A 57,106-nucleotide genomic window follows, 5' to 3' on the forward strand; every position below is an offset into this window, starting at 1 on the left:
CGCGCCGCCTGCTCCGTCGTCAGCCACATACCGTCGTCCATCCCCGACTCCTCGACACGCACGACCCACGTCCCCCTCTGATCAACCACGGATGACCCACCCGTAAGTTGCGCAGCATCCCTCAAACGTTGACACGAACGCGTAAGTTTTCGGCCAGACCGTGTCTCCAGCCGGTGTCTGCCGCCGTTCACTCCAGACCCAGGTCCTTCCTGAGGCCCGGCCCCCGTCGCCGTTCCAGGTCCCGTCGCAGGGTTTGTGTGACCTCCGGCGTCACGTCGGACACGTCACGCACGCGGTTCACCGAGGACCGGGGCAGATCACCGATGTCCCTGAAGGTCTGTGCGACAATTCCGGCCAGGCGTGCTGCCTCCCGGTCCCGTGCGTTCGGTTCCCGCGACGCGTCGCGCTCCTGTTCCCCTTCCCGACGGCCTTCCTGCTCGCGGTCCGCTCCCCCTCGGCCCCGGGTCCCCTGCGAAGCCTCGTACGCCTGTTGGGCCACGACGGCCCGGGCCGCGTTGGCCCCGCGGATGCGATCGACGTCCGGTTCGAGGCTGAGCTCCTCGGGCTTGAGTTCCCTCGTCTCGACGTCGGGCCGCTCCTCGGCGTCGCCGTAGCTGTCGCCGCCGGGCGGTGCGCCGGATCCGGCGGACTCGGGGCGGAAGTCCTGGCGCCACCGGTGTTGGCCTGACACGCTCCCGTCGTCGGGGTCCGCTGGATCGTCCGGTCGGTCCGGCCCGTCCGGCCCGTCCGGCCCGTCCGGCCCGTCCGGCGACTCCTGGGCGTCCCCGCCGTCCGTCGCCGCATCCGTCGCCGCACGCTTCGGAGTGAGCCATGGATTGTGGAGCTGCTCCCCAGCGACTGCTCGTGCTCCTCCGCGCCTGCCGCCAGAGGCTCCCCGTCCTCCCACTCCCCGTCCGGCGCCGTGTCCTCCACGGGCGGCGCGGCATCCGATCGCGTGTCCGGCAGCCCATCGCCGGCAGCCCCTGCGCGAACAGCACCGGCTCCGCCCTCGAAGGACGCTCTCGCGGCCGCCTCGTTCACGGCGTTCGTGGTCTGCCCCACCAGATCCGCGGCGGCCTCGGCGACGGTGGCGACGGCCCCGGCCGCCGACACCACGACCTCGCCGGCCTCGTCGACCCCGTCGGCCGGACTCGGAGACGTCCGGCCGTCCGACGCGTCGGTCCCCGGCGGTTCCCGGCGGTCCGGAGCCAGGTCGCCGTTCCTGGTCGCACCCGGGTCCTCTGTTGCCCCCTGCCGCTGCCGCGGGTCGTCCTGGCCGGGCACGTCCGGCTGTTCGGGCCGGGCAGGCCCGACGGACGCGTCGTCCGAACCGTCCCTTTCCCCGTCCGCGGTCTCGGCCTGATCAGGCGACTCGGACCGGGCGTCCGCCGCGTCGCCCGGCCGGATGCCGTCAGGCACATCCTCCACTGCCCGGCCGTCGGCCCGGGGCCCCGGTTCCGCCGCTCCCTCCCCGCCCTTGGACTCGGCCTCGGCCTCGGGCGGGGGTCCAGGGGCGTATTCGGCCTGGGACCCGGCCCGCGACCCGGGCTCCGGACCGGGTTCGGGTCCGGGTTCCGCCTCCGCCTTCGCCTCCGAATCCCACTCGGACCCAGGCTCGGGCCCAGGCTCGGACCCGGCCTCGGGCGCAAGTTCCGAGTCTGGTTCCCGATCATGCTCCGGTCCCGGCTCCGGGCGGTCCCCATCCGGTGGGGCGTCCTCCGTCGGAGTCTCTTCCGGTGGCTCCGTCATCTCCGGCTCGTCTGCCATGGGGTCACCGTCCTGCGGGGTCTCAGCGGCAGGCGGCAGCGGCTCGTCAGGTTCTGGGGAGAGGTCCGGGACGTCCCTGTCCTGGGCGTCGTCCGCTCCCCCTTGGACGGCCTCCTGCGGTGTCCCGGCGTTCTCGTCGGACCCGTCCGGTACGGCTCCGTCCCCGGCGACCCGTGCGTCCGCCGCAGGGGGTGGCGGGGCGTCGGGGACTCCGTCGTCGAGTTTGCTCATCAGTGGGACCTCGTCTTCCCGGCGCACACCCGCGCCACTCGTGCCGCCGTCTCCGCGACCACCGCGCGCAGCCGCGGGCCCTCCCGCAGGCCAGGGCGAAGGCCCGCCGTACCTGCTCCTCCGTCATACCGCCGGTCACCGCCGCCACCGCGTCGCGCAGACCGCTGCGCTCCACGTCACCGATTCGGGCGTGGACCTTCTCCGGGCCGTACCCGGGCAGTGCGCGGACCTGGAGGCGATGGTCGGCGCCCGAGGTTCCGGTCAGGACCAGTCCGCGGGACGCCCATTCCGCCTCGTGCTCCGGATAGCTGTGGGGCCCGTCGGGGGCGGCCTTGCGGGCCCGTTGGATCACCTCCAGCACGTCCCGGAAGCGGTAGTTGGCGTACGTGTGGCGGCGCCGGTCCGCGGCAGGTGGCGGCTCCGTCCCCAGCAGTTCGGCGGACAGTACGGCGTGCAGGCGCTCCGCGAAGTCCGCCGGGTCGACCTCGTCGCGCATCAGGGCGTCCCGCGCGAAGACGGCACGCTCCGCCGCGTACACGAGGGTGCACTCCAGATCGCGCGCGGCGAGCGCCGTCAGGGCCGCCCGCACGCCCGCGGCCGGAGCGGGGGCGGCCATGCCCATCGCCTGGGCGCAGGCAGCCGCTTCCACCCAGATGAGGTGGAGGGGCTCCAGGGAGCGGTGGTGGGCGTCGTTCATCGTGCGCAGGGTGCAGGGTTCGCCGCGGCAGGAGGCCCCGCAGAGGCGGCTGCGGCTGCCGAACAGCGGCGGTGCCGCGGACGCCCCCTTCGTGCTCTCGTCGTGCTCACCGTGCGGGATCGCCGTCAGGACGGGCCGGTCCATGCCGTCGAAGGCCACGGCGGCGCGCCCCGGCGGCAGAGCGACGACGTCCTCGCTCTGCTCCTGCTGGAGGTTCATCGTGGTGCGCCCACGGACCGGCGGTCGTCCTCCGCCGGGAGCCTGTGCATGATCTTCAGCGCGCTGTTCTTGATGACGTCCGGGAGGATCTTGCTGGGGATCTGCTCGACGATGACGACGCCCTCGCCGTAGGCGCGGATCTCCGCGAGGAGCGACGCGAACAGTTCGACGGCGGCGGCCGCGGGGCCGTCCTCGACCCGCTGCCCGTCACCGCCCTCGCGTTCTCCCCGGACGGGCGAACGCTGGCCGTCGGAAACCCCGCCGGCCGCATCCGGCTGTGGGACCTCCCCTCCCGCACCCCGCTCGGCGCCCCGCTGCCCACCGGCGGCGACAGCCTGCGAGGGCTCGCCTTCTCCCCGGACGGTCGGACCCTTTACGCGCAAGGAGCGCACACCCGCCTCCGTGCCTACCCCCTCGCCCCCGAGCGTCTCGCCACCGAGCTGTGCGCCCGCTTCGGCTCCCTCACTCGCGCGGAGTGGACCACCTACATTCCGGACCAGCCGTACCGTCCCACCTGCTGACCGGCTGTCGTCTCCCCCGCTCGCGCACGTCGATCGGCGGTGAGCGGGGTGCGGCCGGCTGCGGCAGCCCCGCCTCAGCTCAGGAGAGCCCGAGCGGCGGAGCGCAGGGTGTGCGCCGCGTCGAACGAGCCGGTGAGAACCCGGTGCGCGGTGTCCCGCGCCAGGCCGGGCGAGCGTCGTCCGGGGCCGCGGCGCAGCAGGTCGTGGTAGAGGTCGAGGTGCCGCTGGGCGATGCGGGCCGGGTCGAAGCGGGCCGAGTTCCGCAGGGCCGCCTCACCCATGTGCCGCCGCAGTTGGTCGTCGCCGACCAGTTCGAGCAGCGCCGCCGCGATGCCGTCCACGTCACCGGGGCGGGTCAGGCGTCCGTCGACGCCGTCTTCGATGATCTCCCGTGGTCCGACCGGGCAGTCCGTGGAGACGACGGGCAGACCGCAGCGCATGGCTTCCACGATGGTCATGCCGAACGACTCCCGGTCGGAGGCCGAGACGGCGATGGACCCCTTCGCCCACTCCGGTTCCAGCGGGTTCGCCTTGCCCATGAGGAAGACGCTGCGGTCCAGACCGAGTTCGCGGATCAGGGCGGTCAGCGAGGGTGCCACGTCGCCGGTGGTGTCACCGCTGCCGAATATCCGCAGCTGCCAGTCCGGGTAGGAGGCGACGACCTGGGCGAACGCCCTGACGAGCAGGTCGTACCGCTTCGTGGGAGTGAGCCGGCCCGCCGCCACGACGAGTTTCCCCGTGCCGTCGGCGGGTGTCACGGAGGCGGCGGGAACGCTGTTCGGTATCGCCTCCACCCGCACCCCGGGCAAGCGCAGCCGCCGGTAGGCATGGGCGTCGGCCTCGGTCACGGTGGTAAGGGCGTCCAGCAGGCGATAGCGGTGGCGTATCTCGTGGCGCATACGGGGCCCGTGGCCCGAGAGGGTGAGGTGCTCCTGCCCCACTCTGATGGCAGCCGGATGCGCCTGCCGGGCGATGTGCACGTTCAGACCGGGCCGGGTTCCGACGATCACGTCGGCGGTCAGCCCCCTGAGGTACCGGCCGATGCGTTCGTCGGTGAGGCGGCTGTACTGGTGGTGCCGGCCATCGGCGCGGGGGAAGACGGTGGCGCGCCGGGCATGGCGCGGGTCGTCGCCGTCGTAGTCGGGGGAGGCGGCGCGCATGTCCGTCAGAGGGGTGAGGCGCACCCCTCGGGGCGCGCCCATGAAGGGCACGTCGCGGTGCCGGAAGACCGAGACGATCTCCACATCGTGCTGCTCCGCCAGCACCGTGGCGAGGTTGAAGGTCGTCCTGATCGTGCCGCCGATGCCGTAGGCGTTGTGGAGCAGGAAGCAGATGTGCATGCGGGAGACGTTTCGTAGGGATCGAGTGATCTTGGTCGGGTGGAGCGTGGCCACGCGCCTGCGGGGTCTTCCAGCAGTCTGGTCGGCAGCGCGTTCGCGCGCTTCGGACGAAGGGCTCGATCGGGGGAACCGAAGAGGCCATACGAATGTCAGCCGATCGGATGATGTGTGAAGCGGGAGGCGCCGATAGACGTGGTGGGAGTCGATCTCCGAGCAGGGAACGCATGCGAAGCGAACAAGCGGTCAGAGAGCACCCTCGTCCGGGCCCGAAGGGTTCCGACCCCGACGCGTGGTGGCTGGCGGCTGCCATGCAGACCGCCTTCGTGCTGCTGCTCGCCGGCTCGATCGCGCGCCTGTTGACGCACGACGGACCGGACGCGCGGACCGGTTGGAGCCTCGCGTTGTTCCTCGTCCTCGGGGTGCTCCATCTGAGCGGACCGTGCTGGGCCCCGTCCCCGCGACACGGCGAGCGGCCCACCACCCGGCACCTGCTCCGGCTCGGCGCGGTACTCGCCGTCTGGCTGGTGCTCCTCGCCCTGGAACCGAGCGCGACCTGGTGCACCATGCCGCTGCTCTTCATCGGCCTGCACCGGTTGCCGGCGCCGGCCGCGGTACCACTCGCCTCGCTGCTCACGCTCCTGGTGGTCGTTTCCGAACTGCGCGTGGCGACGAGCCCGTTCAACCCCAACCTGGTGATCGCCCCGGTGGCCCTGGGGGTCGTCGCCGCGGCCGTTCTGCTGCACAGCCGGCGCCTGGCCGGCAGACAGCGCCTGCTGATCGACGACCTGGTACGTGCCCGCGGCGAACTGGCCGCCACCGAGCGGCACGCGGGAGCCCTGGCGGAACGGGAGCGGCTGTCGGCCGAGATCCACGACATCCTCGCCCAGAGCCTGTCCAGTCAGCGGATGCTGCTCCAGGCCGCGGAACGCCGGTGGCACGCGGCCCCGGACACCGCCCACGAACACGTCCGCGAAGCCGCCGCGAGCGCCGCCCGCGCACTGGCCGAGGTGCGCCGGTTCGTCCGCGACCTGACGCCGCTCGACCTCGACGGGAACACTCTGGTGCACGCGCTGCGGGCACTGGCCGAGCGGCCCGGCGGGCCGGAGCCGGGCACGGGGTCCGGGTCCGGCCCGGCCGTCGAGTTCCGGCTGGACGGCACACCCGAAACCCTGCCCGAGAAGACCGAGACCGCGCTGCTGCGCGTGAGCCAGGCAGCCTTGGCCAACGTGCGGGAGCACTCCGCGGCGACCCGGGCCGTCATCACCCTGACCTGCTCCGACGACCGTATCTGCGTGGACATCGCCGACAACGGCAGCGGCTTCGAGCCGGGCCCCGCCCCTCGCCGCCGCGAGGCCCGCACCCGCGGCCACGGTCTCCCCCTCATGGAGATGAGGGCACGGCAGGCCGGCGGAACCCTCCGCGTCGAGTCCGAACCCGGCGAGGGAACGGTCGTGACGATGTCCGTGCCCCTCGCACCGCGGGAGACCGCGGCCGCCGGGCAACCGCCGGGGACGGAGGAGCGGACACCGTGAGCCCCGCCAACAGCCCCGGGGCCGGGTACTCGGCGCTCTCCGACCCCGCCGGGAACCCCGAACCGAGGAACCCCGAACCACCGGACCCCGAACCGGCCGGACCGGACTCCGCCCACCGAACGCCCGCCGTCCGTGTGCTCCTCTGCGACGACCACGCCATGGTCCGGGCCGGACTGCGGGCGCTGCTGTCCAGCACCGACGGAATCGAGGTCGTCGGCGAGGCGGCGAGCGGAGCGGAGGCGCTGGCGACGGCCGCCCGCCTGCGGCCGGACGTGGTCCTCATGGACCTGCAACTCGGCGACGGCATGGACGGCGTGACGGCCATCCGGCGCATGCTCTCCCCCGCCGAACCCGGCGCGCCGGGCGGTCCCGCACCGCGGGTCCTGGTCCTCACGATGTTCGACACGGACGCCGACATCGCCCGCGCCCTGGCAGCGGGGGCCACCGGCTACCTGCTCAAGGCGGAGCGGCCGGAGTCGCTGTTCGCGGCGATCCGGGACGCCGCGGCCGGGCGGCCCGCGCTGTCGGGGACGGTCACCGACCGGGTGATGTCCCGGATCCGGGATCCAGGCCCCGCCCTCACCGAACGCGAACGGGACATCCTCGGCCGGCTTGCCGGCGGCCTCACCAACCGCGAGATCGCGCGCGCCCTCTTTCTCAGCGAGGCCACCGTGAAGACCCACCTCGGCCACATCTACACCAAGTTGGGAGTGCGGACCCGGGCAGCCGCGGTGGCCACGGCCACCCGCCACCGTCTGCTGGCGGGTTGAGGACCGGAACAAATCAACACCCCTGTGTCGCACAACCGTTCGTCACCTCCGGGGGTCTCCTGTGGCGCAGCCCTGATCCGAACCACGGATGTCCATGGGCTGAAGCAGGACGAAAGGACGAATGGATGCGCAGAGTTCGGAGACTGGCCGTGCTGGCCACCGCCACGGCGGTGTCGATGGGCGCGACCGTCTTGAGCGCGGGCGGTCCCGCCGGAGCCGTGCCGAACAGCAAGGCACCGGCGACCGGGAAGAAGGCCGACTTCAACGGGGACGGCTACGGTGACCTGGCCATCTCGGCGAACGGCTACGTCGCGGTGATGTACGGGACGAAGACAGGTCTCAGCGCCGCCCGGCACCGGGTGCCGGCCGGCAACCCGGGCTCCAACGACGGAGGCGCGTACTCCGGCTTCGGCGACTCGATGGCCCCGGGCGACCTGGACGGCGACGGCTACGACGATCTGGTGGTGGGCTTCGACCGCCTGGCCCCGACGGTGTCGGTCATCTGGGGCGGACCCCAGGGGCTGTCCGATCGCACGGCCCTCTCGTTCACGCCGAAGTACTCCCCCAGCCCGATGATCGTGGGCGACTTCGACGGCGACGGCAAGAACGACCTCGTCGCCGCCACGGGCGCGGGCGGCGTCGCGGAGACCACTCTGTTCCGGGGGCCGTTCGGCCGGGACGGCACGAACGCCTCGACCAGCGTCTTCGACACCGGCATCGTGCCCGACAGCCTGGCGGCCGGTGATGTCAACGGCGACCACGTGCCCGACCTGCTCTCCGTGGGACGACGCGACGACACCGCCGACGCCACCCTGCTACTCGGCTCCAGGAGCGGCTTCGGGCCCGCCAAGGACCTGTCCACCAAGGTCAACTCGGGGAGCATCGCGGACGTCGACGGCGACGGCTACGGGGACGTCGTCCTCGGTGCCGGGCTGGAGGGCTACCAGCCCAAGGGGGTCGTGGGCGGTTCGGTCGTCGTCGCGTACGGCAGCGCGCAGGGCGTGAGCACCACCCGCAAGCGGGTGCGCGTCAGCCAGGACACCCCCGGTGTGCCCGGCACCGGCGAGACGTACGACCGGTTCGGTTACGACGTGGCCACCGGTGACGTCAACGGCGACGGCTACGCCGATGTCGCGATCGGCGTGATGCAGGAGAGCATCTCCGGGGTCAGCACGACCGGCGCGGTCACCGTGCTGCGGGGGTCGGCCAAGGGACTGACCGGCACCGGGGCCGTGTCCTGGCACGAGAACACCGCCGGAGTGCCGGGCGTCGACGAGCCGCACGACATGTTCGGCTCGCGGGTCTCCCTCGTCGACATGAACGGTGACGGACGAAGCGAACTCGCCACCGGAACGGAAAGCGAGAACAGGAACGAGGGCAACGTCTGGTACTTCAGGTCGGACAGCAAGGGCCTGAACACGAAACGAGTCGTCTCCATCGGCCCCAAGACCGTCGGGCTGGTGGCCCAGTACCGTTACTTCGCCCGGTGGATGACCAAGTGAACCGACGCCCGGACCGGCTGCGGTCCGGGCGTGGGCGGTGCGCGGTCACACCGCGCTCCCGTTCGTCAGCCGGTCACAGCATCCGCACCTCGGCCTCCGGGAGCTTCGCCCACCAGTGGTGGTAACGGCGGTAGACCTCCGCCTCGCGGTCGCCGAGGAACGCCCTCAGCGACTGGGCCTCCGCGGCGAGTCCGTCCCAGGTGGCGGGCGACAGCGGGTGGAAGGCCGTGGCCTCGACGCCGCCGTCCACCGGGCGCCACACACCGGCGACATAGCCGTCCACCAGCAAGGTGGGCAGCACGTCTCCGTTCCTGCGGATCACCAGGGGGCGATAGGCGGGGGGTATCACCCGGCTACGGTCGGCGTAGGCCAGCAGGACGCTGTCCCACATCGCCATGAGCCGGGGCGGCGCGGGGGTTTCCGCGTGCGGCCGGGGGGCGTCCGGGAGGTCGAACAGCGTGCTGCCGTCCGGCCCCTGGACCTGTTCGACGGTGCCGTCCAGAGCACGCAGCGCCTCGCGGACGGGTGCCCGTCGCACCATGGCGAACTGCGCCACGTCCGCCACCGACGCGGGCCCGAAGCCCGCCAGATAGCGCAGGATCAGGGTCCGCATCGCCTGTGGATCCACCGCCCGCCCCACCGGGACGGTCCCGGCCCCCGCCGCGACGAAGGACGGCCGCGAACCGAACGACCAAGGCCCGTCCGTCGGGGCGTGGTGCAGCGGCGCGTAAGCCCTCAGCCCCCACCACGCCCCGTCCGTTCGCTCGGCACCGAGCCGCTCCTCGACCCACGCCCGCATCTCCGCCGACGTCCGCGGCCGACGGGCGAACGCCAGCAGCTCCGGCACCAGTTCGTCGGCGTCCGCCGGGGTCAGCCCGGCGTCGGCGAAGCGGAAGCCGAGCCGGGAGGCGTACAGGGTGGGCTGCATCGCCGCGCGCAGGACCGGGTAGTCCCCGGCGTGCACGGCGTGCAGGGTGATCCGCATCAGGGTCGCCTTGACCACCGCGCGCCCGGCGAAGGCGGCGTCGAGTTCGGCCGGATCGAAACCGGTGACCCGGTTCCACAGCGCGAGATACGGCGACGCCGGGTGCTGCGCCTGGAGCCCGACCACGCGCCGCACCGCGTCGGCGACGCTCAGCGGCTCACGCTCCAGCAGCAGTTGGCGGCCGAGGGCCGCCCGGTTGAGTTCGCGCGCGGTGATCATAACGGCGCAGGGTACCGTCTTGGCCCGGACCTGACAGCGCCTCATATACGAAGTCCGGTAACCGGAATCAGCGCCCGCGCTCAGCGCGCCAGGAGGTCGATGGCGGCCTTCAGCCGCGCCAGGAAGAACTCGCGTGACGGCGCCTGATGCTTGAGGCCGATCGATGCGCTGATCATCGTCTGGGCGACGGTGGGCGCGGCCTCCCGTCCTTTCTTCGCGGCGATCGCGTCGGTGACCAGTTCCTCGAACCGCCGTGGCGCGGTCTCGGCGATCTCGCCGAGCAGATCGGGGTTGGCTTCGATGACCTCCGCGACGTCGCGTGCCCATGGGCCGATGTAGCGGCCCGCCCACTGGTCGAACGCTTCGAGGAGGCGCTCCGGCAGGGGGCGTTCGCCGTCAGCCAGGACGCGTTCGACCGCTGCGATGTCGCGTTCCAGGGCCTGGGTGACCGCGGCACGGAACAGGGCCTCTTTCGAGGAGAAGAGGAAGTAGAGCCCCGGCCGGGAGATGCGCGCCGCCTGCGCCACCGCCTCCATCGAGGTCTTCCGGTAACCGAATCGCGCGAAGGTGGTCAGGGCGGCGTCCAGAACCGTGGTCCGCCGGCTGGTGTCGGCGCTTGCCGAGGACGGGTGACCGGCATCAGGGCTGCTCATGGGCCGAGCTTACGAGGAGTGTCCGGACTATACAAACCACGTCCAGTGCGTATAGTCCTGCGCATGACCGAGTCCGAGCTCGTCTCCACCCCCTTCACCGCCGCCAGCACCGCGGACGACGTACTGCGCGGCCTCGACCTGACCGGCGTCCGCGCGATCGTGACGGGAGGTTCCTCCGGTATCGGGGCCGAGACCGCCCGCGCGTTGGCCTCCGCCGGGGCCGAGGTCACCCTCGCCGTCCGGAACACGACCGCGGGCGACACCGTCGCCGGGGCGATCGCGAAGTCCACCGGAAGAACCCGGCCCCGGGTGGTCCGGCTCGACCTCGCCGACCGGACGACCGTCGCCCGGTTCGTCGACGCGTGGCATGGCCCGTTGCACCTTCTGATCAACAACGCGGGCGTGGTCACCGGTGGCCTCGAACGAACCCGTGAGGGCTGGGAGTTGCAGTTCGCGACGAACCACCTCGGCCATTTCGCCCTCGCCACCGGACTGCGCGACGCCCTGGCCCTGGGAGCCTCCGAGCGCGACGGGGCCCGGATCGTCTCGGTGAGTTCGACCGCGCACATGCGTTCGGGCATCGACTTCGACGACCTGCACTTCGAGCACCGCGGCTACGACCCGCAGATCGCCTACGCCCAGTCGAAGACGGCGAACTCCCTCTTCGCCGTCGAGGCCACCCGACTGTGGGCGGCGGACGGGATCGTCGCCAACGCCGTGAACCCCGGCGGCGTCGCCACGGGACTCCAGCGGAACTTCACCCCGCGGCAGCGGCAGTCGCTCGACGCGGCCGAGGCGGCCGGCGTCTTCACGTACAAGACGGTGGAGCAGGGGGCCGCGACCAGCATCGTCGCGGCCGTCTTCCCGGCCTTCGCCCACTCCGGCGGCCATTACCTCGATGACGCGCGAGAGGCCTACCGCGTACCGAACGACGCCGACCTCGCGCGACATCCCCACGGCGTCAAGGAATGGGCGCTCGATCCCGCCATCGCCGAGCGCCTCTGGGCGGTCTCGGCCGATCTGCTGCGCACCTGAGCCCCAGTAGAAGTCAGTGGTAGGCGTGCACGACGGCGTGCCCCTTGCCGCGGCCGATCATCCACCGGTTCACCGGAGTGGTCACCACGAAGGCCAGGGCGAGCGAGCCCGCGAGCGAGATCCAGAACAGAACCTGGGACAGACCCGCGTCCATGGCGCCGGGCACCCCCACCATGACGGTGTTGTCGATCAGTTCCATCACGACGATGGACACCGTGTCCGCGGCCAGGGCGACCTTCAGCGCCTGACGGACCGGCAGCCCGGCGCGCAGCACGCCCCGCATGGTCAGCGCGTAACCGAAGACGAAGGCCAGCGCGATCGACACGACGACGGTGGCCGCGTTGTGCAGCCCGGCGGCGGTGCCGATCACCATGCCGAGGACTTCTCCGATGGCGCAACCCGTCAGGCAGTGCAGCGTCGCCTGCGCGGCGGTGCGCCAGGAAGCACCGGCGCCGTGGTGAGCGTGGTGCATGTACTCGTGTTCGTGCTGCTGGTGTGCGGTGTGGTCCATCGTCGGCCTCCCCTTGCCGGATCGGTTCACCTTCACCAACAAGATACCCCCTAGGGGTATTCCGGGTCCGGGGTGCTGCCGTAGACGGCCGCCCGTTCAGCGCGGCGCGTCCGACGGCACGTCACATGGCCGAGCGGCGCGCACGGCGGCCGGTGTGTCCGGCATCGGCGTTTCGGCCACGACGGCGTCCGGGGACCGGCCCGCCCGGGCAAGGGTCGGTGTATCCGGCACGAACGCGTATTCGCCTGACGCCGGGATTTCCACCACGTCCGAAAGACGTGTGTTCGACAGCCGGGACCTGGTCGTTGACCCCTGTGCCCCGTCCGTCGTTCCCGGAGACCGCCATGTACCGCTTGCCCCATCCGCGGACCACCCTTCCGCCCGCTCCTGTCGCACCCGCACCGCCCGCGATCACGCCGGCGCGGGCGCGGCTCGCCCTCGACTCCGTCCGTGCGGCATGTCCGGATACGCGGTGGACCGTATGACCAGGGCCACCGATGGATCAGCCGACAGCGTCCCCGAACCGCGCACCGCCCCACCCGCCGAGTCCGCCGGAGCCGACGGCCGTCAGGGAGCGGAGCAGCACAGCGCGCCGAAGCCCGACGGCGGACCGCGGATGCGCTACGTCGACCTGACGGGCAGCCGGGAAGCGGCCGGCCGCTCGATCCGGCTGCGTGACATGGCCCGCCGGCTGCCGCAGTTGGTGCGCCGCTCGTTGGCCCTGGCCTGGCAGGTCGACCGGCCGGCGACCCTCGGTCTGCTGCTGTGCCAGGTCGCCGCCGGTGTCATGCAGGCCCTCGGCCTGGTCGCCATCAGCGGCACCCTCACCGCGCTGCTCACCAGCAAGGACGTCTACGACCGGCTTCTTCAGGCGTGGCCGTCCGTGGCCCTGCTGGCCGGTGCCACCGGTGTGCGCGCGCTGCTGGGCATCACCGTCAACTGGCTGTCCTCCCGGCTGGGCCCGCTGATGTCGCGCGAGGCGGAGCAGCAGTTGCTGCTCGGCTGCGCCGAGGCCGAGCTGTGCGCCTACGACGACCCCGAGTTCAACCGCGCGCGTGAGGCGGCCGACCGCGGCGCGCAGGTCACCGGGGACCTGATCGACGAGGGGCAGGACCTGATCGCCTCGGCCGCTTCGTTCGTCGCCGGGGCGCTCGTGCTGGCCGGAGTGAACTGGCTGCTCCTGCCCCTCCTGATCGCGGCGAGCCTGCCGCAGGCCGTGGCCCAGATCAGCGCCGCGCGGGTGCGGTACCTGGCGAACCTGCGCAGCAACGGCGACCTGCGCATGCTGTCGGTGCTGCGCTGGCACATCTACAACAGGGACGCCGCCGACCAGATCCGTGCCGGCACCATGGCGCCGTTCCTGTCCGGCCGGTACCGGGAGACGGTCGCCCGGATCAACCGCGAGGACCGGGCCGCGGCCGACAAGGGCGCCCGCATGTCCCTTCTCGGCGCGCTGTGCGGCGGCCTGGGGTCGGCCGTCGTATGGGCGGCGGTCGTGCTGCTGCTGGCTGACGGGCGCATCAGCGTCGGCCACGCGGGGACGGCCGTCTTCGCGCTCCAGATGGTGGGTCAGTCGGTCCGCGGCCTGGTGGCGATCGGCGCGCGAGCCGTGCGCACGGGCCTGTACATGGACGACTGGAGCGACTTCCTGGAGCGGGCCGGCGGTTTCCGTATGCGCCGGGGTGCGCGCCGTCCCGGACCGCCGAAGACGATCGAGGTCGAGTCGGTCACCCACCGCTACGCGGGCAAGGACCGCGACGCCCTGTCCGGTGTCTCGCTGACCTTGCGCCGCGGGGAGGTGACCGCCCTGGTCGGTTTCAACGGGTCGGGGAAGTCCACGCTGTCCAAGCTCATCAGCGGTCTGAACCTGCCCACGGCCGGGGAGGTGCGGTGGGACGGGATGCCGGTCGGTGAGGCCGATCCGCAGGCCCTGTGGCAGCAGGTGGCCCTGGTGCCGCAGGACTACGCGCACTGGCCGCTGACGGTGCGCGAGAACGTGAACCTGGGGCAGCCCACGGCGCGCGGCGACGCCGGGGTGCGGGAGGCGTGCGAGGCCGCCGGCGCCGACGAGGTCGTCGGCCAACTCGCCGCCGGTCTGGACACCCTCCTCGCGCGCGAGTGGCTCAACGGCGAGGAACTCAGCGGCGGCCAGTGGCAGCGCATCGCACTGGCCAGGGCGTTCTTCCGGGAGGCCGGGCTGCTGGTCCTCGACGAACCGACCGCGAACCTCGATCCCCGCGCCGAGCACCGCATCTTCCAGCGCCTGCGGGACCTCGCCCGGGACCGCGTGGTGCTGCTGGTCACGCACCGCATCACCAATGTGGCCGTGGCCGACCGGATCGTGGTCCTCGACGAGGGCAGGATCGTGCAGGAGGGCACCTACCAGGAGCTGTCCCAACAGCCTGGACTGTTCCAGCAGTTGCTGTCCTATCAGGTGACCTCCGAACCAGCCGGCTAGCAGCCCGGGCCACCCTCGTGAGCCGCGCCGACGCCGCGCGTGGTCCCGACCGGGGTCCCCGGGCGGGACACCCCGCCACCGTCCACCCATAAGGCGTCCTTTGACGGTCTCTAATCAAGTCGGCTACTGTCGCCGCCCAAGTGGACATTCTTGGTGGACAAGAACAGACGTAAGGACGGTGGCCCATGGCCTCGGATACCGCTGGCACACTCAGCCGACGCAGACTGCTCGGCATGGCCGGCGCCGGGGTGTTCGCGGCCGCCGGTCTCCTCTCGGCCTGTGCCCCGCAGCCCGCGGCCGACGGCGGCAGCACCGCCGGCCACGGCGGGGCGCAGGGCGCGGACGTGCCCGTCGGCGAACTGACCTTCGCCCTGCCCTCGTCCATATCCAGCCTCGACGTCGGCCACGAGTCGGGGGTGCTGAACTACCTGGTCGCCACCCTGGCCCAGGAGTCGCTGGTATCCATCAGCCCGGACGGGGAGCTGAAGCCCGGCCTCGCCACCTCGTGGAAGCAGACGAACGCCGCCACCTACGTCTTCACCCTGCGCCGCGGGGTGGTGTTCACGGACGGCTCCCCGTTCACCGCCGCCGACGTGGTCGCCTCCATCGAGGAGATCCGCGACCCGAAGAACGGTTCCGCGCTGGCGTACGCCTTCGCCGGGGTCTCCTCGGTGAAGGCCACCGGCACGCACGAGGTCACCATCCGGCTGTCCGCGCCGGACGCGGCTTTCATCTGGAACACCGGCCCGGGCGGCCTCCTCGTCAGCAGCGAGAAGTTCCTCGCCGCCAACCGCGGGAAGATCGGCACGGAGAAGACGCTGCTGCTCGGCACCGGCGCCTACCGCATCACGGAGTTCGCCGCCGACAGCCATGTGCTCCTGGAGAGCAACCCGCACTGGTGGGGCGAGAAGCCCGCGCTGAAGAAGCTCAAGCTGTCCTTCGTGCCGGACGCCGGCACCCGCCTCGTCGCCATGAAGTCCGGCGCCATCGACGGGGCCCTCGGCCTGGCCTCCGACGAGACCTCCGGCTGGGCATCGGCCGCGGACATCACCTACACGGGTGACCGCTCCGTGGTCGCCCTCGCCTTCGACACCGCCAAGGCCCCCTGGAACGACCCGCACGTCCGCCGCGCCGTCGCCCACGCCGCGGACCGCGAGGGCATGGTCAAGGGCATCCTCCACGGCAAGGCCGAGGTGGCCGACGCGCTGGTCTCCCCCGACATGTGGGGCGACCTGATGCCCGCCGACCAGGTGCGCGCCGAGTACGCGAAGATCACGTCGTACGGCTTCGACCTGGACAAGGCACGCACCGAGCTGGCCAAGTCCGCGCACGCCGACGGTTTCACGGCCGAACTGCACTACCCGTCCAGCGGCCCCCAGCTCGGCAAGGCGGCCCTGGCCCTCGCCGACTCCCTGAAGAAGCTCGGCATCACGCTGAAGGTCAAGGAGATCACGCTGGAGGCGTGGGTCGCCGAGCTCGGGTCGGGCAAGCAGCCGCTGCAGTTCCTGTGGTACTTCCCCGTCACCGGCGACCCCGCCGAACTGGCCGACCCGTACCTGAACGCGTCCGCCACCGCCACCGACATCGCCCACTACGACGTCACCGCCGTGAACAAGGCGCTGGACTCGGCGAAGTCCGACACCGACAAGGCCAGCCGCGCCGGGAAGCTGATGACGGCGGTGCGCACGGCCGGCGACGACCTGCCCTATCTCCCGCTGTGGTGGGGGCAGACGGCGACCGCGCTGTCCAAGGACATCGTTCTCCAGCAGCCGGGTCCGTTCGCCTTCGTCGGCCCCTGGGCGGCCCGGATCCGCAAGGCGGCCTGACCATGGAACGCATGGCGGCACGGGCCGTGCGGCAGGTGGGCGAGGAGATGCTCCGGCTCGTCCACCCGGCCGAGGCCCGCATCAGCCCGGACGGCCACCTCATCGCCGTCACCGCGGCGGGGCCGGAGGGCACCGGCATCCTCGTGACCCCCGCCGACGGGCCCTCCCCGCAGGCCCGGAACGAGGCACCGCGCGCGTCGCGGGCCTCGACGCCGGACGACGGCACCGCACGGCACACCCCCCGCTGGCTGCCCGACTCCCGCACCCTGCTGCACATCGCCCTGCCCGCCGACGGGCGCCACCCGCACCTGGCGGTGCTCGACACCGCCGACGGCGAGTCACGCCTCCTGGTCCGCGCGCCCGGTGACGTCGAGGACCTGCTGGTGTCCGACGACGGCACCGAGGCCCTGCTGCTCACGGCGGAGGACGGTGCCGAACGCGACGGCATGAACCTCGGGCTCCCGGTGCGGCTCGGCGCCGCCCCCGACCCCGAGCGGTTCGCTCCCGGCCTCGGACGGCGCCGGCTGCACCGGGTCGACCTGGCCACCGGAAGACTCCGCGAGGCCGGACCGGACGGGCTCACGGTGTGGAACGTCGCCTGGCGCGGCGGCGACACCGCGGTGGCCACCGTCTCCACCGAGACCCTCCCGAGCGGCTACTACACGGCGCACTTCGCCGCCCTCGACCTCGACTCCCGCACCGCGCGCACCCTTTACCGGCCGCAGGGCCAGCTCGCCGCTCCCGCGCTCAGCGCCGACGGCAGCCGCGCGGCGGTGTCCGAGGGCATCTCGATCGTCGCGGGCCGCCCCCTGGTCGTCGACCTCACCACCGGGGAGATCACCCGCCCGGACGGCCTGGAGGACGTCACCTGGCTGGAGTTCGGCATCGACGGCACCACCCTGTGGCACGCGGGGTGGCACGGCACCGGGGTCCGGGCCGGACACACCGGCACCACGACCCCGCAGGCCGGGTGGACCGCCCAGGCCGGCCTGACCGGGCCCGGCTTCCGGCCCGCGCTCTCGCTCAGCGCGGACCACCGGATCGCCGCCACCGTCCTGGACGCCCCCGGCCGCCCGGCCGAAGCCGTCGTCGCCCCGACCCAGGGGCCCGACGCCTGGCGGTGGCAACCGGTGACCACGCTCAACTCCGGCGGGATACCCGCCCTTTCGGGCATCCGGACCACCGCCACCGACTGGCCGGCCCCGGACGGCACCACCGTGCAGGGTCTGCTGCTCGACGCCCCCGGCGGCACCGACCCCGACCGGCCCCGGCCGCTCGCCGTGCTGCTGCACGGCGGCCCCTCCTGGCAGTGGACGGCGAGTCACGCGCCCGGCGACGTCCTGGGACTCGCGCCCGCGCTGGCCGCCGCCGGCTACCTCGTCCTGCTGCCCAACCCCCGTGGGAGCAGCGGACGCGGACTCGACTACGCCCGCGCCGTCGTCGGCGACGTGGGCGGCGCCGACCTCGACGACGTACTGAGCGGGGTGCGGCGGCTGATCGCCGACGGGCTGGCCGACCCCGACCGCACCGCCGTACTCGGCCACAGCTACGGCGGCTACCTCGCCGCGCTGGCCGCCGCCCGCACCGACCTGTTCCGCGCCGCCGTCGTGGTCTCCGCCCCGGCCGACTGGGAAAGCTTCCGCGACAGCAGCAACATCGGCGGCGGCTACGACGAGACGTACCGCATCGCGGCGCCGCCGGCCGACCCGTCCGGCGTGCCGGGGATCGGCGGTCTGCGTCCGCGTTCCGCCGTCGTCGCCCACGGTGGCTCCGGCACACCCACGCTGGTCATCCACGGCGCCGAGGACCGGGTCACCCCGGTCGGCCAGGCGCACCAGCTGTACCGCGCGCTGCGCCGGGCGGGCCGCGCCGCCGTCGAGCTGTACGTCTACCCGGGCGAGGGACACGAGTTCACCGACCCCGGCCATCTGCTGGACGCGGCGGCCCGCGCGGAGGCGTGGCTCGACCTGCACCTCGCCGGTACGACGGCGCCCGCACCGGTCCCGTCCGCCGCCCCGCCCCGCCCGTCCGCCGCCGCCGCCGCCGCCGCCGAGGGAGCCTCCCGGTGAACCGCGAAGCCCTCCCGCTGCGCTACGTCCTCACCCGCGTCGGCGCCACCCTGGTCCTGCTGTTCGTCCTGTCCGTCGCCGTGTTCGCACTGCTCCAGATCGCGCCCGGCGACCCCGCGCGTACGCTGCTCGGCCAGCGCGGCGCCACCCCGCAGGCACTGGCCGCCGTCCGGGCCCGCTACCACCTGGACAGCCCCTTCGCCGCGCAGTACCTGCACTGGCTCGACGGTGTCCGCCGTCTCGACCTCGGCACCTCGATCCGTACCGGCGCGCCGGTCTCCGCCACCATCGGCGGCCGGCTGGCCCTCACCGGTCAGCTCGTGGGGCTGGGGCTCGCCATCGCGCTGCTGCTCGGGATCCCCGGCGGGGTCCTCACCGCGCTCCGGCGCTACCGGGCGACCGACCGCGCGGTGCAGACGGCGGGCCTGGTCGCCCTGTCCACACCGGCCTTCGCGGGCGGCCTCGTGCTCATCTACGTCTTCTCGCTGATGCTGCGCTGGTTCCCCGCCTACGGCGCCGGCCAGGGCGGCGACCGGCTGTCCCACCTGGTCCTGCCGGCGGTGGCCCTCGCGCTGAGCGTCACCGCGGTCCTGCTCAAGCTCACCAGGGCGGCGGTGATCCGCGAACTCTCCAAGGAGCACGTGGTGTTCGCCCGCGCCCGGGGCGTGCCGGAGCGCCGCGTGCTGGTGCACTACGTGCTGCGCGGCGCCCTGGTCCCGGTCCTCACCGGTGTCGGTCTCGTCGTCGCCTACCTCCTGGCCGGGACCGTGATGGTGGAGCAGGTCTTCGCCCTGCCCGGCCTGGGCTCCCTGCTGGTCGAGTCCGTGACCTACCGGGACGTCCCGCTCGTCCAGGCGGAGGCGCTGCTCATCGCGACGCTGGTCGTCCTCGCGGGACTCGTCACGGACCTCGCGCAGCCACTGATCGACCCGCGGCTGCGGCCCGCCCGTGCGGGGAAGGGGAACGCGCGATGACGGAACACCTGGTGACGGCAGCCGCCACGGACGGGACCGGTGCCACCCCACGGCGGGGCAGGCCGCGGAGGCGCCCGCTGACCGCGGCCGGTGTCGCGGTCGCCGTCCTGCTCCTGGTCGCCGCCGCCTTCGGGCAACTGCTGCTGCCCGACTGGGACGCCCAGAACATCGGCATCGGGGCTCGGATGCCGGGCGGCGGGCACCTCCTCGGTACCGACGCACTCGGCCGCGACATCGCCGAGATGACGGTCGCGGGCGCGCGGTCCACCCTGACCGGCGCGGCGCTGGTGGCGCTCGGCTCGATGCTGATCGGCAACATCCTCGGCCTGCTCGCCGGATATCTGGGCGGCTGGACCGACATGCTGGTACGGCGCTGGGCCGATCTGCTGCTCGCCGTGCCCGCGCTGCTCGTCACCCTGGTGGTGGCCGGCATCGGGGGCGGCGGCTACGCGCTCGCCGTGTGCGCGCTGATGGTGCTGACGTCGCCGTCCGACATCCGGCTGGTCCGTACCGCCGTCCTGGAGCAGCGGCACCTGCCCTACGTGGAGGCCGCGGAGACGCTCGGGCTGTCGCGTGGCACCGTGATGCTGCGGCACATCTGGCCCAACACGCTGCCGGTCGTGGTCGCGAACACACTGCTGAACTTCGCGGGGTCCATCGTCTCCCTGAGCTCGCTGTCCTTCCTCGGCCTCGGGGTCCCGCCGGGCGCGCCCGACTGGGGGCGCATGCTCTCCGAGAACCGGGACCTGCTCTACACCAACCCCAGCGCGGCCCTCGCGCCGGCGGTCCTCATCGTCCTCTCCGCGGTCGTCCTCAACCATCTAGGGGACCGGGTGCTCGAGGTGTTCTCCAAGCGAGGCAACGCGTGATGTCCACACCCACTCCCGCCGCCGCGTCGTTGCTCGACGTCGACGGCCTGCGTATCGCCGCCACGGCGGGCGCGGGGCACTCCATCGTCGAGGGGGTCTCGTTGACCCTCGCTCCTGGCGAATGCGTCGGTGTGGTCGGCGAGTCGGGCAGCGGCAAGTCCCTCGCCGTACGAGCCGTCACCGGTCTGCTCCCGGACGGTGTGACCGTGACCGGCGGCACCGTATCGCTCGGCGGTCAGGACGTCCTCGGGCTCGGCCCGCGCGCCCGGGGTGCGTTGCGCGGGCGGCGCGTGGCCCTGCTGATGCAGGACCCGTTCACCATGCTGCACCCGCAGCTCACCTGCGGACGCCAGATCGCGGACGGGCTGCGGGAGGAGGAGTACCCGCGCCGGGGCCGCGCCGCCCGGGCCGCCCGCCGGGCCGAGGTCGTACGACGTCTCGCCGAGGTCGGGCTGCCGGGGGACGTCGCCGACCGCTACCCGCATGAACTGTCCGGCGGCATGCTCCAGCGTGCCGCGACCGCCGCCGCCCTCGCCGGGGACCCGGAACTCCTGATCGCGGACGAGCCGACCACCGCCCTCGACTCGGCCAACCAGGCCGCCGTCCTCGGTCTGCTCGGCCGGCTGCGTCGCGAACGGGCCATGGGGCTCATCCTGATCACCCACGACCTGCGTGTGGCGTTCTCCGCCTGTGACCGGCTCTACGTCCTGTACGCGGGCAGCGTGCTGGAGCACGGCCCGGCGGGCGACGTCCAGGCCGCGCCGCAGCACCCGTACACGGCGGCGCTGCTCGCCTCGGAGCCGTCCGTGCACCGGCGCAAGGACCCCCTGCCGTCGATCCCCGGCTCCGTCCCGGCGCCGGGCAGCCGGGGTACGGGCTGCCCGTTCGCCGACCGCTGCGCCCATGTGGCGGCCGAGTGCCACACCACGCCGATCACGCTGACCGCGCCACCGGCGGGCGCCCCGGGCGCGAGCCGTCGGCGTACCGCGTGCGTGCGGGTCGACGCCCTCACCACGCTGCTGGGCGCGGCCGTGGCGGAGGCCGAGGAATCCGGCGCGCGACCCGGCACCCCGGAGGGCGACGCCTCGCACGCCGCGCCGCGGCCGTCCGACGCGGCCCTGGTGGTCGAAGGTGTCAGCCGCCGGTTCGGCACCGGCGCGGGCAGCCGTCATCAAGCGTTGTCGGACGTCTCGTTGACGGTCCCGGCCGGTGAGATCACCGCCCTCGTAGGGCAGTCGGGGTCCGGCAAGACGACCCTCGCCCGCATCGCCATCGGTCTGGAGACCTTCGACTCCGGAGCGGTGCGCAGCGGACCGGTGGAACTCCGTGCGGGCGGCCGGCCGGGCACGGCGGACCGGCGCCGGCTGGCGGCCCACACCCAGATCGTCTTCCAGGACCCCTACGCGTCACTGAGCCCGCTGCGCACCGTGGGCGCCACACTCCGCGAGGCGCTCGCCGCCGCACAGCGCAACGGCCGTGCCGTGGAAGGCGATCGGGACCAGGCGGTACGGACGCTCCTGGACCAGGTGGGTCTGCCCGCGCACTACGCGGACCGGCGTCCCGCCGCCCTGTCCGGGGGCGAACGTCAGCGGGTCGCGGTGGCGCGTGCGCTCGCCGCCCGGCCCAGGCTCCTGATCTGCGACGAGGCCGTGGCCGCCCTGGACGTCTCGGTGCAGGCCCAGATCCTCGAACTGCTGGCGCGGTTGAGGCGCAGCCAGAACTTCGCGGTCCTCTTCATCACCCACGACCTGGCCGTGGTACGGCAGATCGCCGACCGGGTCGCCGTCCTGTCCCACGGACGCATCGTGGAGGAGGGAACCACGGCGGAGGTCCTGGACAACCCACACCACGACGAGACGCGACGGCTCCTCGCCGCGGTGCCCGAACGCCTCCACGACCCGGAAGTGGCGGGCTAGAGTGGGCTGCTGACCTGCCGTCGGCCGCGCCGAACGGACACAACGGATGAACAGTGAGGGACCGGTGACCGAGACGACGACCCCTGCCGCCGTCCCGCCTCCGACCGCGTCCCCGCTGCCCCCGTCGTCCCCCGCGTCCCCGGCCGACACGGTCCGTGCCTCACTGGCCGGGAACCTCAACCGGCTGCGTCTGTCACGGGGCCTGAGCCTGCGCGAGCTGTCGGGCGCCACCGGCGTCAGCAAGGCCCTGCTCTCCCAGATCGAGCGCTCCGAGGCCAACCCCACGGTGGACGTGCTGGTCCGGATAGCCGCCGCGCTGGACACCACCTGCGACGAGCTGCTGCGCCGGCCGTTGCTGCGTCCCGAGATCGTCAGGGCCGCCCGGCTGCCCGAACCTCCCGACGAGACGTCCGTCAACCTGCTGTTCGCCGACCCGGAACCACGGCGTACGGAGATGTACCGCACCCGTCTCCACCCTCACGCGCAGAGCCAGCTCAGCTCGCACGGTGCCGGTTCGGTGGAGTACGTCGTCGTGCTGTCCGGCGCGGTCACCCTGGTGGTCGAAGGCGAGGAGCACCACCTGGCCACCGGGGACAGCGCCCGCTTCGCCGGCATGAGCAGCCACTACTACACCACGCACGACGCACCCGCCGTCACCCTCACCGTGGTGGGGTATCGCTCCTGACCCCACCCGCTCGGCACGCGGGGTCGAGGAGTTGCGCGGGGCTCCGTCAGTTGTTCTGGAGGCGGCGGGCCTCGGCGACGAGTTCGGCGGGCAGGGCGGGACCGGAACAGGCGTGATCGATGAGCAGGCGCCGGTACGGGCTGTTCGGTAGGTGCGGCATCAGTCCGATGAGTTCGCGCAGGTCGTCGGGCGAGCCGGCGGACCGGGAGCGGTAGGCGGCTCCGGCGGCGCGAAGCGTGATTTCGTTCGGCTCGTGCTCCAGCCCCTGAGCGATGAGTCGGACCGCGGTGGCGAAGTCGCCTTGTTCGGCACGCAGGTCGGCCAGGTCGAGGTACAACGACCAGTTGTTCGGGTCCAGGGCCAGAGCGCGTTCGAACGCCGCCGCGGTCTGACCGAAGTCCCCCAGCTTGCGCCATGTCCCCGCGCGTACGACTTCCGTCAGCATGACCCGCTCGACGGAGTCCGCCCGGTCGCAGAGGTCGAACGACGCGTCGGTGAGGCCGCAGGCCCGCAGGAAGATCGCCATTCTGGCCATCGCCTCGGGCACCGGCTGGCGGGCACAGACGGTTTCGATCGCGTCGAACCAGGGCCGGAGCACCTCCCGCGTGCCGGGGGTGTCCAGGGCATGCCCGTGGTCCATCGTCCGCATGACGGCCTCGGCCAGCGCGTCGGCGGTCACTGTCCCCAGGAACCGTGCGTCGGCGAACCAGGGGGCGTCGGCCCACGCGACGGTGGGTCGCGCACCCGTGACCGCTCCGAGAGCCATCACGGCGGCGTCCATGTCGTTCTCGAGAAAGCTGATGTACGACTTCGCCAGCACCGCCCTCAGCGAGTCGGCACCTTGGAAGAGCTCGGCCAGGTCCGCCCGCTGCTCCTCCCACAACTCGGCGAGCACCGCGTAGGGCTCCGGATCCTCGGGCGCCGAGGCGATAGCGCCGGCCACATAGTGCACGGCGGCCCTGGGACTGCCCCCGCAATGCGCCATCACCCGCGCAAGACCGGCCCCGGCGACCACCGCTCGATTCGACATCATCCGAAGATAGTAGGGGCGCCGGGCTGCGTCGTGGGCCCGTTCCTCGGTCATCGTCCATCACTGACACCGGGGCACACCAGCCTGGTCCACTTTCGAAACGCACCCGCGGACGCCCCATCGTCCCGGCGGGCCTGTGGCATCAGGGCTGGGGGTCGGCGAGGAGGTGGCCCAGCGGGCCCAGGTCGAGGTTGAGGTCGCTGCGGCGCAGCCCGTGCTGCGCGCACAGTTCGTCCATCCGCTGGTCGAGCAGCATGAGCGCGGTGCCGAGCCGGTCCTCCTGTTCGGTGGTCAGGGTGCCCTCGTCGAACCTGCGTACCGCCTGGCGCTCCATCAACTGACGCAGGAGCTCCACGACCGTCAGGACGAGTGCGGCCAGGTCGCCCGCGACCCGTTCCGGATCGAGGTCCAGGGCGTGGGAGCGCGGGGCGGTCACAGCGGCCCGCTGTCCGGCCACGGCGCGGGGACCCGGTCGCTGACCGACGCCAGCAGGGCGTGCAGCGAGATCCGCACGAGCGGCACGTCGGCGACGGCCAGGACCAGGTCACCGCTGATCACCACCCCGGTGGCCAGCACCCGGTCCAGCAGGTCGACGAGGGGCACCCCGATCGGCGCGTACGGTTCCGCTTCGTCCCAGGGCACGGGTGTGCGGTCGGACCGCGGGGTGCCCGGCAGGCTCATCCCCGCACCTCCCGTGCCGCGTCGGCCCGGTCCTGGTCCAGCCGCGCGAAGGAGTACGGGATCCAGGGCCCGGACACGGTGATGTCCACGTGCGGGTGGCGACCGACGGCGGCGGCGTGGGCCAGGACCCGGGCGAAGTCCTCTCCTTCCGCGTCGTCCACCAGGTAGGCCGCGTTCAGCAGTTGCGGCGTCGTCCTGTCGGTCATGCTCGCTCTGCGGCCGGTGTCTGGTGGCGGCGACCGCGTGCCGCCGCAACGCGGAGTCCACCTCCATCGCCTCGGCCAGCGCCTGCTCGTGGGTCTGCCGGCGGGTACGGCGCCGCGCGCTGGCCCTGCTCAGATAGGACCGCCCTCCGCCCGAACCGCCGTCGCCCGAACCGCCTTCGCCGGCGGACGGCGGGCCGTCCGGTGCCCCGGCAGGCGGGGCGGCGTGCACCTTGACGGCCCATTCCGTGCGGTCGCGGAGCCGGTCGAGCAGCTCGGCGAACGCCGGTGCGCGGGCGGCGACGGCCTGCACCGCGTTGGCATCGCTGCGGTACAGGCTCCTCGTCGTCGCGGCGGCTTGCGGGGCTGCGGCGCTCCGCGGCCGGGCGGCGGCGCGCTGGTTCCGGCTCGCGTCGGCTTCGACCGCGCGGGCGCCCGACGGCCTCCTCCGGTTCCTCGGCTTCCTCCTCGGTGCTCTCCGGGCTGAGGATGTCGCGGACCTTCGAACTCAGGGAGCGGGCGGTCCGCTTGGCGCCCGCCTTGGCCACGGTTCGCGCCGCCGAACCGCCGAACAGTTCGGGCACGGTCTTGGACCGCGCGTCGTGCTCCAGGTCGAGACGGTTGCACGCCTCGGCGAAGCGCAGGTAGGTGTCGACGCTGGCGACCACGATCCGGGCATCCACCTTCAGGATCTCGATGCCCACCAGCGAGACGCGCACGAAGACGTCGATCACCATGCCTCGGTCGAGGATGAGTTCGAGGACGTCGTACAGGGTTCCGGCGCGGGGTACGCAGACCACCCCGTCGTCGTAGGTGATCATGCGCGCTCCTTCCGTGACCGGCCCGACGGGCCGGTCACTGGTCCTGGGCACCACGCCGGTAGCGGGCGATGCGGCGGTACTGGAGCAGTTCTCCGTCCGCGTCGAGTTCGATCTGGTAGGTGGCGAGCAGGCTGGTGGTGTCCGGGATGCGGGCCAGTTCCAGGACGTCGACGTCGACGATCCAGCCGTCGTCCTCGCCACGGCACACCGCGGAGACCCCCTCCAGGCGGTGGGGCACGAGTTGGGCCAGTCCCTCGGCTGCGCACTCGGCCGCGTCCCTGGCGCCGCGGACCGCGCGCGGACGCACGGGGGCACGCGCCGGGCGACGGCTTCGTTCGCCGGTTTCCGTCATTCTGATCGCAAGGCGCCGCGGACGCGTGCCCAGCTGGGCCATCCGGGGCCCGGACCTCTGGCCCGACCACGGCGACCGTAACCGCCATGTCGCTCCGTTCCACGGTTTCAGCCGCAGGGCCGGGCCGAGGTCACTGGCGCGGCTACGAGCCGTCCGCGTGGACCGCGTAGACGTACCGCTTGCCGGCGTACTCGCTGAGGTTCCAGATGACGGACTCGCTGTAGGCCCAGCCGGACGCGTCACTGCTGTGGTAGCTGAGGTCCTCGCAGCCGACGGCCAGGTCACAGACGGTGGTGGCGGTCGAGGCCCCGGAGGTGAAGGTGCGCAGCGCGCCCTTCGTGGAGGGGCCGGCGCTCGTCGCGAGGTAGTGCGTGCTGTTGCGCGACACCACTCCCTGGATCTTCTGCTGGGCGACGGTGACGGCTTCCGAGGCGGTGGGAGAGCTGATCTGCCGGTTGGTGTAGTCGAGGTTCCAGCGGACCACCTTGGGCGTGGTCGTGCCGGGCCCCGTGCCGTTGAAGGTGCCGTCCGTGTAGTCGACGGTCCCGGACAGGGAGTACTCGCTCACCACCAGGCTGTCGGGAGTGCTGGCCCGGTCGAGCCCGATCGTGGTGTAGCGCAGGTACTTCCCGGCGTTGTCGTAGGCGTGACTCTGGGGCAGGACGTACTGGTACCCGTAGCCGTAGTAGGACCCGTCGGTGTGCAGGCCGCACACCTCCGTCTGGGCGGTGGCGACCTCGAAGAGGGTGTCCAGGTCGAACACCCTCAGCCCCTTGTAGGTGTCGACGACGTAGAGCAGGTTGCCGTACCACATGATGCCGCCGGCGTGCTTGTGGATGGGGTTGAAGGAGTACTCCCCGGTGCTTGTCCTGACCGGCTCGACCAGCAGGACGTGCCGGTACGTCGGTGTGCCGGCGGTGGTGCAGTCGACGAACGACAGCCGCAGGCCCTTGTCGAGGGCGTATTCGTCGACGCCGTCGTCGTCGGGGTCTGTCTCGAAGTACCAGGAGACGAGGACGACCCGGCTGGTGCCGCCTGCCGGGTAGACCCCGTTGCCGTAGGCGTCGGCGCTCGTGGTGACGCCCTGCGGGATCCAGTAGTCGACCGCCTGGTCACCGCTGTTCCAGGCGAATCCGGTCGCGAAGGCCTCGACGGTGCCGGGGGCGCTCGTGAGGTGGGTGGCGCTGCGGTTGGTGTCGGCGATGACGGTCGTCGCGTCCACCTTGGTCAGCCTGGTCGCCAGACCGGCGGTCAGGTCGGCGAACGCGCCGTAGCTGTTGGAGGCTCGGCTGGTGAGGCTGAACTGACCCGCGTCGATGGTGGCCGCCTCGGCCACGGTGGGGGCCAGCAGGCTGCCTGCGGCTGCGACGAACGGGCCGGCGGTCAGTCCCTTGAGGATCGTTCTCCGTGACATGGCCATGGGGCGGAAAACTAGGGGCAGTTGACCGGGCCGCACAACCCCGGCTCGCCTCATTGGCGAACTCGGTGAGCGTCGGCGCACGGAACTGGACGAATCGAGCCGTTTCCGGGACCGTCCCTTGCCGGGTCGTTCGGGCGTCCGGCGATCCACCATGATCCGGCCGCCGGCCGACCACTGTCGGCCATCTACCGAGCCGCTGTGCGGCCGCCGTTCCGGCACTCCCGTTTCCCCACCGGAGGCGCGACGCGCCCGAGGCGCCCTAAGCTGCGGATATGCGCATGCGTCCGATCATCGGCCCGGTACCCGACACCGGCATACGTCCCGCCGGCGGAATGGACGAGATCGCCGGGCAACTGGCCGCCGGCAGGGTGGCGGTGCTGACCGGGGCCGGGATCTCCACCGAGTCCGGGATCCCCGACTACCGAGGTGCGACCGGGCGGCACCGCCGGCACTCCCCCATGACCTACCAGGACTTCGTCGCGGACGAGGAGAACCGGCGCCGTTACTGGGCCCGCGGCTACGTCGGGCGCCGCGCGATCGCCGAAGCCCGGCCCAACGCCGGGCACCACGCCGTGCAGGCGCTGCGCGCCGCCGGGTACGTCGACGCCGTGATCACGCAGAACGTGGACGGGCTGCACCAGGCGGCCGGGACGACGGACGCCGTCGCCCTGCACGGCAGTCTCGACCGTGTCGTGTGCCTCGGGTGCGGGACGATCGGTCCTCGCGACGAACTCGACGGGCGGCTGCTCGCCGCCAACGGGGAGTTCCTCGCCGCGCAGGACGCCGCCGGACTCCATATCAACCCCGACGGCGACGTCGAACTGCCCGACGACCTCGTCCACACGTTCCGCATCGTGCCGTGCGAGCGGTGCGGCGGCGTGCTCAAGCCCGACGTCGTGTTCTTCGGCGAGAACGTCCCCGGGCCCCGTACCCGGCACTGCTTCGATCTCATCGACGCGGCCGACTCGCTGCTCGTCCTCGGCTCGTCTTTGGCCGTCCTGTCGGGACTGCGGTTCGTGCGGCGCGCGGCGAAGGACGGCAAGCCCGTCTCCATCATCAACCTCGGTCCGACCCGGGGCGACGACCTCGCGCACGCGCACGTGGCGCTGCCCCTCGGTCAGGCCCTCGCTGAGCTGACCGGACGCCTCGGCGTCGCCTGAGCCGGCCGCGTGCTCGTGGTCCCGGGCCCGTCTCGCTCCCCGCGATCGGGGAAGGCGCAGGTCACCGCAGCGATGGACGCGGGTGGGCGGCCCAGTACTCGTCGGCGGTGATGCCGAGCACCACGACGTCGTGGAAGTCGCCGGCCAGGAACTCGTGCTGGCGGAGCCGTCCTTCCTCGACGAAGCCCAGCTTCTGGTAGAGCGCGAGTGAGGCGTCGTTGAACGCGTAGACCTCGACTTCGCACTTGTGGTGGCGCTGCTCGGCGAACATGTAGGTGAGCAGCAGCTCCGTGGCCTCGGCCGCGAAGCCCTTGCGGCGGTGATCACGGCTGATCGCGATGCCTGTCCTGAATCGCCCCGCGCGGCTGTCGGTCTCGCCGACCGTCGAGGTTCCCGCGAACGCGCCGTCGGCCAGCGCCTCGATCACCAGCCGGAAGCCCGCACCCCCCGGCGGGCGCCCGGCGCGCTCGGCAGTCCAGGAACGAAAGCTCTCATCCGAGCGGGGCGGTTCGACCAGGTCCGAGTTACGGACGTCGACCGTGTGCCGGGCCAGGTCGCGAAAGCCTTCCCAGTCCCCTGGCTCGACGCCTCGCAGACGTACCTTCTCGCCTGTCCACATATCGCTCATCGCCCCCGCCACTTCGTCGGCCGCAGACTCTGTCGGCCGTTCGCATCGAACGCCAGATGCTATCTGGCAGGACGCGATCGAGCGGCCGGACGGCCGGTCACCGTCTTCGCGGGGCCGCGTCGGTGTCGGCTCCGGCGTTCGCACTGCGGCCTTCGGGCTGGAGGCCGTGCCAGTCCAGGCACATCACGGTGGCGTCGTCCCAGAGGTGCCCGCCGCAGGCGTCGGCGACCGCGGCGGTCAGGGCGCGCACGACCTCACGGGGGTGCTCGTCGGCGGTTTCACGGATCAGGCCGGGCAGGTCGACGGTCTGCGCCTGGCGTTCCTGCATGCCGTCGGTGGAGAGCACGAGGCGGTCGCCGGGGCGCAGATCAAGGTGCTGGACCTGGTAGGAACCAGAGGCGGTGGGGACCCCGAAGGGCAGGTCGACGCCCAGGGGAACTTCGTCGACCACACCGTCGCGCAGGCGCAGCGGCCACGGATGACCTGCGTTGACGAGCTCGGCACCGGTCCCGTCGAGCGCGATGCGCAGCAGCTGGCCGGTGGCGAAAGTGCCGCGCCCATGGTCGCGCATGGCCTGGTGGGTCCGGTATGCCTGTTCGGCAAGATCGACTCCGGCGCGACGGGCGCCTCGCGAGGCGTTGACCAGGAGGGTGGCCATCAAGGAGGCGTCGACGTCGTGGCCCATGGCATCGGTGAGAGACAGGTGCAGGGTGTTGTGGTCGAGGGCGTAGTCGTAGGTGTCGCCGGCGATGCTGTCGGCGGGGACCAGGGCGCAGGCGAGGGCGAACTCGGCGGCCTCACAGGAGGCAGCCGAGGGCAGCAGCTGGCGCTGGATCTCGGTGGCCAGGCTGAGCCCGGTGGTGCGCTGGCCCCACTGGTAGAGGTCGGTGAAACGGCGGTCGGTGACGACGAGGTACGCCAGCGCGTGGGCGGCCTCTTTCACCTGCTCCAGCGCGTCGGGCCCGGCGTCGGGCAGGGACAGTTCCAGGAGACCGATGGTGTCGCCACGGTTGGTGACCGGGGTGATCACCCGTTGCGCCTGCTCGCCGTCCGACGGCACGCACACCAGATGCTGGGAGCGCAGGACCTCGTCGTAGACGCTGCCCCGCAGCTCGACCTGATCGGCGCGGCGGCCCTCCTGCGTGGCGGCTTCCTCGCTGACCCGCACCAGTTTGCGGCCGATGATGTCGACGAACAGGAACGACACGTACCGCGCGCCGAACCGGTCCCGCAGACTGCGGGCCACCACATCCACGGAAGCCATCGGCGCGGCGTTCTCCGCCGCGGCCAGCACCTCGGCCAGCCCGCTCCGCTCACACGCCACATCCGCCTCCCTGTCTCCTCTTCCTTCTACCCTTCCCCGTCGCTCCCCGGCATCCCCGACACGACTCACGGCTCGGCTGGTCTGTCATGAGCCGGATAGGCGGCGGTACGTGGGGTAGAACGTTGTCGGCTCCTACTGCCAAGGGAGCCGGAGCGGCCCCGGACGCGGGTGGCTCCCGGTATGAACGAAGGATCGATTGATGGCCAGCGGCACCGTGAAATGGTTCAACTCCGAGAAGGGCTACGGCTTCATCGCCCAGGACGGCGGAGGGGCTGACGTCTTCGCGCACTATTCCGAGATCCAGGGCGGCGGATTCCGCGAGCTCACCGAGGGCGAGCACGTCACCTTCGAGATCGGACAGGGCCAGAAGGGGCCCCAGGCCCAGAACATCGTCCGGGGCTGACCGGCCATACCCGTGACGCACCGGGGCGGCCGTCAAACGGCGGCCGCCCCGGCACAGGGCCCCCGGCCTCCGCCCCCGGCACGGCCTGTCCTCCGCCCCGCCAACAGTCCGCGCCCCACCATTCCGGGCCCTGGGCGTCGCGGGTCCGCTCCTTCGCAAGGGAACGGAAGCCCGCCCTCGAAGGGCAGGCTCCCGTCGTCAGGTCGTGCGTCGGTGCCTGTGCGCTTACTTGGCCTCGCCGACCCGCACCGTCACGTCGGCCGTGCCGGCGAGCACCTTGGTGTCTCCGGAGTAGTTCACGGTCACCGTGTGGTCGCCCGCGTCGTGGAACACGGGCAGCTTGATGTTCGCCGTGCCGTCGGCGAGCTCGGCGCTGTAGGTGTGGCCGTCGACCGTCACCGTGACGGTGCCGGTCGGGGTGGTGCCGGTGGCCTCGACCGTCACGTGCACGACGGCTCGGGTCTTGTCCGCCGTGACCTTGTTCGGGGTGGCCTTGACGGCGACCTCGGCAGCGGCCTTCGTCACGCCCTGGTCGAGACCGACGACGACCGGGTCGTGGTCGGAGGCCGCGAACGGGTCGTCGGCGTTGAACAGTTGCGTGGCGCTGTAGTTGTAGCGGCTGTAGGCGTAGCCGACCGACTCCTGGGCGTTGATCTGCCAGACCGTCGCGCCGGTGACCATCTTCAGCGCCGCCGGGCTGGCGACGATGTGGTCGAGGGAGCCCTCCAGGCCGTTGTAGGAGTACGACCAGTGGTTCGGGTCGTACGTCGAACCGAGGTCGGTGTAGCCCTGGCCGTACAGGTACTCCATCGGGTCCTCGTGGGTGTAGGCGTTGAAGTCGCCGACGAGGAAGATCTTGTCCGTCCCGAGCGCCTGGGCCTGCGCCTGCGCGAAGGCGAGCGAGTCCTGCACCTGGTGCGTACGGCTCTCGTTGTAGCCGCCCTGGTCGTACGCGGGGCGGGTGTCCTCGGCGTCACCGGGGTAGAGCCCGGTGGCGTCGGTGCCCTTCGACTTCAGGTGGTTGGCCACGACCAGGAAGGCGTCGGAGTCGGGAGCACCGGCTGCCTTGAAGCCCTGCGCCAGCGGCTCGCGCGCGATGGAGAAGTCCTGGCCGGCGCCGGAGAGGTTGCTCAGGACGTGTGAGACGCCCACCAGGGAGACGTCGGCGGGCTTGTAGATGAACGCGGTCCGGATGACGTCCTGGTCGGCCGTCGTCGGCAGGTCCACGGCCGCCGGAGACGGAGCGTACGCCCAGGTGCCCGCGCCCGCCTTGGCGTTGAGGGCGTCGACCAGGCCCGCGAGCGCCTTGTCGCGGTCCTCCCCGAACTTGACCGAGTTCTCGACCTCTTCGAGGGAGACGACGCTCGCCCCGAGGCCGATGATGCCGGTGACGATCTTCTCCTGCTGCCGCTGGAAGCTGGCGTCGTCGGCGGCGCCGCGCGGGCCGTTGGGACCGCAGTCGTCGACCCCGATGTGGTTGCCCTGGCGGTCGTTGTAGTACGAGCAGCTGCCCAGGCCGCTCGCGGTGTACTGGGCGCCGGTCATCGGGAAGTAGTTCTCGACGTTGAACGTCGCGAGGCGGACCTGGCCGCCGACCGCCGCCGGTGCGGCGTTCTGGGTGCGCATGTCGGAGAACGAGACGACGTCCGTGCCGGCCCCGCTGACCTGAGCGGTGGGCTGGAGGTTCCACATCGAGTTGCGGTAGTCCAGGACCAGGGGCTTGTGGAAGGTCGCCTTGGCGCCCACGCTGACCGGGTTGTCGGCGGTGAGCCACGGCAGCGGGTCGTTGGCGGCGGAGCTGGTGGGGCTGTAGGTGACGCTCGCGCCGTCGTCGAGGGTGATGGCGTGGGAGGCGTTGTAGTCGACGGCCTGCTGCGCAGCGTCGCTTCCGGCGGGGCCGGCGTCCGTCGGCTGGCGCAGCGTCCGGTCACCGGCGGCGAGCTCGACCTGGCCGTGGAAGTTGGCGTCGTAGTTGTCCGTCACCGTGAAGTCGCCCTGGGGAGCGACCAGTTCGCCCTCGTGGGCCTCCTTCTGGGCGTCGGTCGCCAGGTCGCTCCATGCGATCTGGTCGGGCACGACGGCCGGCAGCGCGGTGGACAGCTTCGTCACGGTGGGGAAGCTGATCTCGGTCTCGCCGGCGAACTCCTTGACCGTTCCGCTGACCTGGACGCTCTCGCCGACGGTCACGGTGGCGGCCGACTGCGACCCGTAGACGAACACGGCGTCCGAGGCGCCCGGCGTCTTGTCGTCGGCCGGGGTGCCGCCGGCGCCGCCCGTCTCGATGTAGAAGCCGTTGAACCCGCCGGTCGCGTACACGGCCGTGACGACGCCCTCGGTGCTGACCGTCTTGCCCGCCAGCGGCGAGGTGTCGGTGTCGGTGCCCTGGATCTGGGCGATCGTCACGTCGCCGGCGTCACCGCCGGAGCCGCCACCGCCGGTCTTGCCCCCGGAGTTGATGGGGGCGGGCGGGCCGGTGATGAAGTCGGCCTGGTTGTTGTCGGTGTCGACCCCGGGGGTGGCACGGGTGACGGCCGTGGTGTTGCTCGGCGCGGGGGCGGCCGCGCCCTCGACGATCGTGCCGGTGCCGAAGCCGACCGTGTCGACGGCGGTGCCGTTCGCGTCGGTCAGCGTCACCGAGCCGGCGGTCGCCGACAGCGCCAGCTGACCGCTCGCGTCGGGGGTGGGCAGCGGCGTGGTGCCGCCGGTGCCCGACGCCTCCTGGACCAGGTAGTAGCCGTGGGCCGGCACGCTGCCGGACAGGGGCGTCGTCCCGCCGAGGCTGCCCTTGGCGCTGTAGTACGACACCGACCAGCCGCTCGCGTCGACAGCCGCGTCGGTCGGGTTGAAGAGCTCGATGTAGTCGTTGGTGTAGGTGGAGCCGGAGTTGCCTCCGCCGCCGTACACCTCGTTGACCACCAGCCCCGTACCGGCCGGATTGGCCTGGGCGGGCGCGGAGTTGATGCCGCTGAGGCCGGTCACGGCCAGCACGATGCCGGTGGCGCCTACCAGCATCCGGCGGGACCGGGGGTTCCTTGAGAGGGGGTGGGACATGGACTTGCTCCTGAGCTAGAGAACATACACACGCGGGGCCTGGAACCCGAACACGGCCGGGCAATGCAAAGCGAGGGAAACCAGCGACTCCTGACGCGGATGTGAATGGAACATGACATGATCTTTTCATCTTCTCCGCAAGGAGTCAGGATGGTTGGACGGCGAAGTCAGGCCATCCCGGTCTCAAATCGATGACGGCGCCTCAGCTGCCGGGCATCCCACCGGCGGACGGCCCGCGCGCTCGGAGGCGTCGTACGTCGTGACGTGCGGGCGACGCCGCCACTCCCTTACCGCGTTCGGGTGGTCCTGTTCCGCGTCCGGAGCTCTGGCCGACGTGTTGTCCGGAGTCGAGCCCGTGCGGCCATGCATCGTTACCGACCAGTGGAGCCGAATCGGCGACGGCCGTTTCAACGCGCTTCTGGTGCCCGAACGCCGGTGACGCTTTGCGGGAGGCTGTCTTGCTCGGGATGATGTCGCACAGTCGGCGGTCCACCGGAGATCCGGTGCCGAGGCGCGTGCTGGCGTGTCTTACCTGCGCCGCTGTCGTCGGGGCCGGCCCGATGCTGGCGCCCGCACCGTTCACGACAGCGGCCGCGGCTGCCGCGAGTCCGCGCTGCGGTCCTTCGCCCGCGGTGACGCCTTTCACCGACGAGGTGCGGCAGCCTCCGGTCGCCGCACCAGACGCCGAGAACCACTACACGCTCACGGTGGGCGTCCACAACACCCACAAGTTCAGCAGCGCGTGGGGGGCGACCAGGACACTGGGCTACAGCACGGTCAATGCGACCGTTGACTACCTCGGGCCGACCATCGTCACCCAGAAGAACCGCCCCATCAAGGTGCGGATCGTCAACAAGCTGCCCGCAGCGGGCACGCCCGTGTTCCCCTTCGACCCGCCTGACGCAAACACCATCACCACCCACCGCCATGGCGGTCTGCAGTCCGTCGCCAGCGACGGCGTCCCCGGGCCCTACGGCGTGGAAGTTCCGCCAGATGGATCAGAGACACAGGACTACCCGAACGACCAAGCCGCGGCGCCCTTGTGGTACCACGATCACGCCGACGCGCGGAACTCCTACCATGTCTACGAGGGTTTGGCAGGGCTGGCGCCCAACACCGACGAGCTGGAGCCGTCGTTCGGACTGCCGCGGGGTGCTTTCGCCAAGGCCTACGTGCTGCAGGACAAGTCGTTCAACGCCGACCACTCGCTGTGCTACACGCACGCCGATCCGGAGTTCTTCGGCGACCTGCCGGTGATCAACGGGACCATCGCGCCGAAGCAGACCGTGGAGCCGAGGCGTTACTCCGTCACCCTGGTCAACGGCTCCGACTCTCGTTTCTACCGCCTGAGCCTCCAGCAGGCCGGCGGATCCCACTCGGCCCCGCCGAAAATGACCGTGGTCGGCAACGACGAGGGCTACCTGCGGCATCCCGCGCCGATCAGCGATCTGTTGATCTCGCCTGGAGAGCGCTACAAGGTGGTCATCGACTTCACCGGCCACGAGAGACAGCAGTGGGTACTGGCCAACGATGCTCCGGCGCCCTACCCGGGCCCGAACGCGGCGCCCCTGGTTCCTCGGCTGATGCGGTTCGACGTGGACTTCGGAGTGACATCTCCTGACCGTTCACGAGTGCCGGCGACGATTCGGGAGACCAACAACGGCGAGTCGCCGGCGGACATACTCGCGAAGGCACGCCTGCGAACGGTCCAGGCCGGCGAGAGTGCGCCCGGCGTGCCCCAGATCGGGGACAGGAACCAGCTGCTCGACTATGTCGACCCTCCTACCGAGACACCCCAACTCGGCTCCACAGAAGTCTGGGCGATGCGCAACCACAGTCCGGACGCGCATCCCTTCCACGAACACCTCGTGGAACTCCGGTTGCTCGGACGCTGGCACGTCGGACAGTGGGACGCCGTCGGCAGGCCCGTCCCCGGCACTGTCGGCCCGTTCCAACCGGCGAACGCCTATGAATCCGGACCCAAGGACACCTTTGTCTCGCCCCCGGACTACATCAGCGCCTGGGTCGGCACGTACACGATCCCGGGTACGTCGGTCTGGCACTGCCACATCCTCTCTCACGAGGACGGTGCTTCGACGGACGGCACCATCGAGATGATGCGTCCCCTGGCGGTCGGCTCGGCACCGCAGCTCCGACTTCCCCGGGTACGCGATCTGAAAAGGCTCGACCAACTGGTGCGTCTGCCGAAACACGACGCGGGCCCGTCCCTGCCATGACGGCGCGGACGGGCCCGGTGTGCCGGAGCGGGGCGGATCACACCACGCCGCTCTCCCACCACCACGAGCCGGAGCCGTAAGAGGGGTACTGGACACGGCTGTCGACGTGCTGCCACGAGTGCGTGTACGCCTCCAGGCCGGAGAAGCCGCAGGTCTCCGCGATCCGGTAGGTCTGCAGGGTGCTGTAGCCGGAGACGACGATGTCCGCGGCGACGCCGTAGACGTGCATGCTGTTGGACGCGCCGCCCACCGCCGCGTTGTGCGCGATGCTGCGGAAGCCGGAGTTGATCGTGATCGAGCTGTTGCCGGCCTTCTTGCGCACGGCCTCCAGCTTGTACATCAGCCGGCGCAGGTTCTCCTTGACCGTCGCGGCATCGACCTTTCCGCCGCTGAACCCGGAGCCGTCCGCCGAAGAGAACTCGCTCCAGTCGAAGTGGGCGGTCGAACCGTCACTGGACTCAAGGCTGTTGAGCACACTCTGCGTCTGCGGGCCGACGACGCCGTCCGCGCTGAGGCCGTAGGCGGACTGGAAGCGCTGGACGGCGGCCGCCGTGGCCGGGCCGAAGCTGCCGTCCCAGGCGACATAGGACTGCTGGGCGCTGGACGCGGCCCAGCCGCCGACGCGGATCTGCAGTTCCACCACGTCGGCTCCGGAGGCGCCCTGCTGGAGGGTGCGGGTCCAGCCGTAGGCCGAGGCCTGGCCGGCGGCTCCGAGGTTGACGGTCGCCGCCAGGCCGAGCGTGGCCGTGAGCCCTGCCGCGCCCCGGAGCAGGGCGCGGCGGTCGATACCGCTACCGGAGGGTCGTGCCGGTGTCATGGAAGTCTCCTTCTTGTGTGGTGTCGCGCCGAAGCTCAAGAGACAAGGCTCTGCCAGGTGCCGGTACCGGCGATGCCGTCGACGGTGAGGCCGTGCGCGGACTGGTACGAGCGCACCGCGGTGTCGGTCGCCGGACCGAACGAACCGTCCACCGTCAGCGCGGAACCGTGCGCGTTGAGCTGGCTCTGCACCGCCTGGACCGCGGGTCCCGACGATCCCTGCTGCACGGAGACGACGAGGGCCTGCCAGGTGCCGGCGCCGACGATGCCGTCGACGGTGAGGCCGTGCGCGGACTGGAACGAGCGCACCGCGGTGTCGGTCGCCGGACCGAACGAACCGTCCACCGTCAGCGCGGAACCGTGCGCGTTGAGCAGGTACTGGACGGTCTTGACCCGCTCACCGCTGGCGCCCTGCTGCACGGTGGGCCAACTGGCGGTCGGCGGCGGGGTGTAGCCGCTTCCCTTGGCGAAGGCCTGGAGGCTCGTGAGGGTGCCGTTGAAGGTGTCCTGGTCGCCGGGGAAGGTGCCGGAGTCGGCGTACTGCCAGATCGTCTGGCTCGACCAGCCGGCGGGCAGCGTGCCGGGGCTGCTGGAGTAACGGGCGATCCACAGCGGGTTGGTGGTTCCGAAGCTGCTGTTGTTGCCGGTGCAGGTGGTCCACCAGTCGGTGCTGGTGTAGATCGTCGGGTAGCGCCCGACCTTGGCGTACACCTCGTTGCTGAAGTCCCGGATCCAGGAGACCATCGCGCTCTGGCTCAGCCCGTAGCAGGTGGCGCCGTAGGGGTTGTACTCGATGTCCAGGGCGGGCGGCAGCGTCTTGCCGTCGGCGGTCCAGCCGCCGCCGTGGCTGACGAACCAGTCGGCCTGTACGGCACCGCTCGAGTTGCCGGGGAGCGCGAAGTGATAGGCGCCGCGGATCAGTCCGGCGTTGTACGCGCCGTTGTACTGCTGGGAGTAGGACGGGTCCGTGTAGGTGGTGCCCTCGGTGGCCTTGACGTAGGCGAAGGCGGCGCCGTTGTTCTTGACGGACGTCCAGTCGACGTTGCTCTGGTAGTGGCTGACGTCGAGGCCGGCCGGGCCCGTGCTGACGGCGGCCGTCACGTTGGCCGCCAGGGCTCCCGCGCTCAGGCGCTGGAGCCCGGATCCGGCGTGGTCCTGATCCGGGTGCGTCATGCGCACCGGGGTCCCGTGGCCGCCGGCGGCCGCCGAGGCGGTGCCGGGCAGGAGCGGCACGGTGAGGACGGCTGCCAGCAGCCCCGCCGCTCGGACGAGGTTGCCGCTGTTGCCGGATCTGAACCGCGAGAGGGCGGCTGCAAACATGGTGCTCCCAGGAGTGTGGAGGGATACCGCGAAGCGCTCGGGCCGGGGCGGCCGCGGTAGGGCCGTCGACGGTCGGTAGTGGGGCCGTCGGAACTTGAACGCTTGGTGAGCGCTGGTCGCGGTGGGTGGGGCGGCGGTATGGGGGGTGCCGTCAATGTCCCGCGCCCCAGGTGCGGTTGACGCGCGTAAAGGTAAGGGACGCATTGACATGCCCGCAACACTATCCGGGTCGCCCTGTTGGACCCGGGAGCGTCAGGAGTCGGCATCCTTGCGGAACCGCTTGGCAAGCACCGGGTCCGACTCCCACCACAGGCCCATCCCGCCCTGCGTCTCCTCACTGGTCAAGACGGCCTCGGCGGCCCGGAGTTCGGGGACGCCGTCGGCGCGCACGCGGAACAGCAGGCCGGGGACCGCGTGGAACAGGGCGCCGGTCAGCAGAACAGCCCCGATCACGTAGTACCCGGGGACCGCGACGGCTGCCAGGACCGGGAACAGAAAGGCGATCCCAAGTCCGGTACTCCGGACCGTGACCAGGAAGTCCTGGCCCTCGACCGCGTTCACGGTCACGGTGTTGGAGCGGGTGCGGTCCTTCGTCGCGATCTGAACCGTGTGCGGGCCGGCCGGCACGGTGAACCGGGCCGTGTCCCCCTGCCTGACCTGACCGACCTTCACCCCGTCGACGACAACCCCGAACTTCCCGGCCCGGCGCAGCGCCGGCGGCTCCGCGTGCACCACAACGGTCCCGGTCATCAGTCCCCCTCGTTGGTGATCAACTGTCAAACCGCGCTCAGGATAGGGCTGGGCACACCCGGCGGGCCCCAGCCGCCCGCGGCGGTCAGTCGCCGCGGCCCGTCACGGCGACGGTCACGCCCACCCCGATCATCGCCAGCCCGCCGGCGCCGCCCAGGAGTTCGTACCGGCGCGGGGAGCGGGCGAACCACGTACGGACGCCGCTCGCGGCCACCCCCCAGGCGCTGTCGGAGACCAGGCCGATCCCGACGGACACCACGCTGAACAGCAGCATCTGTTGAGAGGCGTGGCCTCCGGCCCGGTCCACGAACTGGGGCAGCACGGCTCCGAAGAGGATGAGTGCCTTCGGGTTGGTGACGCCGACGACGAACCCTTCGCGCAGGGCCCGTCGCGCGCTGCGGGGAGCCGCCTCGTCGTCGAACGCGCCCGCCAGGGTCCGGCGTTGCCGGATCGCCTGGATACCCAGCCAGACGAGGTAGGCGGCGCCGATCGCCTTGAGCGCCAGGAACACCGCCGCCGACCGTTCCAGCAGCGCGCCGAGCCCGAAGGCCACGCAGGCCGCGGCGACGTAGTTGCCCGCGGCGTGCCCGAGGACCGTCGCCAGCGCCGTACGGCGGCCGTGCGCTATGGCCCGGCCCACCACGAAGAGCACGCCGGGCCCCGGGACGACGATGAGTACGGCAGACGCCAACGCGAAGGCGAGCAGCCGATCCGTTGATATCACCCGCGCGACGGTACTCGGCATCCGTTTCCTGCGCGCCGGGGGCCGGCGCTTCCCGCGCTCACGGCCAGGTGCCGAGTGCGCGGGCCAGCCGGTCGCTCTGCTCGCGGGTGATGCCCTGGGCGAGGCGGACACCGCACCGTGGGCTCATCGGCTCGTCGCAGTGCAGGATCCCGAGGAAGGACTCCTGGCCGCCCGAGAGGGGAGAAGCCGAGGACGGCGTCCATTCGGCGGGCTCCCACAGCGGGTGATCCGCGAGGAGCGCCTCCGCGAGGCCCGGTGCCAACGCGCAGGGGATGCCCGCCCGCGTCAGCGCGTCGCCGATCACGTCCGCGGCCTCCTCGGGCATGTCCTGGTCGCCGAGCGCGGGCAGCAGGAGAAGCAGGCGGGCGTGTTCGGCGTGGACGCCGGGGGCGTCGAGGTCGGGGGTCCGGGCGATGTGGGTGAGCTCCCGCCAGGAGAGCCCCGGGCCGGCCTGGTGGCCGCCGACGGTGGCCAGGTGGCCGCTGCGTCCCCACTCGGGGTGCAGGACGAGGTACTCCGTCCCCGGGTCGTCGGGATGGTTGCAGCCGAGGACCACCGCGGTGTGGCCGTCGGCGAACGGGATCCGGAAGACCGGCCACCCGTCCTCGTCGCTCAGCGCGAGCCAGGCGGCGTCGGCATCGGCCCCGTCGGCACCGAACCATTCCGGCACGGGGTCGTACTCCTCCGTCTGGCTCAGCCACATCAGGTATGCCGCCCAGAACCCGGGCAGCGCCAGCAGTTCCTCCCCCGCGACGAGTGGGGCGTTCTCGAATCCGTCTATCAGCACCGGTCCAGACTGCCAGCCGCCTACGACAGACCGCGCACGGAGGGCCGCGAAGTTTTCCGTTCCGTTGGTCTGATCATCTGTTAGCGTGCGCGGGTGGAGGATCTGGGACTCGTGGCGTGGCCGCCTGAGCCGATCAGGACCGAGCGGCTCGTGCTCCGCGCGTCCGGGCCGCAGGACCGTGCGGCGTTCATCGAACTGCTCGCCTCGCCGGAGGTGAACGCCTACCTCGGCGGTCCCCGCCCGCGTGACGAACTCGAACGCGAGACGCCTGAGGTGCCCGAGCGGTGGCCCGGGAGTTTCGTCGTGGATCTCGACGGGGCGATGATCGGTCAGATCCTGCTCAGGAGGGCGACCGGGCACCGCCGCCCGGCCGCCGTGGACAAGGCCGACCTCGGCTACCTGTTCCTGCCGCGGGCCTGGGGATCCGGGTACGCCACCGAGGCGTGCGCGGCGGCGCTCGGCTGGTTCGACGGCGTCCTTCCCGGCGAGCCGGTGGTGCTCACCACCCAGAGCGCCAACGTCGGCTCGATGCGCCTCGCGGCGAAGCTGGGATTCACCGAGGTGGAACGGTTCGAGGCATGGGGCGCCGAGCAGTGGCTCGGCATGCGGTCCCCGGGCACACCGTCTGCCGGTCGCGATCGAGAGGTTCGCGGACTGTAGCGGGCCTCTGGCAGAGGCAGCGGGCCTCTGCTGGCTCGGGTGTGAGAAGCGCGGTCAGGGACGGGCCGTCGGCGGCGGGTTCCCTGACCGATTCGTCGGCGTCGGGCGTGACCGTCTGTTCAGACGCGGTCGGCCGCGATCAGGACGTACTGGAAGGAGCCGTCCCGGTACGACTCGATGAACGCCTCTTCGATCCCCGTGACCAGCGAGGACGTGGCCCTCAATTCCCAGTACGGCAGGGTGTCGGGGGTCAGGTCGACGATCGTCTGCGGGACGAGCCGGTTGTCGGCCATGGCCCGCAGGTACTCACGGCGGGAGTGGATGTTGCACTCGAAGTGGGCGTTGATCTGGGAGACCCACTTCGACGGCTGGCCGTAGCGAGGGTTCCAGCAGCCGGTGATCGTCACGTACCGGCCGCCCACCCTGAGGAAGCGGGAGTGCTCGGCGAACAGGTCGTGCAGGTCGACGTACATCGTCGACTCGTTGTTCCACGAGGCGGCGACGCTGCCCTTCTCGAAGGGAGTGTCGAGCATGTTGCAGACGTGGGACCGCACATGGTCCTGGATACGGAGCTCTTGCGCGCGCCCGTTGCCGAAGTCGGCCTGCGCGGCGGACAGGGTGACGCCCTGGACCCGGCAGCCGAAGCGGCGGTGGGCCATGACCATGGATCCGCCGCGTCCGCAGCCGGCGTCGACGAGGGTGTCGTCGCTCTTGACGGGACCGAGGTGGTCCAGGAGGAAATCGGCCTGGGCGGACTCGAGCCGGTGGAGTTCGGCGATGAGCTTCTTCTCGTACTCGCTGTGCTCCGGGTCGCCGAGCGCGGCGTGGTCGACGGCGCCGATGCCGTAATGGTGGTGGTAGAGCCCGTCCACGTCACCGAGGCGCAGGTTCACCGGCCTCGCCTCGCTGTTCCAGTAACGGGCGATGTCCGCCTGATAGGGGGTCGCCGGGGCCGGAATCGTGGTGGCGATGGCGGGGGTGGTTTCCGTGATCACAGAAGTATCCGTTCCTTACCAGAAGTCGGGCAGGGTGTAGCGGTAGGTGTTGGTGCGGTGCCAGTCGTGGTTGCCGTCGACCCAGGTGGCCACGCCCTTGAGGAAGCGCAGCACGCTGGGCAGGGGACAGTCCGCGGCGAGGTCCGCCGCGGCCGCCTCGAAGGCGTGCATGAGCTGGTTGTGGACCTCGACAGCCTTCAGATACGCGTCGCGTTCGGAGAGCTGTTCACGCTCCGCGATCACCACGGGCAGGTTCAAGTGCCTGCCGGGGCTGGCGAGTTCCTTGGTGTAGGAGTAGAGGTCGTTGACGATGGTGGTCGCGTTCCCGGCGAGGGCGATGACCCGCTGCATCTTCGGCAGGGCGTGCAGGTCCGCCGGCAGTTCGTAGCCGCCGACGGTGTCGGTGATGGTGGGGCAGGGGCGGAAGTTGTTGAACTGGCGCATCGCCAGGTACTCCCACACCTCCGGGACGTGATCGGTCTCGGCCCAGGCGGCCTCGGCCAGGTAGCCCATGTGCAGCCGGGCCATGTCGTGCCGGTAGCGGTCGGCCTGGGAGGGCGTGGCCACGCGGACGAAGTAGTCCATGGCGCTGCGGTACGCGCGCCGTGGGGCGTCGGAGCTCAGCGACTCCTCCCACGCCGACGCGTACTCCGGGGTGGTGTGGAGGTGGTCGAGGGTGGTGTGCGCGAGGAGGAGGCGTCCGCCGAGGCCGACGGGCGAGCCGCCGTGGTCCTCGCAGTAGCAGTCGTCGACCGCGTTCTCCGCGACCATCAGCCGGGTGGCGAGCATCAGGTGCTCGACCGTGGGGGCGTCGGGGTGGCAGCCGACCATGTACCGCCCGACGGAGAAACCGTCGAACTGGCCCTCCCAGTCCTCGGGGTAGAGCTGGACCTCGTCCTCGGCCCAGCGCTTGATCCGGCGGCTCACCTCCTCGACGCGCGCGGGATCGGGCTCCGGGACGGGGTGGTGGTAGAGACCGGGGACGGCCCGGCCTTCGGCGGGCGCGGCGGGGGCCGGGGGCGCCGGCTCCGGCTCCGGTTCCACGGACGGCGGGTTCGGCCCGCGGACCAGGGAGAGCGAGGACGTACCCAGGCCGGTCGGTCCGCCGAGGACCCGCCGCAGGGCGGGGTCGGCGGCGGGCGCGGCCGGTTCGGCGGGGGCGACGGTCGTGAGGTATGACGTGATCGACTGCGGCTCGGGGATGAGTGACCCGGGGGGCCCGGGATCGTGCATCTGCGGCTCCTTGCTGCGGCGGAGGAGGTTCTCGTGCCGTGCGGGCGGGGTGTCGGCCTCTTCCGCGAGACGTGCCTTCAGTTCCGCCCGCGGGCGATGTGCACGTTCTCCAGCACGCCGAGCGCGTCGGGTACGAGCACCGCGGCGGAGTAGTACGTGCTGACGAGATAGGAGGTGATCGCCTGCTCGTTGATGCCCATGAAGCGCACGGAGAGCCCCGGCTCGTACTCTTCGGCCAGGCCCGTCTGCCGCAGGCCGATGACCCCCTGGTTCTCCTCGCCCGTGCGCATCGCGATGATGGAGCTGGTCTGCTCCTTGCTGATCGGGATCTTGTTGCAGGGCAGGATCGGCACCCCGCGCCAGGCCGGGACGGACTGCCCGCCGAGGTCTACGTGGTCCGGATAGAGGCCGCAGGCGCTGAACCCGCGTCCGATCGCGGCGATCGTCCTCGGGTGGGCGAGGAAGAGCTTGGTGCCGCGACGGCGGCAGAGCAGCTCGTCCATGTCGTCCGGGGTCGGCGGCCCGGAGTGGGTCTGGATGCGCTGCTTGAAGTCGGCGTTGTGCAGCAGCCCGAACTCGCGGTTGTTGATGAGCTCGTGCTCCTGGCGTTCACGCAACGCCTCGACGGTGAGACGGAGTTGCTCCTCGGTCTGGTTCATCGGCCCGTTGTAGAGGTCGGCGACCCGGGTGTGGACCCTCAAGATGGTCTGCGCGACGGAGAGTTCGTACTCGCGCGGGTTCAGCTCGTAGTCGACGAAGGTGTCCGGCAGGTCCGCCTCGCCGACGTGACCGGCCGACAGGGCGATCTCGGCCTCGCCGTACTTGTTCTGCCGCTTCCGTGTGGCGGAGCCGAACTCCTCGATGTGGGCCTGGAGGCCCGGCGCGGAGGCACGCACGGCGGCGAAGTCGGCGCGGGCGAGGGTGAGGAGAGTGCCGGCGGTCTCGGCGGTGGCCGTGTAGTCGTGGCGGGCGTCGGGGTCCAGGAGGGCGTTCTCGCCGAAGTGGTCGCCGTCCGCGAGCACCGCGATGCCGGATTCCCCGCCGTACGGGCCGTCGCAGGTCTGCCTGACGCGGCCATGGGCGATCATGTGGATCCGGTCGGCCGGCGCCCCGTGCTCCACCAGTACCTCGCCGGCGGCGAAGTCGCGCTGCGTGCAGCGGTCGGCGAGGGCGGTGAGGGCGTCCAGGTCGTCGAAGCCGCGCAGCAGGGCCAGTTCACCGAGTTCCCGGGGGATCACCCGGACCGTGGCGCCTTCCTGGACGAACTCGATGCGCCCGTCGCCGAGGGTGTGGCGCAACCGTCGGTTGACCCGGTAACTGCCGCCCTTGGTCTCGACCCAGGGGAGCATCCGCAGCAACCAGCGGGAGGTGATCTCCTGCATCTGCGGGGCGGACTTGGTGGTGGTGGCGAGGTTGCGGGCGGCGGCGGTACTGAGGGACTGCTGCGGCCCGGCTGGTGCGGCCTGGGCCTCCGGGCTGCTGTCGACGGTCATCAGGGTGAGCCTCTCCTTGCGTGACAGGGCGGTCGGCGCACCCGGCACCGACCGCGAGACAGGGAGGAATGGGGAGGGCGGGATCCCGGGGATCCGTCCACCGAGAGGACCGTAACGGCCGGTCAGGTCACTCCCTCGGGAAACCCATGTGCTTACTCCGAAGCAGTGATAAAAAATTGAACACGGTTTATCGGGCCAATAAGCGACATCGCGCCACCCTCGTGAGGCCGTGCCGCGCCGCCCGAAGACGATCACAGCGTCGTGCCCGCACATGATCAGGCCAACACCCGGCTGCGCCCAGCCGTGGGCGTTCGATTCCAGATGATCGATACCAAGGGGTCCTGGGTTGCGCGTTGAGGCGGTGAACAGCAAGAAACGCGGTCTTCTGCTGTGGTTGGTTTGTCGCTCGGGACGCGAGGCTCGGCTGTCGCGTGGCGGAAGCCCCGAGCGTGGGCTCGCCTGGGCCGGAGTTTCCCGCCGTACCGGCTGGTAAAACCGCTGTCGGGCAAATGGATCAGGATGATAGAACTACCGCCGTGCACAAGACTCTGGAGTTTCCCGATCTGCTGCGGCTGATCGATGAACGTGCAACCGCCTTCCGCGCCGCGATAGCCGCCGCGCCCAGCCTCGACCTGCCCGTGCCGACCTGCCCCGAGTGGACGCTGTACGACCTGGTGCAGCACATCGGCGAGGGCCGCCGCCGCTGGGCCGCCACCGTCGCCGCCGGGCCGGACGCCACGTCCAGGACCCCGGCCCAGGGTGACGCGGTCGCGCCGCACGAGCGCGAGGCCGTGCTGGCCTGGCTGGCCGCCTCGACCGAGCTGTTGCTGGCGGCCCTGCGGGAGGCCGGTCCGGACCAGGGCTGCTTCACCGGCTGGGGTAACACGCAGACGCCGCACACCGCCGGTGGCGTCGCCCGGCACCAGGTCCAGGAGATCGCGGTGCACACCTACGACGCCCAGCTCACCGTGGGCGAGCCGGCCTCACTGCCTGTCGAGGTGGCGCTCGACGGTGTCGAGGAGAACCTGTTCATCGCCAGCTTCTCGACGAGCGCCTGGCCGCACAAGCCCACCGCCTTCGACTTCCACGCCACCGAAGGCCGCTCCTGGCGCCTCACGGTCGACGGCGACGGTGCACGGACCACCCGGCTGCCCGCTACCGGCGAGGACCCGGACGCGGCAGGCCTCTCCATTCGCGGCACGGCCAGTGATCTGGTGCTCTGGCTGTACTACCGCATTCCGGTGGACTCCCTTCAACTCGACGGGGACCCGGAGCTGCTCGACCTGCTCCTCGCCTGGGAACCGGAGGACTGGGCGTGACGGCACGCCACCGCGTACGAACCTGCCGCTGAATCGCGAACGGACCCGCGCCGAACGGATAACCGATTGCGAGGGTTGGCTGCGCGCATGGGACGAGGGAGTTCACAAGCGCTCCGACCTGGCCGGATGGGCGCAGCACGGCTACTTCGCCAGCCACCCGCGCTACTTCTGGGGACTTCGGCCGCACCTGCTGTGCACGCTGGGCGGGCTGCCGATCGCGTTCGCGCTCACCGGGGCGAAGGCCGACGAACGCGAGACTCCGGCCCGCGAGGGCGAGGCTGAGCGGGCCGGATCACGGCTGTTCAAGCCGTTGCGGCAGGTCATCGAATCGATCAACGAGACCTTCAGGGGCCAACTCGACCTCGAACGCCACCGCGGCCGCGCCCTCGGCGGCGTGATGGTCCGCGTGCTTCAGCGAATCCTCGCGATGACCACCGCCATCTGGCACAACCGAGCACACCGGCCCCATCCCGGCCGGGCCCCACGCCGTATCCATAAGGCGTGGGGAAACCGGTCCCCGCACTGCGTCGCGGCCAGAGAAGACGAACGGCATGAACATGAAAGACGCATACGAGCGGATGGACCCCGAACTCGCCGATTCCATCGCCGCCACCGTCCCCGACGAGTCCATCGTCACCGCCGACGAGATCCGGGTGCCGCGCGCCGAAGGCCCCGACGTCACGGTCCTCCTGCCGCGTCCGCCGACACGCCCGGGCCGCTGCCGGTCCACGTGTGGTTCCACGGCGGTGGCAGGTGCTCGGTTTCGCCGCCGAGGACGTGCCCTGGCTCAAGCCGCTGTGCGCGGCATTCGGCTGCGCCGTCGTCAGCGCCGACTACCGGCTGGTCCCGCCAGACCGACGGACGAGACCCCCACTCCTTGCACGACTACCTCGTCCGGCACTTCACGAAGACCCCGGCACCAGTGACTGCCTAGTGACACGCGGGTGTGGCGACCTGCATTCTGTGCGGAATCGCGCCGACGCCTCCGAACCGACCACGCACCGCTCGGCTCGGAGGCCGCATCCGAGATGAATTGGAGCACTCCCATGCGCATTGGAGTCCCTCGCGAACCAGCAGGGGAGACACGCGTCGCCGCGACCCCGGCGACGGTCAGACAACTGACAGGACTCGGGTACGACGTGGTCGTCGAATCGGGGGCCGGGGCGCTCTCCGCCTTCGCCGACGAGTCGTACGCGGAGGCCGGGGCGCGGGTCGGCACGGGCGAGGAGGCGTGGGGCGCCGACATCGTCTTCCGGGTCAACGGCCCGTCGATGGACGAGGTGGGCAGGCCGAGGGACGGCGCCACACTGGTCTCCACCCTCGCGCCGGCACTCAACCCCGAACTGGTCGACGCCCTCGCGGCGAGACCGATCACGGTGCTGGCGATGGACGCGGTGCCCCGCATCAGCCGCGCCCAGTCGCTGGACGTGCTCTCGTCCATGGCCAACATCGCCGGCTACCGCGCGGTGGTCGAGGCGGCGCACGAGTTCGGCCGCTTCTTCACCGGCCAGGTGACCGCCGCGGGCAAGGTACCGCCGGCGAAGGTGCTCGTCGCGGGCGCGGGTGTGGCGGGTCTGGCCGCGATCGGCGCGGCCTCGTCGCTGGGTGCGATCGTGCGCGCGACGGACCCACGCCCGGAGGTGGCCGATCAGGTGAAATCGCTGGGCGGCGAGTACCTGCCGGTGGTGGTCGAGGAGGAGACGCAGCAGTCGTCCGACGGCTACGCGAAGGCCACCTCCGACCGCTACAACGAGGCCGCCGCGAAGCTCTACTCCGACCAGGCCGCGGACGTCGACATCGTCATCACCACGGCGCTGATCCCGGGGCGTCCGGCGCCGCGGTTGATCACGGCCGCCGACGTGGCGAGCATGAAGCCGGGCTCGGTGATCGTCGACATGGCCGCCGGCATGGGCGGCAACGTCGAGGGCAGCGTCCCCGGGGAGCGGGTCGTCACCGACCACGGCGTGACCATCCTCGGGTACACGGACCTCGCCGGCCGCCTGCCCACCCAGGCCTCGCAGCTGTACGGCACCAATCTGGTCAACCTGATGAAGCTGGTCACCCCGGGCAAGGACGGGAAGTTCGTGCTCGATCTCGACGACGTCGTACAGCGCGGCATCACCGTGGTCAGGGACGGCGAGAAGCTGTGGCCCCCGCCGCCCGTGCAGGTCTCGGCGGCGCCCGCCGCCGTCAGCGCCGGGCCGGCTGCCGAGGGGGCCGTCACGGAGGAGAAGGCACCGGTCAGCGCCCGCGCCAAGCTCGGCCTGAGCATGGCCGGCATCCTCGTCTTCGGCCTGGTCGTCGCCTTCGCCCCGGCCCCGCTACCGCAGCACTTCACCGTACTGATGCTCGCGATCGTCATCGGTTACTACGTGATCGGCAAGGTGCACCACGCGCTGCACACCCCGCTGATGAGCGTCACCAACGCCATTTCCGGCGTCGTCGTCGTGGGTGCGCTGCTGAAGGTGTGGTTCCCCGACCACCTCATGCAGTCACTGGGAGCCGTCGCCGTCCTGCTCGCCTCCATCAACATCTTCGGTGGCTTCGCGGTGACGCGCCGCATGCTCGCCATGTTCAGCAAGGGGAACTGACGACATGACCGTCTCCGCCATGGCCACCGCGGCGTACATCATCGCCGCGCTGCTGTTCATCCTCAGCCTCGCCGGACTGTCCCGGCACGAAAGCGCCAGACACGGCTGGGTCTACGGCGTCACCGGCATGGGCGTCGCCCTTCTCGCCACGATCGTCCACGTCATCGAGGACGGCCACGACCAGGTCGGCGGCGACAGCACTGCGGGCATCGTCCTGATGTTCGTCGCCGTCGTGGTCGGCGGTGCGATCGGCCTGTGGCGTGCCCGGATCGTCCAGATGACCGGCATGCCCGAACTGATCGCGCTGCTGCACTCCTTCGTGGGTCTGGCCGCCGTGCTGATCGGCTGGGTCGGCCACCGCGAGGGCCTGCTGGCCGGTGGGCCGGACGAGTCGCCGATCTCGCTGTGGCACATCCACAACGCCGAGATCGCCATCGGCATCTTCATCGGCGCGGTGACCTTCACCGGCTCGATCGTGGCCAACCTCAAGCTGTCGGCGAGGATCAAGGGCGCCCCGCTCATGCTGCCGGGCAAGAACCTCATCAACGTCGGCGCGCTCGTGGTCTTCGCGGTGCTGACCGTGGTCTACGTCCGTGTCTCCCGCGCCGGGACCGACAGCACGGGCACGATCGTCCTCGCGCTGCTCACGCTGGTCGCCCTGGCGCTGGGCTGGCACCTGGTCGCCTCCATCGGAGGCGGTGACATGCCGGTCGTGGTCTCGATGCTCAACAGCTACTCCGGCTGGGCCGCGGCGGCGTCGGGCTTCCTGCTCGACAACGACCTGCTGATCGTCACCGGCGCGCTGGTCGGCTCCTCGGGTGCGTACCTGTCGTACATCATGTGCAAGGCGATGAACCGGTCGTTCATCTCGGTCATCGCCGGTGGCTTCGGCATCGAGGCCAAGGCGTCGGACGACACCCAGTACGGTGAGCACCGCGAGATCTCGGCCGAGGAGACCGCCGAGCTGCTGGCCGCCGCGTCGAGCGTGGTCATCACGCCGGGCTACGGCATGGCTGTCGCCCAGGCGCAGTACCCGGTGGCCGAGCTCACCCGGCTGCTGCGCGAGCGCGGTGCCGACGTCCGCTTCGGTATCCACCCCGTCGCCGGGCGGCTCCCCGGGCACATGAACGTGCTGCTGGCCGAGGCGAAGGTGCCCTACGACATCGTGCTGGAGATGGACGAGATCAACGACGACCTGGGCGAGACCGACGTCGTCCTGGTCATCGGCGCCAACGACACCGTCAACCCGGCCGCGACGGAGGACCCCGCCAGCCCGATCGCCGGCATGCCGGTGCTCCGGGTCTGGGAGGCGAGGAACGTCGTCGTCTTCAAGCGCTCCATGGCCGCCGGCTACGCGGGCGTGCAGAACCCGCTCTTCTTCCGGGACAACTCCCAGATGCTCTTCGGCGACGCCAAGACGAAGGTCGACGAGATCGTCGGAGCGCTCTCCCTGACCCGGGCTCAGCGCGCCACGGCGTAGCTCGACGGGCCCGGCGGTCTTCGGTCGCCGGGCCCTTGGGGGTTACGGCCGGGACGGGTTCGGTGCGGGCAGGTCTCTGGTGTAGCGGAGTTCGGGGACCAGGGTGCCGTCGACCGGCCACTGCGAGGTTCCGCCGTCCGGGGCGAAGCCGCCTCGTTCGTAGAAGCGCCGCGCTCTTGTGTTGCCGGCGATCACCCACAGGACGAGCCGGCGGAACGAGCGTTCCCGGGCGGTGGCGAGTGTCCGTTCCATCAGGGCCCTGCCGATGCCGGTGCCGAGGCGGTCGGGGGCGGCGTAGAGGGCGAGGAGTTCACCGTCCCGGGGTTCCCGGTCGTCCTCCCGGGAGGGGCCGAGTGCCGCCCAGCCCACGACGGTGCCGTCCTCCTCCGCGACCAGGTTCACCACCGTGTCCGCGGCGCGCACGAACATGTCCCGGCGCACACGGGCGTCCTCCGCCACCGTGAGGGCGTCCAGATGGTCCTGCGGCACCATGCCCGCGTAGGCGGCTTGCCAGCCTTTCACCCGTACCGTCGACACACCGAGGATGTCTTCTTCACGCATGGGACGCACCCGTATCATGCGCTGATCGTAGCGACATGACGGGCATGTTCCCGGTTCGGCGAGGGCTCCCGCACCCTGTCAGGTGGTCGCGGCGCGCCGGGCGCCGTAGACGGCTGCGCCGAAGGCCAGCACCGCGGCCCCCGAGGCGACCGAGGGCAGGGGGAGGGCGAAGGCCAGGGCCAGGCAGCCGGCCAGCCCGAGCGCGGGGATCAGGCGGTTGGGCCGTCCCTCGGATTCGGTGAGGGTCCAGGCGGAGGCGTTGGCGATGGCGTAGTAGGCGAGCACACCGAAGGAGGAGAAGCCGATCGCCCCGCGCACGTCCGCCGTCGCGGCCAGGACCGCGACCACGGCGCCCACCAGCAGCTCGGCCCGGTGCGGCACCTGGAAGCGCGGGTGCACTGCGGCCAGGGCGTGCGGCAGGTGCCGGTCCCGTGCCATGGCCAGGGTGGTACGGGAGACGCCGAGGATCAGCGCGAGCAGGGAGCCGAGCGCGGCCACGGCGGCTCCGGCGCGCACGACCGGGGCCAGCCAGCCGGCGCCCGCCGCCCGGACCGCGTCGGACAGCGGCGCCGCGGCCTGTGCCAGTCCCGTGGGGCCGAGTACGGCCAGGGCGGCGGTGGCGACGGCGGCGTAGACGACCAGGGTGATGCCGAGGGCGAGCGGGACGGCCCGGGGGATGGTGCGGGCGGGGTCGCGGACCTCCTCGCCGAGCGTGGCGACCCGGGCGTACCCGGCGAACGCGAAGAACAGCAGGCCCGCCGCCTGGAGGACGCCGCCGGCGGTGGCGTCCGGGCCGATGTCGAGCCGGGTCGCCGCCCAGGCGCCGGAGGTCACGGCGGCGGCCACCACGGCGGCGAGCACCGCCAGCACCACGGCCACGATGGCGCGGGTCAGCAGAGCGGACTTGCGCACTCCGGCGTAGTTCACGGCCGTCAGCGCCACCACCGCGGCCACCGCCACGGCGTGGGCCTGCGACGGCCAGGCGTACGAGCCGACCGTGAGCGCCATGGCCGCGCAGGAGGCGGTCTTGCCGACCACGAAGGCCCACCCGGCCAGGTAGCCCCAGAAGTCGCCGAGGCGTTCGCGGCCGTAGACGTAGGTGCCGCCCGAGGCCGGGTACCGGGCGGCGAGGCGGGCGGAGGAGGTGGCGTTGCAGTACGCGACCACGGCGGCCAGCGCCAGGCCGTTCGACAGCCCCGAGCCGGCGGACCGCGCGGCGGGGCCGAGGGCGGCGAAGATCCCGGCGCCGATCATCGAGCCGAGGCCGATCACCACGGCGTCGAACACCCCGAGCCGGCGGCGCAGTTCGTCCGGTGTGCCGGTGGCGGTCGATGGCTTGCTCATGGCCCACTTCCTCGATGGCGCGGCCGCCGTCGTCACGTGCCGCGGTACCGGGAGACGATACGGGAGATCGTCGGGGCGACACCCGTGCCGACGGGGTCACCGCTCGCCTCTTCGGCATTCCCGTGTCGCGCGGACCGCCGTACGCCGGACGGGGCCGAACCCGCGTGGGACCATGGGTCATGGGCAACTCACCTTGATAGTCGGCGAGTTGACGGGCAGGCCCGGAAGCGAGCGCAGGAGGCGGAGTTGAATCTTCAGCGAGCACTGGCGCCCAGTGAGGCGGCGATGGCCTTGTCCGGCGGTCCCGTCGTCGTCGGCTGGACGGTCCACGGGAGCCTGGACATCGAGGTGTTGCGGGCCGCCGTCCAGGAGCTGTCCCGTCAACTGCCGGTACTCGCGGCCCGTATCGTCGAGGGGCCCGACGGCCTGGTGCTGCGGCGTGATCGCGCCGACGCGCCCGTCGGCCTGGACGTCGTGCCCGACGGGTGGGCGCCGCAGGACGCGGCCTTCCTGCGGCCGGGCGAGCAGGTGCTGCGCGTCCTCCTGCACCGCGAGGGCCCGGACCGGCACACCGTCGCCCTCCTCGCCTGGCACGCGGTCAGCGACGGCGCCTGCCTGCTGGCGCTGCACCGGCGGTTGTGGCGGATCTACCGGGATCTGTCCGAAGGCGCCGGTCCGGCGGATCCCGCCTCGTACGGCGAGCTGCCCCCGCCCGTGGAGGAGCGGCTCCACGCCCGGTACGGCGCCGCGGACATCGCGGCGTACGCCACCGACTGGTCGGCACGGCTGGATGCCTCACGGCCGGCCGTCCTCGTCCCGCAGGCCGGCCCCGACGGCGGACCGGGGCAGGCTCACGGGGCCCACCGCCACCGGCTCACGCTCTTTGCCGAGCAGAGCCGTTCGCTGGTCCGGCACGCACACCGTTACGGGGCGAGCGCCAACAGTCTCCTCTGCGCGCTGGCGATGAGCGCCGTCCGCCGGCTGCTGCCGTCCGAGGACGGGCCCGTGCAACTGGCCTGTCTGATCCCCGTCGACCTGCGGTCGCGGCTGCGTCCCCCGCTGCCGGCCGACGAGTTCGCCTTCGCCGCTTCCACCACCTCCGCCACCGCTCTCGTCGGCCCCGGCACCGAACCCGGCACCATCGCCTCGGAGATCAGCCGCCAGGTGCACGCGTCCCTGGACGCCGGTCACGCCGAACTGGAGTACCTGGCCACCGCGCGCATGCTGAACCGGCTCGCCTCCGCGGCCATCACGCTGGCCGTCAGCAACGTCATCCACCACAGCACTCTTCCCGTGCTGCCCGACGGCCTGACCGCCGAACGCCCGTACGTCATCACCATCCCTCCGGGCCCCCTGCCGACCGTCTTCGTCACCCGCCACCGGGAGGCGATCTGCCTGGACCTCGTCCAGCCGCGCGCCTGGTACACGCGTGAGCAGGCCGGTCACCTGGCCGACGCGCTGCGGCACGCGCTCACCGCCGTCACCGGAACACCCGGCGTGGAAGACCTCACCCGGCCCGCAACGCCTTCCCCGTGACGACCGGCACCCCTTGCCCCGCCCCGTCAGCGGCACGTCAGCCGGGCGTCAGGGGCCCCTGTCAGTCTTGTTCACGTGAACGGAACCCGGCGGCGACCGGGAGCCGGGAGCGAGGAGAGGTGCCCGGAGCGGTTGATCGGGGACCAGCGAGCGCGTCTCGAGGTCGGATCCTTTCGGGGGTCCACGCAGGTTCGAATCCTGCCCTCTCCGCCGTCTGCGAGCCCGGAAGAGGCTCACTGGGGAACGTCGCGCATATGGCGCAGCGGGGAGAAGAACACGAACCACCCGGCCGCCCACGAGCCGATGAACGCCAGCCAGAGCGCGGGCCGTATCCCGATCAGCGTGCCCAGGGTCCCGCCGAGGATGCCGCCGAGCGGCAGCGTGCCCCACACGACCCAGCGGACGGCGGCGTTCATCCGGCCCATCAGCTCCGGCGGTGTCACCGACTGGCGGTAGCTGACCTGCGCCACGTTGTACACCATCCCGGCGAAGTAGGCGATGCCCGAGCCCAGCGGGAACAGCAGCACGCCCCAGCCTCGCCAGGCGGCCGCCGCGACGACCTGTGGCGCGCTGAAGACCAGCATCGACACCCAGATGATCCGCGCCGAGCCGATCTTCCGGGCGAGCCGGCCGGCGTACACTCCCCCGGCGATCCCGCCGACGGCCGCACCCGCCATGATCAGGCCGGTCAGCGCGGGACGCACGTGCAGCACCCGGACGAGGAAGACCATGGCCAGCGCCGAGCCCATGCCGTTGAACAGGTTCGAGGTGCCGGTGCACGCCACGACCCGCCGCAATATCCGGTGCCGGACGACGAGTCCCAGCCCCTCGGCGATCCGGGACCGCAAGGTCTCGTCCGCTCGGCGCGCGGGCGGCGGCTCCTCGCGCGTCCTGATTCCGGCCACCGACGCGACCGAGACGACGTAGGAGATCGCGTCGGCCGTCATCGCCCCCGCGGCGCCGAACGCCGCGACCAGTCCCCCGCCCAGGCCGGGCCCGCCGAGCTGCGCGAACGCCTGGGTGACGCCGAGCTTGCCGTTGGCGTCCATCAGGTGCTCGGCGCGGACCAGCGAGGGCACGTAACTCTGGTACGCGACATCGAAGAACACCGTGCACACGCCGGCGGTCACGGCGACGAGGTAGAGCTGCGTCATCGTCAGGACGCCGAGGGCACCCGCCACCGGAACCGAACCGATGATCAGCAGGCGGAGGAGGTCGCAGACGATCATGACGGCGCGTTTGGAGCGGCGGTCCACGAGCGCACCCGCGGGGAGCGCGATCACCGCGAACGCCGCCGTGGCGGCGGCGGTCAGCAGCCCCACCTCGAACGTGCTCGCCCTCAGCACGACGACCGCGACCAGCGGCAGCGCGATCTGGGCGACCGCCGAGCCCATCTCACTGACCGTCTGGCCGCCCCACAGCAACATGAAATCCCGCTGCCGCCACAGGTTCGCACCGCCGCCGGGCTCCGGTTCGGCACCGAGCAGGTCCTTCGCTGTTTCTGTCACGGCGCCAACCTAGACGGCGATCACCGGCGACCAACCGCCAGTGCCCGCCGCCCGGCTCCGGCGGGGCGGTCAGGAGTCCGTGACCCCGGCGGGCGTGCGCAGCGGTGCGAGCGCGGTGCTCCGGGCGACCACCTGGTCCAGCATCTCGTCCAGGACGGTGACATGGTGGTCGCCCGGCCGGAGAGTGGTGTGGTTCTCGAAGTCGGCCAGCAGGGACAGCGAGACCTGCGGGGCCACGCCGGTCATCTGCAACGCCTCACAGATCAGGCGCAGTTGCTCGACCGCGCGGACGCCGCCCGCGCTGCCGTAGGAGACGAACCCGACCGCCTTGCCGCTCCACTCCGGATACAGGTGGTCGATGGCGTTCTTGAGCACGCCGGGAACGGCGCGGTTGTACTCCGCGGTGACGATGACGAACCCGTCGTAGGACGCGATGACGTCCGACCAGGCCCTGGTGTGCGCGTGCTGGTACCGGCCCGCCGACAGAAGCGCCGGCACCGGCTCGTCCAGGTGGGGCAACGGGTGGTCGAGCAGGTCGATCACCTCGAACTCGGCGTCCCGGCGGCGCGTTGCCCTCTCGTGGACCCAGCGCGCGACCTGTGCGCCGTTGCGGCCGGGGCGGGTACTGCCGATGATGATCCCGATCCTTGGCATGGTTCTCCCGTTCTGGTGTCGTCCGTTGGGGTTCTGTCGCGGCTGCCGCGGTCAGGAAACCCTCGCCGGGTCAGGCGACGAGCCCGAGCCCGCCAGGGGTGTGGTGTCGAGGTAGCGGATCTCGTAGACGCGCTCCGCGAACTTCCAGCCGTCGGGGGTGCGCCGGTAACGGTCGTGGTACAGGGCGTAGTTCATCCCCGACATGCCGTCCCGCATGCGGCCCAGCTCCTGGATGTAGGCACGGCCGGACGCCGTGTCGCCCGCCAGCCGGATCGCGCCGGGGTGAGTGTTCTGCACGAAGAACTCCCACTGCGCCTGCAACCGCGCGACCCCGGCGCGAATCTGCTCCCGGCCGTTCAACTCCACGTCGGCCTCGGGGATCCGGCACACCGCGTCCTCGGTGAACAGCGACGCGAGGCGGTCGTAGTCCCGCATCATCGCGGCATCGGTGAACTCGCCGCGCAGCGCCTCGATCTCGACGCGGTCGGCGATGGCCTCAAGGTCCCTCATGGGTCTCCCCCACATCCGTCTCGCTCGGCTCTCCCGGACCGGGTGAGCCTCCGAGCACTACGACGAGACAGGGGGCCGGAATGTCACACGGCGCCGCGACGTGACATTCCGGCCCGCTGTCTCGTCGTAGTCACGACGGCGGATCCGACGAGAAAGCCCGGCGAAACCATGACGCAGCCCTCAGGGCCAATAGACGAGCGATACGGCACCGACCTCGGGGAGGTCATCAGCGAAAGAGGGCAGCTTGTCGGTCTCGCCTACCGGCTCCTCGGTTCCCTGGCCGAGGCCGAGGACGCCGTCCAGGAGACCTACGCCCGCTGGTACGCCATGTCCCGGCCGCAGCAGGCCGCCATCGAGTCGCCCGGCGCCTGGCTGACGACCGTCGCCACCCGCGTCTGCCTGGACCTGCTCGGCTCGGCGCGGGCCCGGCGCGAGCGCTACGTGGGCGAGTGGATACCCGAGCCGCTCCCCGAACGGACCGAGTGGGTCGGCGCGCCGGCGGCCACCGGCGCCGCGGATCCGGCCGACCGGGTCACCATGGACGAGTCGGTCGGCATGGCCTTCCTCGTCGCGCTCGAATCGATGACCCCGGCCCAGCGCGTCGCGCTCATCCTCCACGACGTCTTCCGGTACTCCTTCACGGAGATCGCCGAGATCACCGGCCGTACCCCGCCCGCGTGCCGTCAGCTCGCCTCCACGGCCCGCCGCCGTGTCC

Annotated in this window: 47 protein-coding genes and 6 pseudogenes (1 of these 53 cut by a window edge); 23 read left to right on the plus strand and 30 right to left on the minus strand. The window is 71.7% G+C overall.

Annotated elements, in window-relative coordinates:
* Positions 1 to 187: 187 nt before the first annotated feature.
* Positions 188 to 691 (minus strand): hypothetical protein, encoded by a 504-nt coding sequence (locus tag AB0927_RS32900; protein WP_366671453.1) that lies wholly within the window; start codon positions 689 to 691, stop codon positions 188 to 190.
* A gap of 1,122 nt (positions 692 to 1,813) precedes the next feature.
* Complete coding sequence (locus tag AB0927_RS32905; RefSeq protein WP_366671454.1) at positions 1,814 to 2,914, minus strand: hypothetical protein; 1,101 nt, start codon at positions 2,912 to 2,914, stop codon at positions 1,814 to 1,816.
* Positions 2,915 to 2,958: 44 nt separating this feature from the next.
* Between AB0927_RS32905 and AB0927_RS32910 the strand changes: the two genes are divergently transcribed.
* The gene (locus AB0927_RS32910; protein WP_366671455.1) at positions 2,959 to 3,435 is read left to right on the plus strand and encodes a hypothetical protein; all 477 of its coding nucleotides are present in this window, start codon (positions 2,959 to 2,961) and stop codon (positions 3,433 to 3,435) included.
* A 74-nt stretch (positions 3,436 to 3,509) separates the two neighbouring features.
* On the opposite strand, the gene AB0927_RS32915 is transcribed toward AB0927_RS32910, so the two are convergent.
* Entirely contained in the window at positions 3,510 to 4,775 is a 1,266-nt protein-coding gene (locus AB0927_RS32915; protein ID WP_366671456.1) for a glycosyltransferase family 4 protein, read from the minus strand.
* 308 nt (positions 4,776 to 5,083) lie between these two features.
* Here AB0927_RS32915 and AB0927_RS32920 point away from each other — a divergent pair, with 308 nt between their 5' ends.
* The 3 genes from AB0927_RS32920 (at position 5,084) to AB0927_RS32930 (ending at position 8,579) form a co-directional block, all read left to right on the plus strand.
* Positions 5,084 to 6,307: a sensor histidine kinase gene (locus AB0927_RS32920; RefSeq protein WP_366671457.1), complete on the plus strand. Its 1,224-nt coding sequence runs from the start codon at positions 5,084 to 5,086 to the stop codon at positions 6,305 to 6,307.
* Between the two features lie 134 nt (positions 6,308 to 6,441).
* Positions 6,442 to 7,077, plus strand: coding sequence for a response regulator transcription factor (locus tag AB0927_RS32925; protein ID WP_366671522.1), 636 nt, complete (start codon positions 6,442 to 6,444; stop codon positions 7,075 to 7,077).
* Between the two features lie 125 nt (positions 7,078 to 7,202).
* A complete protein-coding gene (locus AB0927_RS32930; RefSeq protein WP_366671458.1) occupies positions 7,203 to 8,579 on the plus strand; it encodes an FG-GAP and VCBS repeat-containing protein in 1,377 nt (458 codons plus the stop codon).
* Positions 8,580 to 8,652: 73 nt separating this feature from the next.
* Here the strand turns inward: AB0927_RS32930 and AB0927_RS32935 are convergent, their stop codons facing one another.
* Together AB0927_RS32935 and AB0927_RS32940 are read right to left on the minus strand one after the other, a co-directional pair.
* The gene (locus tag AB0927_RS32935) at positions 8,653 to 9,783 is read right to left on the minus strand and encodes a winged helix DNA-binding domain-containing protein (RefSeq protein ID WP_366671459.1); all 1,131 of its coding nucleotides are present in this window, start codon (positions 9,781 to 9,783) and stop codon (positions 8,653 to 8,655) included.
* 80 nt (positions 9,784 to 9,863) lie between these two features.
* The gene (locus tag AB0927_RS32940) at positions 9,864 to 10,436 is read right to left on the minus strand and encodes a TetR/AcrR family transcriptional regulator (RefSeq protein ID WP_366671460.1); all 573 of its coding nucleotides are present in this window, start codon (positions 10,434 to 10,436) and stop codon (positions 9,864 to 9,866) included.
* A gap of 63 nt (positions 10,437 to 10,499) precedes the next feature.
* Here AB0927_RS32940 and AB0927_RS32945 point away from each other — a divergent pair, with 63 nt between their 5' ends.
* On the plus strand, positions 10,500 to 11,471 hold the full coding sequence (locus tag AB0927_RS32945; RefSeq protein ID WP_366671461.1) for an SDR family NAD(P)-dependent oxidoreductase: 972 nt from the start codon (positions 10,500 to 10,502) through the stop codon (positions 11,469 to 11,471).
* 13 nt (positions 11,472 to 11,484) lie between these two features.
* Here AB0927_RS32945 and AB0927_RS32950 read toward each other — a convergent pair whose 3' ends face one another.
* Positions 11,485 to 11,943 (minus strand): DUF4396 domain-containing protein, encoded by a 459-nt coding sequence (locus AB0927_RS32950; RefSeq protein WP_366671523.1) that lies wholly within the window; start codon positions 11,941 to 11,943, stop codon positions 11,485 to 11,487.
* Between the two features lie 655 nt (positions 11,944 to 12,598).
* On the opposite strand from AB0927_RS32950, the gene AB0927_RS32955 reads away from it, so the two are divergent.
* The 7 genes from AB0927_RS32955 to AB0927_RS32985 all read left to right on the plus strand — a co-directional run bounded on the left by AB0927_RS32955 (position 12,599) and on the right by AB0927_RS32985 (position 22,779).
* Complete coding sequence (locus tag AB0927_RS32955) at positions 12,599 to 14,440, plus strand: ABC transporter ATP-binding protein (protein ID WP_366671524.1); 1,842 nt, start codon at positions 12,599 to 12,601, stop codon at positions 14,438 to 14,440.
* A 185-nt stretch (positions 14,441 to 14,625) separates the two neighbouring features.
* A complete protein-coding gene (locus tag AB0927_RS32960) occupies positions 14,626 to 16,266 on the plus strand; it encodes an ABC transporter substrate-binding protein (protein WP_366671462.1) in 1,641 nt (546 codons plus the stop codon).
* A gap of 11 nt (positions 16,267 to 16,277) precedes the next feature.
* Positions 16,278 to 18,335 (plus strand): alpha/beta fold hydrolase, encoded by a 2,058-nt coding sequence (locus AB0927_RS32965; protein ID WP_366671463.1) that lies wholly within the window; start codon positions 16,278 to 16,280, stop codon positions 18,333 to 18,335.
* Positions 18,332 to 19,309 carry an ABC transporter permease gene (locus tag AB0927_RS32970; protein ID WP_366671464.1) on the plus strand — a complete coding sequence of 326 codons (978 nt, stop codon included), beginning with the start codon at positions 18,332 to 18,334 and terminating at the stop codon, positions 19,307 to 19,309. The genes AB0927_RS32965 and AB0927_RS32970 overlap by 4 nt, the downstream gene beginning before the upstream one ends.
* Positions 19,306 to 20,178 (plus strand): ABC transporter permease, encoded by an 873-nt coding sequence (locus tag AB0927_RS32975; protein WP_366671465.1) that lies wholly within the window; start codon positions 19,306 to 19,308, stop codon positions 20,176 to 20,178. The genes AB0927_RS32970 and AB0927_RS32975 overlap by 4 nt, the downstream gene beginning before the upstream one ends.
* Positions 20,178 to 22,094: an ABC transporter ATP-binding protein gene (locus AB0927_RS32980; protein WP_366671466.1), complete on the plus strand. Its 1,917-nt coding sequence runs from the start codon at positions 20,178 to 20,180 to the stop codon at positions 22,092 to 22,094. The genes AB0927_RS32975 and AB0927_RS32980 overlap by 1 nt, the downstream gene beginning before the upstream one ends.
* Positions 22,095 to 22,158: 64 nt before the next feature.
* Positions 22,159 to 22,779, plus strand: a complete 621-nt coding sequence (locus AB0927_RS32985) for an XRE family transcriptional regulator (protein ID WP_366671467.1) — start codon at positions 22,159 to 22,161, stop codon at positions 22,777 to 22,779.
* Positions 22,780 to 22,825: 46 nt separating this feature from the next.
* On the opposite strand, the gene AB0927_RS32990 is transcribed toward AB0927_RS32985, so the two are convergent.
* The 7 genes and pseudogenes from AB0927_RS32990 to AB0927_RS33020 form a co-directional block, all read right to left on the minus strand.
* Positions 22,826 to 23,812, minus strand: coding sequence for a tetratricopeptide repeat protein (locus tag AB0927_RS32990; RefSeq protein ID WP_366671468.1), 987 nt, complete (start codon positions 23,810 to 23,812; stop codon positions 22,826 to 22,828).
* A 139-nt stretch (positions 23,813 to 23,951) separates the two neighbouring features.
* On the minus strand, positions 23,952 to 24,245 hold the full coding sequence (locus tag AB0927_RS32995; RefSeq protein ID WP_366671525.1) for a gas vesicle protein K: 294 nt from the start codon (positions 24,243 to 24,245) through the stop codon (positions 23,952 to 23,954).
* Positions 24,242 to 24,490 (minus strand): gas vesicle protein, encoded by a 249-nt coding sequence (locus AB0927_RS33000; RefSeq protein WP_366671527.1) that lies wholly within the window; start codon positions 24,488 to 24,490, stop codon positions 24,242 to 24,244. The genes AB0927_RS32995 and AB0927_RS33000 overlap by 4 nt, the downstream gene beginning before the upstream one ends.
* Positions 24,487 to 25,006: pseudogene (locus AB0927_RS33005) on the minus strand (GvpL/GvpF family gas vesicle protein). The gene AB0927_RS33000 and the pseudogene AB0927_RS33005 overlap by 4 nt, the downstream one beginning before the upstream one ends.
* Positions 25,007 to 25,070: 64 nt before the next feature.
* A pseudogene (gene gvpJ, locus AB0927_RS33010) lies at positions 25,071 to 25,514 on the minus strand (gas vesicle protein GvpJ); the annotation flags it as partial.
* 34 nt (positions 25,515 to 25,548) lie between these two features.
* Positions 25,549 to 25,866 carry a gas vesicle protein gene (locus tag AB0927_RS33015; RefSeq protein WP_366671469.1) on the minus strand — a complete coding sequence of 106 codons (318 nt, stop codon included), beginning with the start codon at positions 25,864 to 25,866 and terminating at the stop codon, positions 25,549 to 25,551.
* Positions 25,867 to 26,008: 142 nt separating this feature from the next.
* On the minus strand, positions 26,009 to 27,286 hold the full coding sequence (locus AB0927_RS33020; RefSeq protein ID WP_366671470.1) for a hypothetical protein: 1,278 nt from the start codon (positions 27,284 to 27,286) through the stop codon (positions 26,009 to 26,011).
* Positions 27,287 to 27,558: 272 nt separating this feature from the next.
* Here AB0927_RS33020 and AB0927_RS33025 point away from each other — a divergent pair, with 272 nt between their 5' ends.
* Positions 27,559 to 28,446: an NAD-dependent protein deacetylase gene (locus tag AB0927_RS33025; RefSeq protein WP_366671471.1), complete on the plus strand. Its 888-nt coding sequence runs from the start codon at positions 27,559 to 27,561 to the stop codon at positions 28,444 to 28,446.
* Between the two features lie 61 nt (positions 28,447 to 28,507).
* Here the strand turns inward: AB0927_RS33025 and AB0927_RS33030 are convergent, their stop codons facing one another.
* Positions 28,508 to 29,074 carry a GNAT family protein gene (locus AB0927_RS33030; RefSeq protein WP_366671472.1) on the minus strand — a complete coding sequence of 189 codons (567 nt, stop codon included), beginning with the start codon at positions 29,072 to 29,074 and terminating at the stop codon, positions 28,508 to 28,510.
* A gap of 97 nt (positions 29,075 to 29,171) precedes the next feature.
* Complete coding sequence (locus AB0927_RS33035) at positions 29,172 to 30,398, minus strand: PP2C family protein-serine/threonine phosphatase (protein WP_366671473.1); 1,227 nt, start codon at positions 30,396 to 30,398, stop codon at positions 29,172 to 29,174.
* 199 nt (positions 30,399 to 30,597) lie between these two features.
* On the opposite strand from AB0927_RS33035, the gene AB0927_RS33040 reads away from it, so the two are divergent.
* A complete protein-coding gene (locus tag AB0927_RS33040) occupies positions 30,598 to 30,801 on the plus strand; it encodes a cold-shock protein (protein WP_366671474.1) in 204 nt (67 codons plus the stop codon).
* 225 nt (positions 30,802 to 31,026) lie between these two features.
* Here AB0927_RS33040 and AB0927_RS33045 read toward each other — a convergent pair whose 3' ends face one another.
* Positions 31,027 to 33,852: an ExeM/NucH family extracellular endonuclease gene (locus AB0927_RS33045; RefSeq protein ID WP_366671475.1), complete on the minus strand. Its 2,826-nt coding sequence runs from the start codon at positions 33,850 to 33,852 to the stop codon at positions 31,027 to 31,029.
* 467 nt (positions 33,853 to 34,319) lie between these two features.
* On the opposite strand from AB0927_RS33045, the gene AB0927_RS33050 reads away from it, so the two are divergent.
* Entirely contained in the window at positions 34,320 to 36,089 is a 1,770-nt protein-coding gene (locus AB0927_RS33050) for a multicopper oxidase domain-containing protein (protein WP_366671528.1), read from the plus strand.
* 37 nt (positions 36,090 to 36,126) lie between these two features.
* On the opposite strand, the gene AB0927_RS33055 is transcribed toward AB0927_RS33050, so the two are convergent.
* From AB0927_RS33055 to AB0927_RS33080, 6 genes and pseudogenes are all read right to left on the minus strand, one after another.
* Positions 36,127 to 36,906: a D-Ala-D-Ala carboxypeptidase family metallohydrolase gene (locus AB0927_RS33055; RefSeq protein ID WP_366671476.1), complete on the minus strand. Its 780-nt coding sequence runs from the start codon at positions 36,904 to 36,906 to the stop codon at positions 36,127 to 36,129.
* 35 nt (positions 36,907 to 36,941) lie between these two features.
* Positions 36,942 to 37,325: a peptidoglycan-binding protein gene (locus AB0927_RS33060; protein WP_366671530.1), complete on the minus strand. Its 384-nt coding sequence runs from the start codon at positions 37,323 to 37,325 to the stop codon at positions 36,942 to 36,944.
* A gap of 39 nt (positions 37,326 to 37,364) precedes the next feature.
* Positions 37,365 to 38,225 (minus strand): annotated as a pseudogene (locus AB0927_RS33065) (lysozyme); the annotation flags it as partial.
* A gap of 252 nt (positions 38,226 to 38,477) precedes the next feature.
* Entirely contained in the window at positions 38,478 to 38,975 is a 498-nt protein-coding gene (locus AB0927_RS33070) for a hypothetical protein (protein WP_366671477.1), read from the minus strand.
* 85 nt (positions 38,976 to 39,060) lie between these two features.
* The gene (locus AB0927_RS33075; RefSeq protein WP_366671478.1) at positions 39,061 to 39,699 is read right to left on the minus strand and encodes a LysE family translocator; all 639 of its coding nucleotides are present in this window, start codon (positions 39,697 to 39,699) and stop codon (positions 39,061 to 39,063) included.
* A 58-nt stretch (positions 39,700 to 39,757) separates the two neighbouring features.
* Entirely contained in the window at positions 39,758 to 40,507 is a 750-nt protein-coding gene (locus AB0927_RS33080) for a hypothetical protein (protein ID WP_366671479.1), read from the minus strand.
* Positions 40,508 to 40,600: 93 nt separating this feature from the next.
* Here AB0927_RS33080 and AB0927_RS33085 point away from each other — a divergent pair, with 93 nt between their 5' ends.
* A complete protein-coding gene (locus tag AB0927_RS33085) occupies positions 40,601 to 41,167 on the plus strand; it encodes a GNAT family N-acetyltransferase (protein ID WP_366671480.1) in 567 nt (188 codons plus the stop codon).
* Between the two features lie 119 nt (positions 41,168 to 41,286).
* Here AB0927_RS33085 and AB0927_RS33090 read toward each other — a convergent pair whose 3' ends face one another.
* The 3 genes and pseudogenes from AB0927_RS33090 to AB0927_RS33100 form a co-directional block, all read right to left on the minus strand.
* Positions 41,287 to 42,162 carry a geranyl diphosphate 2-C-methyltransferase gene (locus AB0927_RS33090; RefSeq protein ID WP_366671481.1) on the minus strand — a complete coding sequence of 292 codons (876 nt, stop codon included), beginning with the start codon at positions 42,160 to 42,162 and terminating at the stop codon, positions 41,287 to 41,289.
* Positions 42,163 to 42,177: 15 nt separating this feature from the next.
* Positions 42,178 to 43,287, minus strand: a pseudogene (locus tag AB0927_RS33095) (family 2 encapsulin nanocompartment cargo protein terpene cyclase); the annotation flags it as partial.
* Positions 43,288 to 43,472: 185 nt separating this feature from the next.
* Positions 43,473 to 44,888 (minus strand): family 2B encapsulin nanocompartment shell protein, encoded by a 1,416-nt coding sequence (locus tag AB0927_RS33100; RefSeq protein WP_366671482.1) that lies wholly within the window; start codon positions 44,886 to 44,888, stop codon positions 43,473 to 43,475.
* 536 nt (positions 44,889 to 45,424) lie between these two features.
* Here AB0927_RS33100 and AB0927_RS33105 point away from each other — a divergent pair.
* The 4 genes and pseudogenes from AB0927_RS33105 (at position 45,425) to pntB (ending at position 50,278) form a co-directional block, all read left to right on the plus strand.
* Positions 45,425 to 46,207 carry a maleylpyruvate isomerase family mycothiol-dependent enzyme gene (locus tag AB0927_RS33105; protein ID WP_366671483.1) on the plus strand — a complete coding sequence of 261 codons (783 nt, stop codon included), beginning with the start codon at positions 45,425 to 45,427 and terminating at the stop codon, positions 46,205 to 46,207.
* Between the two features lie 106 nt (positions 46,208 to 46,313).
* Positions 46,314 to 46,658, plus strand: a pseudogene (locus AB0927_RS33110) (IS982 family transposase); the annotation flags it as partial.
* A gap of 595 nt (positions 46,659 to 47,253) precedes the next feature.
* Entirely contained in the window at positions 47,254 to 48,798 is a 1,545-nt protein-coding gene (locus tag AB0927_RS33115; protein ID WP_366671484.1) for a Re/Si-specific NAD(P)(+) transhydrogenase subunit alpha, read from the plus strand.
* A gap of 4 nt (positions 48,799 to 48,802) precedes the next feature.
* Positions 48,803 to 50,278, plus strand: a complete 1,476-nt coding sequence (pntB, locus tag AB0927_RS33120) for a Re/Si-specific NAD(P)(+) transhydrogenase subunit beta (protein ID WP_366671485.1) — start codon at positions 48,803 to 48,805, stop codon at positions 50,276 to 50,278.
* Between the two features lie 42 nt (positions 50,279 to 50,320).
* Here the strand turns inward: pntB and AB0927_RS33125 are convergent, their stop codons facing one another.
* Both AB0927_RS33125 and AB0927_RS33130 read right to left on the minus strand, forming a co-directional pair.
* Positions 50,321 to 50,839: a GNAT family N-acetyltransferase gene (locus AB0927_RS33125; RefSeq protein ID WP_366671486.1), complete on the minus strand. Its 519-nt coding sequence runs from the start codon at positions 50,837 to 50,839 to the stop codon at positions 50,321 to 50,323.
* Positions 50,840 to 50,917: 78 nt separating this feature from the next.
* A complete protein-coding gene (locus tag AB0927_RS33130) occupies positions 50,918 to 52,183 on the minus strand; it encodes an APC family permease (RefSeq protein WP_366671487.1) in 1,266 nt (421 codons plus the stop codon).
* 246 nt (positions 52,184 to 52,429) lie between these two features.
* On the opposite strand from AB0927_RS33130, the gene AB0927_RS33135 reads away from it, so the two are divergent.
* The gene (locus tag AB0927_RS33135) at positions 52,430 to 53,719 is read left to right on the plus strand and encodes a hypothetical protein (protein ID WP_366671488.1); all 1,290 of its coding nucleotides are present in this window, start codon (positions 52,430 to 52,432) and stop codon (positions 53,717 to 53,719) included.
* A gap of 113 nt (positions 53,720 to 53,832) precedes the next feature.
* Positions 53,833 to 53,929, plus strand: a pseudogene (locus AB0927_RS33140).
* A 23-nt stretch (positions 53,930 to 53,952) separates the two neighbouring features.
* Here the strand turns inward: AB0927_RS33140 and AB0927_RS33145 are convergent.
* The 3 genes from AB0927_RS33145 to AB0927_RS33155 all read right to left on the minus strand — a co-directional run bounded on the left by AB0927_RS33145 (position 53,953) and on the right by AB0927_RS33155 (position 56,391).
* Positions 53,953 to 55,227 (minus strand): MFS transporter, encoded by a 1,275-nt coding sequence (locus AB0927_RS33145; RefSeq protein WP_366671489.1) that lies wholly within the window; start codon positions 55,225 to 55,227, stop codon positions 53,953 to 53,955.
* A 69-nt stretch (positions 55,228 to 55,296) separates the two neighbouring features.
* Positions 55,297 to 55,881, minus strand: coding sequence for an NAD(P)H-dependent oxidoreductase (locus AB0927_RS33150; protein WP_366671490.1), 585 nt, complete (start codon positions 55,879 to 55,881; stop codon positions 55,297 to 55,299).
* Between the two features lie 51 nt (positions 55,882 to 55,932).
* Positions 55,933 to 56,391 carry a nuclear transport factor 2 family protein gene (locus AB0927_RS33155; protein ID WP_366671491.1) on the minus strand — a complete coding sequence of 153 codons (459 nt, stop codon included), beginning with the start codon at positions 56,389 to 56,391 and terminating at the stop codon, positions 55,933 to 55,935.
* A 168-nt stretch (positions 56,392 to 56,559) separates the two neighbouring features.
* Here AB0927_RS33155 and sigJ point away from each other — a divergent pair, with 168 nt between their 5' ends.
* On the plus strand, positions 56,560 to 57,106 hold the 5' portion of the coding sequence (gene sigJ, locus AB0927_RS33160) for an RNA polymerase sigma factor SigJ (RefSeq protein WP_366671492.1). Its footprint extends 410 nt past the window's final position; the window shows 547 of its 957 coding nt (coding positions 1-547); its start codon is at positions 56,560 to 56,562; its stop codon lies off the right edge, out of view.

The organism is Streptomyces sp. NPDC048106 (genome assembly GCF_040706415.1).
Taxonomy (GTDB): Bacteria; Actinomycetota; Actinomycetes; order Streptomycetales; family Streptomycetaceae; genus Streptomyces.

Coding starts and splice junctions, on each gene's coding strand:
- AB0927_RS32975 (WP_366671465.1), top strand. CDS start 19,306: ATGACGGAACACCTGGTGACGGCAGCCGCCACGGACGGGACCGGTGCC.
- AB0927_RS33130 (WP_366671487.1), bottom strand. CDS start 52,183: ATGAGCAAGCCATCGACCGCCACCGGCACACCGGACGAACTGCGCCGC.
- AB0927_RS32960 (WP_366671462.1), top strand. CDS start 14,626: ATGGCCTCGGATACCGCTGGCACACTCAGCCGACGCAGACTGCTCGGC.
- AB0927_RS32990 (WP_366671468.1), bottom strand. CDS start 23,812: ATGATGTCGAATCGAGCGGTGGTCGCCGGGGCCGGTCTTGCGCGGGTG.
- AB0927_RS33055 (WP_366671476.1), bottom strand. CDS start 36,906: ATGACACCGGCACGACCCTCCGGTAGCGGTATCGACCGCCGCGCCCTG.
- AB0927_RS32940 (WP_366671460.1), bottom strand. CDS start 10,436: ATGAGCAGCCCTGATGCCGGTCACCCGTCCTCGGCAAGCGCCGACACC.
- AB0927_RS32920 (WP_366671457.1), top strand. CDS start 5,084: ATGCAGACCGCCTTCGTGCTGCTGCTCGCCGGCTCGATCGCGCGCCTG.
- AB0927_RS33045 (WP_366671475.1), bottom strand. CDS start 33,852: ATGTCCCACCCCCTCTCAAGGAACCCCCGGTCCCGCCGGATGCTGGTA.
- AB0927_RS32980 (WP_366671466.1), top strand. CDS start 20,178: ATGTCCACACCCACTCCCGCCGCCGCGTCGTTGCTCGACGTCGACGGC.
- AB0927_RS33020 (WP_366671470.1), bottom strand. CDS start 27,286: ATGGCCATGTCACGGAGAACGATCCTCAAGGGACTGACCGCCGGCCCG.
- AB0927_RS33015 (WP_366671469.1), bottom strand. CDS start 25,866: ATGACGGAAACCGGCGAACGAAGCCGTCGCCCGGCGCGTGCCCCCGTG.
- AB0927_RS33155 (WP_366671491.1), bottom strand. CDS start 56,391: ATGAGGGACCTTGAGGCCATCGCCGACCGCGTCGAGATCGAGGCGCTG.
- AB0927_RS33000 (WP_366671527.1), bottom strand. CDS start 24,490: ATGAGCCTGCCGGGCACCCCGCGGTCCGACCGCACACCCGTGCCCTGG.
- AB0927_RS33025 (WP_366671471.1), top strand. CDS start 27,559: ATGCGCATGCGTCCGATCATCGGCCCGGTACCCGACACCGGCATACGT.
- AB0927_RS33040 (WP_366671474.1), top strand. CDS start 30,598: ATGGCCAGCGGCACCGTGAAATGGTTCAACTCCGAGAAGGGCTACGGC.
- AB0927_RS32965 (WP_366671463.1), top strand. CDS start 16,278: ATGGCGGCACGGGCCGTGCGGCAGGTGGGCGAGGAGATGCTCCGGCTC.
- AB0927_RS32935 (WP_366671459.1), bottom strand. CDS start 9,783: ATGATCACCGCGCGCGAACTCAACCGGGCGGCCCTCGGCCGCCAACTG.
- AB0927_RS33070 (WP_366671477.1), bottom strand. CDS start 38,975: ATGACCGGGACCGTTGTGGTGCACGCGGAGCCGCCGGCGCTGCGCCGG.
- AB0927_RS33100 (WP_366671482.1), bottom strand. CDS start 44,888: ATGACCGTCGACAGCAGCCCGGAGGCCCAGGCCGCACCAGCCGGGCCG.
- AB0927_RS33125 (WP_366671486.1), bottom strand. CDS start 50,839: ATGCGTGAAGAAGACATCCTCGGTGTGTCGACGGTACGGGTGAAAGGC.
- AB0927_RS32945 (WP_366671461.1), top strand. CDS start 10,500: ATGACCGAGTCCGAGCTCGTCTCCACCCCCTTCACCGCCGCCAGCACC.
- AB0927_RS33150 (WP_366671490.1), bottom strand. CDS start 55,881: ATGCCAAGGATCGGGATCATCATCGGCAGTACCCGCCCCGGCCGCAAC.
- AB0927_RS32905 (WP_366671454.1), bottom strand. CDS start 2,914: ATGAACCTCCAGCAGGAGCAGAGCGAGGACGTCGTCGCTCTGCCGCCG.
- AB0927_RS33030 (WP_366671472.1), bottom strand. CDS start 29,074: ATGAGCGATATGTGGACAGGCGAGAAGGTACGTCTGCGAGGCGTCGAG.
- AB0927_RS32955 (WP_366671524.1), top strand. CDS start 12,599: ATGCGCTACGTCGACCTGACGGGCAGCCGGGAAGCGGCCGGCCGCTCG.
- AB0927_RS32930 (WP_366671458.1), top strand. CDS start 7,203: ATGCGCAGAGTTCGGAGACTGGCCGTGCTGGCCACCGCCACGGCGGTG.
- AB0927_RS33050 (WP_366671528.1), top strand. CDS start 34,320: ATGATGTCGCACAGTCGGCGGTCCACCGGAGATCCGGTGCCGAGGCGC.
- pntB (WP_366671485.1), top strand. CDS start 48,803: ATGACCGTCTCCGCCATGGCCACCGCGGCGTACATCATCGCCGCGCTG.
- AB0927_RS32915 (WP_366671456.1), bottom strand. CDS start 4,775: ATGCACATCTGCTTCCTGCTCCACAACGCCTACGGCATCGGCGGCACG.
- AB0927_RS32950 (WP_366671523.1), bottom strand. CDS start 11,943: ATGCACCACGCTCACCACGGCGCCGGTGCTTCCTGGCGCACCGCCGCG.
- AB0927_RS33115 (WP_366671484.1), top strand. CDS start 47,254: ATGCGCATTGGAGTCCCTCGCGAACCAGCAGGGGAGACACGCGTCGCC.